The 54,271-nt window shown below is 71.3% G+C and carries 60 protein-coding genes (1 of these 60 cut by a window edge); 23 read left to right on the top strand and 37 right to left on the bottom strand.

Annotated features, from left to right (window positions below; translation table 11 throughout):
- On the top strand, nucleotides 1-311 hold the 3' portion of the coding sequence (locus AOM05_RS12730) for a DUF885 domain-containing protein (RefSeq protein ID WP_062522831.1). 1,327 nt of this gene lie to the left of the window's left edge; only the last 311 of its 1,638 coding nucleotides appear in the window; its start codon lies off the left edge, out of view; it ends in the stop codon at nucleotides 309-311.
- 97 nt (nucleotides 312-408) lie between these two features.
- On the top strand, nucleotides 409-1,578 hold the full coding sequence (locus tag AOM05_RS12725) for a PQQ-dependent sugar dehydrogenase (protein ID WP_082097525.1): 1,170 nt from the start codon (nucleotides 409-411) through the stop codon (nucleotides 1,576-1,578).
- A gap of 152 nt (nucleotides 1,579-1,730) precedes the next feature.
- On the opposite strand, the gene AOM05_RS12720 is transcribed toward AOM05_RS12725, so the two are convergent.
- The 6 genes from AOM05_RS12720 to AOM05_RS12695 all read right to left on the bottom strand — a co-directional run bounded on the left by AOM05_RS12720 (nucleotide 1,731) and on the right by AOM05_RS12695 (nucleotide 6,206).
- Nucleotides 1,731-2,099: a DUF952 domain-containing protein gene (locus AOM05_RS12720; protein WP_062522829.1), complete on the bottom strand. Its 369-nt coding sequence runs from the start codon at nucleotides 2,097-2,099 to the stop codon at nucleotides 1,731-1,733.
- A gap of 53 nt (nucleotides 2,100-2,152) precedes the next feature.
- Nucleotides 2,153-2,698, bottom strand: a complete 546-nt coding sequence (locus tag AOM05_RS12715) for a hypothetical protein (protein WP_062522827.1) — start codon at nucleotides 2,696-2,698, stop codon at nucleotides 2,153-2,155.
- Between the two features lie 277 nt (nucleotides 2,699-2,975).
- Nucleotides 2,976-3,560, bottom strand: a complete 585-nt coding sequence (locus AOM05_RS12710) for a DUF6318 family protein (RefSeq protein WP_156165184.1) — start codon at nucleotides 3,558-3,560, stop codon at nucleotides 2,976-2,978.
- A gap of 121 nt (nucleotides 3,561-3,681) precedes the next feature.
- Nucleotides 3,682-4,158: a methyltransferase family protein gene (locus tag AOM05_RS12705; RefSeq protein ID WP_082097524.1), complete on the bottom strand. Its 477-nt coding sequence runs from the start codon at nucleotides 4,156-4,158 to the stop codon at nucleotides 3,682-3,684.
- A 9-nt stretch (nucleotides 4,159-4,167) separates the two neighbouring features.
- On the bottom strand, nucleotides 4,168-5,379 hold the full coding sequence (locus AOM05_RS12700; RefSeq protein ID WP_228373306.1) for a 1-acyl-sn-glycerol-3-phosphate acyltransferase: 1,212 nt from the start codon (nucleotides 5,377-5,379) through the stop codon (nucleotides 4,168-4,170).
- Entirely contained in the window at nucleotides 5,376-6,206 is an 831-nt protein-coding gene (locus AOM05_RS12695) for a patatin-like phospholipase family protein (RefSeq protein WP_062522821.1), read from the bottom strand. Before AOM05_RS12695 ends, AOM05_RS12700 begins: the two co-directional genes overlap by 4 nt.
- A gap of 81 nt (nucleotides 6,207-6,287) precedes the next feature.
- Here AOM05_RS12695 and AOM05_RS12690 point away from each other — a divergent pair, with 81 nt between their 5' ends.
- From AOM05_RS12690 to AOM05_RS12675, 4 genes are all read left to right on the top strand, one after another.
- Nucleotides 6,288-7,988 (top strand): cytochrome c biogenesis protein CcdA, encoded by a 1,701-nt coding sequence (locus AOM05_RS12690; RefSeq protein ID WP_062522819.1) that lies wholly within the window; start codon nucleotides 6,288-6,290, stop codon nucleotides 7,986-7,988.
- A gap of 96 nt (nucleotides 7,989-8,084) precedes the next feature.
- On the top strand, nucleotides 8,085-8,369 hold the full coding sequence (locus AOM05_RS12685) for a hypothetical protein (protein ID WP_062522817.1): 285 nt from the start codon (nucleotides 8,085-8,087) through the stop codon (nucleotides 8,367-8,369).
- 7 nt (nucleotides 8,370-8,376) lie between these two features.
- Nucleotides 8,377-9,024, top strand: a complete 648-nt coding sequence (locus tag AOM05_RS12680) for a sigma-70 family RNA polymerase sigma factor (RefSeq protein WP_228373305.1) — start codon at nucleotides 8,377-8,379, stop codon at nucleotides 9,022-9,024.
- A complete protein-coding gene (locus tag AOM05_RS12675) occupies nucleotides 9,021-9,779 on the top strand; it encodes an anti-sigma factor (RefSeq protein WP_062522814.1) in 759 nt (252 codons plus the stop codon). Before AOM05_RS12680 ends, AOM05_RS12675 begins: the two co-directional genes overlap by 4 nt.
- A gap of 4 nt (nucleotides 9,780-9,783) precedes the next feature.
- On the opposite strand, the gene AOM05_RS12670 is transcribed toward AOM05_RS12675, so the two are convergent.
- On the bottom strand, nucleotides 9,784-11,478 hold the full coding sequence (locus tag AOM05_RS12670; protein WP_062522812.1) for a cation:proton antiporter: 1,695 nt from the start codon (nucleotides 11,476-11,478) through the stop codon (nucleotides 9,784-9,786).
- A 122-nt stretch (nucleotides 11,479-11,600) separates the two neighbouring features.
- Between AOM05_RS12670 and AOM05_RS12665 the strand changes: the two genes are divergently transcribed.
- Entirely contained in the window at nucleotides 11,601-12,194 is a 594-nt protein-coding gene (locus AOM05_RS12665) for a dienelactone hydrolase family protein (RefSeq protein WP_062522810.1), read from the top strand.
- A 12-nt stretch (nucleotides 12,195-12,206) separates the two neighbouring features.
- Here AOM05_RS12665 and AOM05_RS12660 read toward each other — a convergent pair whose 3' ends face one another.
- Genes AOM05_RS12660 through AOM05_RS12645 form a run of 4 tightly spaced genes read right to left on the bottom strand, consistent with a single transcriptional unit; the run spans nucleotide 12,207 to nucleotide 14,389 of the window.
- Nucleotides 12,207-12,980 carry a DUF6226 family protein gene (locus AOM05_RS12660; protein ID WP_062522808.1) on the bottom strand — a complete coding sequence of 258 codons (774 nt, stop codon included), beginning with the start codon at nucleotides 12,978-12,980 and terminating at the stop codon, nucleotides 12,207-12,209.
- A 22-nt stretch (nucleotides 12,981-13,002) separates the two neighbouring features.
- Nucleotides 13,003-13,527, bottom strand: a complete 525-nt coding sequence (locus AOM05_RS12655) for an aminoacyl-tRNA deacylase (protein WP_062522806.1) — start codon at nucleotides 13,525-13,527, stop codon at nucleotides 13,003-13,005.
- Complete coding sequence (locus AOM05_RS12650; protein ID WP_062522804.1) at nucleotides 13,527-13,988, bottom strand: hypothetical protein; 462 nt, start codon at nucleotides 13,986-13,988, stop codon at nucleotides 13,527-13,529. Before AOM05_RS12650 ends, AOM05_RS12655 begins: the two co-directional genes overlap by 1 nt.
- A 47-nt stretch (nucleotides 13,989-14,035) precedes the next feature.
- Nucleotides 14,036-14,389, bottom strand: a complete 354-nt coding sequence (locus AOM05_RS12645; RefSeq protein ID WP_062522802.1) for a hypothetical protein — start codon at nucleotides 14,387-14,389, stop codon at nucleotides 14,036-14,038.
- Between the two features lie 289 nt (nucleotides 14,390-14,678).
- On the opposite strand from AOM05_RS12645, the gene AOM05_RS12640 reads away from it, so the two are divergent.
- A complete protein-coding gene (locus AOM05_RS12640) occupies nucleotides 14,679-15,263 on the top strand; it encodes an LbetaH domain-containing protein (protein WP_062522800.1) in 585 nt (194 codons plus the stop codon).
- A 4-nt stretch (nucleotides 15,264-15,267) separates the two neighbouring features.
- Here AOM05_RS12640 and glpK read toward each other — a convergent pair whose 3' ends face one another.
- Nucleotides 15,268-16,785, bottom strand: a complete 1,518-nt coding sequence (glpK, locus tag AOM05_RS12635) for a glycerol kinase GlpK (RefSeq protein ID WP_062522798.1) — start codon at nucleotides 16,783-16,785, stop codon at nucleotides 15,268-15,270.
- Between the two features lie 185 nt (nucleotides 16,786-16,970).
- Here glpK and AOM05_RS12630 point away from each other — a divergent pair, with 185 nt between their 5' ends.
- Entirely contained in the window at nucleotides 16,971-17,342 is a 372-nt protein-coding gene (locus AOM05_RS12630) for a VOC family protein (RefSeq protein WP_062522796.1), read from the top strand.
- Here AOM05_RS12630 and AOM05_RS12625 read toward each other — a convergent pair.
- Nucleotides 17,309-19,108: a glycerol-3-phosphate dehydrogenase/oxidase gene (locus tag AOM05_RS12625; protein ID WP_082097523.1), complete on the bottom strand. Its 1,800-nt coding sequence runs from the start codon at nucleotides 19,106-19,108 to the stop codon at nucleotides 17,309-17,311. The two genes, AOM05_RS12630 and AOM05_RS12625, sit on opposite strands and share 34 nt — an antisense overlap.
- Before the next feature lie 106 nt (nucleotides 19,109-19,214).
- Entirely contained in the window at nucleotides 19,215-19,424 is a 210-nt protein-coding gene (locus AOM05_RS12620) for a hypothetical protein (RefSeq protein ID WP_062522794.1), read from the bottom strand.
- Nucleotides 19,425-19,578: 154 nt separating this feature from the next.
- Between AOM05_RS12620 and AOM05_RS12615 the strand changes: the two genes are divergently transcribed.
- The 3 genes from AOM05_RS12615 to AOM05_RS12605 all read left to right on the top strand — a co-directional run bounded on the left by AOM05_RS12615 (nucleotide 19,579) and on the right by AOM05_RS12605 (nucleotide 21,267).
- Nucleotides 19,579-20,055, top strand: coding sequence for a CoA-binding protein (locus AOM05_RS12615; protein ID WP_062522792.1), 477 nt, complete (start codon nucleotides 19,579-19,581; stop codon nucleotides 20,053-20,055).
- The gene (locus AOM05_RS12610) at nucleotides 20,052-20,909 is read left to right on the top strand and encodes an alpha/beta fold hydrolase (protein WP_062522790.1); all 858 of its coding nucleotides are present in this window, start codon (nucleotides 20,052-20,054) and stop codon (nucleotides 20,907-20,909) included. Before AOM05_RS12615 ends, AOM05_RS12610 begins: the two co-directional genes overlap by 4 nt.
- A 76-nt stretch (nucleotides 20,910-20,985) precedes the next feature.
- The gene (locus tag AOM05_RS12605; RefSeq protein WP_062522788.1) at nucleotides 20,986-21,267 is read left to right on the top strand and encodes a hypothetical protein; all 282 of its coding nucleotides are present in this window, start codon (nucleotides 20,986-20,988) and stop codon (nucleotides 21,265-21,267) included.
- 10 nt (nucleotides 21,268-21,277) lie between these two features.
- On the opposite strand, the gene AOM05_RS12600 is transcribed toward AOM05_RS12605, so the two are convergent.
- Nucleotides 21,278-21,472 (bottom strand): hypothetical protein, encoded by a 195-nt coding sequence (locus AOM05_RS12600; protein WP_062522786.1) that lies wholly within the window; start codon nucleotides 21,470-21,472, stop codon nucleotides 21,278-21,280.
- A 142-nt stretch (nucleotides 21,473-21,614) separates the two neighbouring features.
- Between AOM05_RS12600 and AOM05_RS12595 the strand changes: the two genes are divergently transcribed.
- Nucleotides 21,615-22,808, top strand: coding sequence for an exonuclease SbcCD subunit D (locus AOM05_RS12595; RefSeq protein ID WP_062522784.1), 1,194 nt, complete (start codon nucleotides 21,615-21,617; stop codon nucleotides 22,806-22,808).
- Nucleotides 22,805-25,756: an AAA family ATPase gene (locus tag AOM05_RS12590; RefSeq protein ID WP_062522782.1), complete on the top strand. Its 2,952-nt coding sequence runs from the start codon at nucleotides 22,805-22,807 to the stop codon at nucleotides 25,754-25,756. The genes AOM05_RS12595 and AOM05_RS12590 overlap by 4 nt, the downstream gene beginning before the upstream one ends.
- On the opposite strand, the gene AOM05_RS12585 is transcribed toward AOM05_RS12590, so the two are convergent.
- From AOM05_RS12585 to AOM05_RS12575, 3 genes are read right to left on the bottom strand one after another with little or no spacing between them, the layout of a single operon-like run.
- Complete coding sequence (locus tag AOM05_RS12585) at nucleotides 25,753-26,229, bottom strand: GNAT family N-acetyltransferase (protein WP_062522780.1); 477 nt, start codon at nucleotides 26,227-26,229, stop codon at nucleotides 25,753-25,755. The genes AOM05_RS12590 and AOM05_RS12585 overlap by 4 nt on opposite strands.
- Nucleotides 26,230-26,239: 10 nt before the next feature.
- Entirely contained in the window at nucleotides 26,240-26,803 is a 564-nt protein-coding gene (locus AOM05_RS12580) for a hypothetical protein (protein WP_062522778.1), read from the bottom strand.
- Nucleotides 26,796-27,047: a hypothetical protein gene (locus AOM05_RS12575; RefSeq protein WP_062522776.1), complete on the bottom strand. Its 252-nt coding sequence runs from the start codon at nucleotides 27,045-27,047 to the stop codon at nucleotides 26,796-26,798. The genes AOM05_RS12580 and AOM05_RS12575 overlap by 8 nt, the downstream gene beginning before the upstream one ends.
- A gap of 94 nt (nucleotides 27,048-27,141) precedes the next feature.
- On the opposite strand from AOM05_RS12575, the gene AOM05_RS12570 reads away from it, so the two are divergent.
- Complete coding sequence (locus AOM05_RS12570) at nucleotides 27,142-27,699, top strand: hypothetical protein (protein WP_062522774.1); 558 nt, start codon at nucleotides 27,142-27,144, stop codon at nucleotides 27,697-27,699.
- Between the two features lie 360 nt (nucleotides 27,700-28,059).
- On the opposite strand, the gene AOM05_RS12565 is transcribed toward AOM05_RS12570, so the two are convergent.
- The 14 genes from AOM05_RS12565 to AOM05_RS12500 form a co-directional block, all read right to left on the bottom strand.
- Nucleotides 28,060-28,698: an energy-coupling factor ABC transporter permease gene (locus tag AOM05_RS12565; RefSeq protein WP_062522771.1), complete on the bottom strand. Its 639-nt coding sequence runs from the start codon at nucleotides 28,696-28,698 to the stop codon at nucleotides 28,060-28,062.
- 12 nt (nucleotides 28,699-28,710) lie between these two features.
- Nucleotides 28,711-29,523, bottom strand: a complete 813-nt coding sequence (locus tag AOM05_RS12560) for a DUF6390 family protein (protein ID WP_062522770.1) — start codon at nucleotides 29,521-29,523, stop codon at nucleotides 28,711-28,713.
- Nucleotides 29,520-30,419, bottom strand: coding sequence for an EamA family transporter (locus tag AOM05_RS12555; protein WP_062522768.1), 900 nt, complete (start codon nucleotides 30,417-30,419; stop codon nucleotides 29,520-29,522). Before AOM05_RS12555 ends, AOM05_RS12560 begins: the two co-directional genes overlap by 4 nt.
- Nucleotides 30,416-30,646 (bottom strand): HypC/HybG/HupF family hydrogenase formation chaperone, encoded by a 231-nt coding sequence (locus AOM05_RS12550; RefSeq protein WP_062522766.1) that lies wholly within the window; start codon nucleotides 30,644-30,646, stop codon nucleotides 30,416-30,418. Before AOM05_RS12550 ends, AOM05_RS12555 begins: the two co-directional genes overlap by 4 nt.
- Nucleotides 30,637-31,134: a hydrogenase maturation protease gene (locus AOM05_RS12545; protein WP_082097522.1), complete on the bottom strand. Its 498-nt coding sequence runs from the start codon at nucleotides 31,132-31,134 to the stop codon at nucleotides 30,637-30,639. Before AOM05_RS12545 ends, AOM05_RS12550 begins: the two co-directional genes overlap by 10 nt.
- On the bottom strand, nucleotides 31,131-32,435 hold the full coding sequence (locus tag AOM05_RS12540) for a Ni/Fe hydrogenase subunit alpha (protein WP_062522762.1): 1,305 nt from the start codon (nucleotides 32,433-32,435) through the stop codon (nucleotides 31,131-31,133). Before AOM05_RS12540 ends, AOM05_RS12545 begins: the two co-directional genes overlap by 4 nt.
- Nucleotides 32,432-33,229 carry an NADH-quinone oxidoreductase subunit B family protein gene (locus tag AOM05_RS12535; RefSeq protein WP_062522760.1) on the bottom strand — a complete coding sequence of 266 codons (798 nt, stop codon included), beginning with the start codon at nucleotides 33,227-33,229 and terminating at the stop codon, nucleotides 32,432-32,434. Before AOM05_RS12535 ends, AOM05_RS12540 begins: the two co-directional genes overlap by 4 nt.
- A gap of 1 nt (nucleotide 33,230) precedes the next feature.
- On the bottom strand, nucleotides 33,231-34,160 hold the full coding sequence (locus AOM05_RS12530) for an FAD/NAD(P)-binding protein (protein WP_082097521.1): 930 nt from the start codon (nucleotides 34,158-34,160) through the stop codon (nucleotides 33,231-33,233).
- Nucleotides 34,161-34,532: 372 nt separating this feature from the next.
- Nucleotides 34,533-35,714, bottom strand: a complete 1,182-nt coding sequence (locus AOM05_RS12525) for a Wadjet anti-phage system protein JetD domain-containing protein (protein ID WP_062522758.1) — start codon at nucleotides 35,712-35,714, stop codon at nucleotides 34,533-34,535.
- Entirely contained in the window at nucleotides 35,711-39,007 is a 3,297-nt protein-coding gene (locus AOM05_RS12520) for an ATP-binding protein (RefSeq protein ID WP_062522755.1), read from the bottom strand. Before AOM05_RS12520 ends, AOM05_RS12525 begins: the two co-directional genes overlap by 4 nt.
- Nucleotides 39,004-39,639: a DUF4194 domain-containing protein gene (locus tag AOM05_RS12515; RefSeq protein ID WP_062522753.1), complete on the bottom strand. Its 636-nt coding sequence runs from the start codon at nucleotides 39,637-39,639 to the stop codon at nucleotides 39,004-39,006. Before AOM05_RS12515 ends, AOM05_RS12520 begins: the two co-directional genes overlap by 4 nt.
- A complete protein-coding gene (locus AOM05_RS12510) occupies nucleotides 39,636-41,111 on the bottom strand; it encodes a DUF3375 domain-containing protein (protein ID WP_062522750.1) in 1,476 nt (491 codons plus the stop codon). Before AOM05_RS12510 ends, AOM05_RS12515 begins: the two co-directional genes overlap by 4 nt.
- 62 nt (nucleotides 41,112-41,173) lie before the next feature.
- Nucleotides 41,174-41,536 (bottom strand): HepT-like ribonuclease domain-containing protein, encoded by a 363-nt coding sequence (locus AOM05_RS12505; RefSeq protein ID WP_062522748.1) that lies wholly within the window; start codon nucleotides 41,534-41,536, stop codon nucleotides 41,174-41,176.
- A complete protein-coding gene (locus tag AOM05_RS12500; protein ID WP_062522747.1) occupies nucleotides 41,536-42,009 on the bottom strand; it encodes a nucleotidyltransferase domain-containing protein in 474 nt (157 codons plus the stop codon). Before AOM05_RS12500 ends, AOM05_RS12505 begins: the two co-directional genes overlap by 1 nt.
- A 161-nt stretch (nucleotides 42,010-42,170) precedes the next feature.
- Here AOM05_RS12500 and AOM05_RS12495 point away from each other — a divergent pair, with 161 nt between their 5' ends.
- Together AOM05_RS12495 and AOM05_RS12490 are read left to right on the top strand one after the other, a co-directional pair.
- Entirely contained in the window at nucleotides 42,171-42,452 is a 282-nt protein-coding gene (locus AOM05_RS12495; protein WP_062522745.1) for a type II toxin-antitoxin system TacA family antitoxin, read from the top strand.
- Between the two features lie 134 nt (nucleotides 42,453-42,586).
- A complete protein-coding gene (locus AOM05_RS12490; protein WP_228373304.1) occupies nucleotides 42,587-42,967 on the top strand; it encodes a GNAT family N-acetyltransferase in 381 nt (126 codons plus the stop codon).
- Between the two features lie 24 nt (nucleotides 42,968-42,991).
- On the opposite strand, the gene AOM05_RS12485 is transcribed toward AOM05_RS12490, so the two are convergent.
- From AOM05_RS12485 to AOM05_RS12475, 3 genes are all read right to left on the bottom strand, one after another.
- Nucleotides 42,992-43,732 carry a hypothetical protein gene (locus AOM05_RS12485; RefSeq protein ID WP_062522743.1) on the bottom strand — a complete coding sequence of 247 codons (741 nt, stop codon included), beginning with the start codon at nucleotides 43,730-43,732 and terminating at the stop codon, nucleotides 42,992-42,994.
- A 200-nt stretch (nucleotides 43,733-43,932) separates the two neighbouring features.
- On the bottom strand, nucleotides 43,933-44,262 hold the full coding sequence (locus tag AOM05_RS12480; protein ID WP_062522741.1) for a type II toxin-antitoxin system HicB family antitoxin: 330 nt from the start codon (nucleotides 44,260-44,262) through the stop codon (nucleotides 43,933-43,935).
- The gene (locus tag AOM05_RS12475) at nucleotides 44,259-44,525 is read right to left on the bottom strand and encodes a toxin HicA (protein WP_228373303.1); all 267 of its coding nucleotides are present in this window, start codon (nucleotides 44,523-44,525) and stop codon (nucleotides 44,259-44,261) included. Before AOM05_RS12475 ends, AOM05_RS12480 begins: the two co-directional genes overlap by 4 nt.
- A 581-nt stretch (nucleotides 44,526-45,106) precedes the next feature.
- Between AOM05_RS12475 and AOM05_RS12465 the strand changes: the two genes are divergently transcribed.
- Nucleotides 45,107-46,264: a sensor histidine kinase gene (locus AOM05_RS12465; protein WP_169746758.1), complete on the top strand. Its 1,158-nt coding sequence runs from the start codon at nucleotides 45,107-45,109 to the stop codon at nucleotides 46,262-46,264.
- A complete protein-coding gene (locus AOM05_RS12460) occupies nucleotides 46,261-47,325 on the top strand; it encodes a DUF8320 family protein (RefSeq protein WP_156165181.1) in 1,065 nt (354 codons plus the stop codon). The genes AOM05_RS12465 and AOM05_RS12460 overlap by 4 nt, the downstream gene beginning before the upstream one ends.
- 835 nt (nucleotides 47,326-48,160) lie before the next feature.
- On the opposite strand, the gene AOM05_RS12455 is transcribed toward AOM05_RS12460, so the two are convergent.
- Nucleotides 48,161-49,306, bottom strand: coding sequence for a 4Fe-4S dicluster domain-containing protein (locus tag AOM05_RS12455; RefSeq protein ID WP_062522733.1), 1,146 nt, complete (start codon nucleotides 49,304-49,306; stop codon nucleotides 48,161-48,163).
- A 167-nt stretch (nucleotides 49,307-49,473) separates the two neighbouring features.
- Here AOM05_RS12455 and AOM05_RS12450 point away from each other — a divergent pair, with 167 nt between their 5' ends.
- The 4 genes from AOM05_RS12450 (at nucleotide 49,474) to AOM05_RS12435 (ending at nucleotide 53,528) form a co-directional block, all read left to right on the top strand.
- Nucleotides 49,474-51,261: a DNA/RNA helicase domain-containing protein gene (locus AOM05_RS12450; RefSeq protein WP_082097520.1), complete on the top strand. Its 1,788-nt coding sequence runs from the start codon at nucleotides 49,474-49,476 to the stop codon at nucleotides 51,259-51,261.
- A gap of 3 nt (nucleotides 51,262-51,264) precedes the next feature.
- The gene (locus tag AOM05_RS12445) at nucleotides 51,265-51,621 is read left to right on the top strand and encodes a nucleotide pyrophosphohydrolase (RefSeq protein ID WP_062522731.1); all 357 of its coding nucleotides are present in this window, start codon (nucleotides 51,265-51,267) and stop codon (nucleotides 51,619-51,621) included.
- 159 nt (nucleotides 51,622-51,780) lie between these two features.
- Nucleotides 51,781-53,079, top strand: coding sequence for an AAA family ATPase (locus AOM05_RS12440; protein ID WP_082097519.1), 1,299 nt, complete (start codon nucleotides 51,781-51,783; stop codon nucleotides 53,077-53,079).
- Entirely contained in the window at nucleotides 53,076-53,528 is a 453-nt protein-coding gene (locus AOM05_RS12435) for a hypothetical protein (protein ID WP_062522727.1), read from the top strand. The genes AOM05_RS12440 and AOM05_RS12435 overlap by 4 nt, the downstream gene beginning before the upstream one ends.
- A gap of 221 nt (nucleotides 53,529-53,749) precedes the next feature.
- On the opposite strand, the gene AOM05_RS14450 is transcribed toward AOM05_RS12435, so the two are convergent.
- Nucleotides 53,750-54,271 (bottom strand): hypothetical protein (locus AOM05_RS14450; RefSeq protein ID WP_169746757.1); only part of this gene is annotated, 522 nt, incomplete at its 5' end.

Below are 54,271 nucleotides of genomic sequence, written 5' to 3'. Positions count from 1 at the left end.
CGGACTCGCTGCGCGCGTGCCGCCTGGTGGTCGACACCGGCATCCACGCGCTCGGCTGGAGCCGCGACCAGGCCATCGACTACTGCCTCGCGCACTCGCCGCTGGACCGCCACCACGTGGAGCAGGAGGTCGACCGCTACATCGGGCTCCCCGGCCAGGCGCTCGCCTACATGGTGGGGCGGCTCGAGATCCTCGCGATCCGCGCGGAGGCGGAGCGCCGGCCTGGCTTCGACATCCGGGAGTTCCACAGCGCGGTGCTCGGCTACGGGGCGGTGCCCCTCGCGACCCTGCGACGGCTCGTGCTCGGGTGACCCGCGCATCGTCCCGCCGTACCCCCCGGGGTAGGCACATTGTTATGAGAGTGTCAACTTTTACAACCTCGTGAGGCGTGCCTAATCTGGTGCGGTTATGTCGTTCCGCCCTCGCATCGCCGCGCTCGCCTGCCTGATCCCGCTCACGCTGTCCGCGTGCTCGTCCACCTCGGACGGCGAGCCGAGCGCAAGCGCCTCCAGGATCGTGTCCGGCACCACGCCCACCACGTCCGCGGTCCCCGTCGCGCCCACCGAGATCGGCGGCTCGGCGACCGCCGAGGTGACCTCGCAGGAGGTGGTCGCGACCGGGCTCGACGTGCCGTGGGCGATCGAGCCGATGGCCGACGGGTCACTGCTGGTCTCCGAGCGCGACACCGCGGTGATCAAGCGCGTGCGCGCGGGCGTGGCGACCACGCTGAACGGCCCCGGCGCGGAGGCCCTGCGCGGCACGGTCGCGGCCAAGGGCGAGGGCGGCCTGCTGGGCATCGCGGTGCTCGCGGGCGACACCCCGTACGTGTACGCGTACGTGACGCGCGCCAAGGACAACGCGGTGCTGCGGATGCAGCTCACCGGCGACCTGCTGGGCCAGCCGACCGCGATCATCGAGGGCATCCCGAAGGCGAAGAACCACGACGGCGGACGCATCGAGTTCGGACCGGACGGCTACCTGTATGTGGCGACCGGCGACGCCGGCCAGCCGGAGAAGGCGCGCCAGACCGGGTCGCTCGCGGGCAAGATCCTGCGCGTGGTCGCCACCGGCGGCAAGAAGGACGGCCGGCCCGCGCCCGAGAACCCGTGGGGCAACCGCGCGTGGTCGATGGGCCACCGCAACGTCGAGGGCCTCGCGTTCGTGGCGGACGGGCGGCTGTATGCCAGCGAGTTCGGCCAGGACGCGTGGGACGAGCTCAACCTGATCGTGGGCGGTCGCGACTACGGCTGGCCCGAGTCCGAGGGCAACGACGGGCTGCCCCTGGACGGCGTCACCGCACCCGTCGAGACGTGGGCGCCTGCGGAGGCGTCGCCGTCAGGCCTGGCCGCCACGCACGAGGCGCTGTACATGGCGTCGCTGCGCGGCGAACGCCTGTGGCGCATCCCGCTCACCGCGGACGGCACGGGCGAGCCCGAGGTCATCCTCGACGGGGTGGGCCGCATCCGCGACGTGGCGATCGGCGTGGACGGCAGCCTCTATGTCGCGACGAACAACACCGACGGCCGCGGCGAGCCGCGCGAGGGCGACGACAGGATCCTCAAGATCACCGTCGGGTGAGGTGGGGGCTTGTGCGCCTGTTCCTGTCCGCGCCCCGGTACTGCGCGGCTCTCGCCCGATCAATTTGATACGCCGGAGCAGATCTGCGGCCAGACTTCTGCTCTGCCCTATCAACCCAGCGCACGGCTCCGGCGCCCGCTCCGTGCCGAGCCTCAGATCGGATCCGGCAGCTGTCCAGAGAAGTCGTGGCGGCCATCGGGCCCGAACGGGACCGGCGTCGCGCTGACGATCGCTTCCCGAGGGATCGGGCCGTACAGGTGCGGGAACGCGTCGCCCACCTCGGGCACCTCCTCGAACTCGACCCGGGCGCGCACCTTCGCGGGGTCGATGCGCAGCAGCACGGCGTTGCGGCCGCCGTAGAACGCGTCGGCGACGCCCTGCACCTGGCGGGCGAGGCTCAGGTGGATGAACCCCTCCTGTTCGAGCGTGCGTCCGATGGTCGACACCGTGTACGGCTCCGTGGCGGTGGGGTCCCATTCCTCGGCGAGCGCGAGGTGGTAGACGTGGGGGATCTCGAGCATGGTCCCAGCGTGGCACTGCTGGGTCACGGTCGCCGGTCGGCGGCCCCGCGAGTTCAGCCGAGCGGACCGTCGACCAGTACGGCCCGCGGGTGCAACACCTCGAGCGCGACGCCGGGCGATGTGGTCGCGATGGTGGTGTCGAACGGGCTCCACGTCCCGCCGCCCGCGCGCCACTCCCCCGACCACGTGGTGGTGAGCGTCACCGTCGCGGAGTCGAGAGATCGGCCGTAGGCATGCGTGACCGTGGCGTTGGGGTATGGCGCACCCGGGTCATCGGTGGTGGTCTCGTTGCCATCGCCCCAGGTCCAGGTGTAGTTCGCGGGCGTCGCGCGGATCTCCACGTCCGCGCCGAGCAGGATCGCGTTGTGGAACCGCTGCGAGTCGTCGGCGATGGCGATGGTCGGGACGGTGGCGTACACGACCCCGGTGTCCGGCTGAAGCCGCATGTCGCTGGGCTCGGGCCGCAACTGGGTCCATTCGCGCTCGATGAGGGCGAACAGATCCGCCTCGCTCGGGCAGGTGTACCAGGTGGCAACGGCCCACGCGGTCCACGTGCCGTCGATGAGCTCGCGCCACCACATCGGGAAGAGCGGCGTCATGCCTGCCTCGCACTCCGGAACCTCTCCCGCCGCGAGCGGCGAGCACGTCTCGGTCTCGGCGGTCTGCGGCGTGCGCCCTGCGCAAGCCGGAGTGCGGAGCCATTCGATCGTGCGGCCACTCGAAGTGGACGTGATGCCGCCGGACGAGCCACTACTACCAGCCCTGTCCAGCACGTCTTCGATTCGAAACTTGTTGCCGGCCACGTGACTCTCGGGGGTCGTGTCGGGCGGTCCGCCGGACGTGGCGGCGAGCCCCAGTGCCACGGCCGCAAGCACGCTATGCATCCCGCACCACTACCTCGGATACACGCCACCCGCCATCGCCCAGCACCAACACAAGTCCGAACGTCAGTTCCCGTCGCGGCTCGGTGGGCTGGCTCTTGCCGTCGGGACTCACAAGGCTGGACGAGCGCACCACGCCATCCATGCTCACAACAGCCTGCTCACGGCTCTCGAGGTTCCCCTGAAGCGACCGGTCGACAACGACGATCTCGCCGCCCTCGAAGGTCCACCCTTCGTCCCGAATCTGAACCGCGTTCGCCAAAGCGTTCTCGCAGTACTCGCACCCCTCAGCCGACAATGCCTCCCAGACCCGCGTGTCCCCAGTCTGGAACATCGGCGCGTACTGCTCGAGGAAGAACGCCGCTGTCACCATGGCGCCGATCGCGTCGGTACGGTCCGCCCCCTCGGGCAACATCGCGAGCAGTTCGTCGTCGGAGAGCGCAGTCGGCGTGGGCGAAGGTGTGGAGGAAGGCGAGGGCGACTCCACCGCGACCACGGTCGGCGAGTCGGTCACGATCGGCTCAGCGTCCGCCGTGCACCCGGCGACCAGCCCGCACAGGACAGCGCCGATCACCGTCACGAGCGCCCCGCGCGCCACCCGCCCCCCTTGGATGCACCGCATGAACCGAAGATAACGGACGAAACGCCCTGGCAGAAGGGCGAGCGCGAGAGCAGTGGAAAAGCCCCCGCCAGCGAGCGCCCTACGAGGCCCGCCGCTTGCCGATCCCGGGCACGAACTTCCCCGTCCGCGCCGCGTAATCCGCGTACCCGGGATACGCGTCCACCAGGAACCGCTCCTCCACGCGCGTCTTCACGTCGAAGAACACGGCCAGCACCACGCACAGCACCAGCGTCCACAGCTTTCCGGATCCCACCGCGAGGCCGAGCGCCACCACCACGATCGCCGTGTACATCGGGTGCCGCGCGTATCCGTAGATGCCGCCCGCGGCGAGCCCCGCCCCGTTGGGAGTCGGCATCGGCGTGAGCGCGCGGCCCAGGTCCTTTCCGGACCAGAACATGCCGAGCAGCCCCAGCAGCACCAGGGTGCTCCCCAGCCACAGCGAGCCGTCCAGGCCCGGTCCCGGGAGCAGCGCGGTCAGGCCGACCGCGAGGAACAGCAGCCCCTGCAATGCGACGAGTCCGAGGCCAAGAAGGCGCCCGCGGGCAGGTGACGACATCCTGCCAGGCTACCCGGCGCGCCGCCGGGCCCCGTACGCCTCGCGCGCGACCGCCGCGCCGGACACCTCGGGCTGGTGCGCGTCGATCCACGCGTCGACCGTCTCCCACCACGAGTACAGCCACTCCTCGCGGGCCTCGCGCCCTTCGGGCACGGCCGGCACACCGGGCACACCGGGCACACCGGGCACACCAGCCAGCCCAGCCGCCCCAGCATCCGCCGCGGTCCAGCCCTTGAGCACGATCCGCTTGTCCACCGGCAGCTCCCGCCACACGTCCGCGACGGTCGAGAGCCTCTCCAGCCCCGTGTGCCCCACGATCACCACCGCCGCGTCGGGCCGCGCGTCCATCGCCGCCAGCACTCCGCCGGGATGCGGCGGCATGACGTGCGGCATCGCCTCCGCTCGCGCGGCGAGGTCGGGGTGGCCCTGGTCGCGCAGCGCCTGGATGCGTCGCTCCCGACGCTTGGGCGTCGCGTTCGCGCCCTCGGGGAAGATCAGCAGGGCGCCGTCCTCGCCCAGCTCGCCCGCGAGCGCCGCGATCGCCTCGGTCCCGCCGGGCGCCCCGACCGCGCGGTGGCGGCGAGGGGTGAGGAACTGCGACGGGATCCGGTGGAGCAGGATGTCGATCGCGGGGTCCCACTGCAGCGTGTCCTTGAGCACGATCGCGGGCGCACGCCCGAACTGGTTGAGCAGCGCGTCCACGATGATGAACGAGTCCCCCGGCCCCGCGTGCCGGCACACCACGATCAGCGGTCGCCCCGGCGCGATCGCGTCGAGGTCCGCGTCCTCGAGATCGATCTCGAGCCGCAACGTCCACTTGACCTGGGAGAACAGGAACCGCAACATCGTCCGCGCGAGCGCGATGTGGTTACGCTGCGACCGCTCGCCCCGCACCCGCGTCCCGAACCCGTGCCACACCCACAGCGCGCCCAGCGCGATCACGCATGCCGCGTCCCACAACAGGTAGAAGCCGGCGAGCCACACCACCCGGGTGAGGCGCAGCTTCCCGGGCAGCGCGAAACTCACCACCGCCGCCACGAACACCACGAACCACGCCGCCACCGGCAGCCACACGAACGCGACCAGCACGATCGCGGGCGCCAGCACCAGCCTCCGCACCCAGCGCGGGGGCAGGCGCCACCAGTGGGTGCGCCGGCGCGGCTTGGCACCCGTCGAGGAGACGCCCGGGGACGATGCGCCGGCCGGCGGACCGCCGTTCACGCGCCCGCCCGGTGGCCGGCCAGGTAGTCGGCGGTCGCGGCGCGCGCGGCCTCGATGCGCGCGTGGGTGCGGTCGAGCCTGCGGTAAGCGCCCAGGCGCTCGTCGCCGGGCTGCTGCCCGCCGTAGGGCAGCACGTGCAGCTGGACGTGGTCGGGCACCGCGGCGCGTTCGCGTTGGAAGCGATGGCGGCGCGAGATCTCGAAGGCGATGCGGGCGACGTCGGCGGGCTTGCGGGGCGGCCCGAGCGGCTCCTCGATGCGTCCCACCTGGAGCACGTAGACGGTGGTGGCGCCGCGCGCGACGGCCTCCCCGACGGGGATGGAGTTGACGATCCCTCCGTCGACGAAGTGCTCGCCGTCGATCACCGTGGGCGGGAGCGCGGCCGGCACCGATGCGGACGCCATCACCGCGTCCACCACGGAGCCGGTGTCGAACCAATGCTCGGAGGCCCGCTCGATCGACGCCGCACACACGGCCAGCGGCACCGCGAGATCCTCGAAGCGGGTGTCCGCGCCAATGACCCCGGCGACCAGCCCGCGCAGCGCCTCCGGGTTGTTCAGGTGGGTCTTGTGCTTCGCGAGGCGACGCAGCTGCCGGTACAGCGACTCGCCGTAGATCGCGCCCGCGGTGGGCGACGCCCACGTCTGCTCGAGCCGGTCGACCACGTCGAGGTGCGGGTCCTGCGCCACGGCGGCGCCGTTGATCGCGCCGATCGACGTCCCCACCACCAGCTGCGGGACCACGCCCGCCTCGAGGAGCGCGCGCAGCATCCCCACCTCGGTGGCGCCCCGGACGCCCCCACCTCCGAGCACGAATGCGACGGTCATGTGCCCAGGTTAGGCGGCACAAACCGCCCCGGGCGCGGCAGCGCGCCCCATCCCCGCGCATCGTCGCTCCGAACGCCCGGCATGATCACGCTCATCGTCGTCGGACTGGTCTCCGGCATCATCACCGCGATCAGCCCGTGCGTCCTCCCGGTGCTGCCCGCGATCCTCAGCTCGTCGATCCAGGACGGCGCCGCGAACCGGCGGCGGCCGCTGGTGGTGGTCGCGGGCCTGGTCACCAGCTTCGCGGTGTTCACGCTGCTCGGCGGGATCCTGCTGGCAAGCCTGGGTCTGCCCGACGACCTGCTCCGCTGGACCGGGATCGTGGTCCTCGCCGTCGTGGGCCTGGGGCTGATGATCCCCCGCCTCGGCGAGCTCCTGCAGCGGCCCTTCGAGCGCGTGCGCCCCGCCAGGATGGACCGCGGCGGCAACGGGTTCGTGATGGGGCTCGCGCTGGGCCTGGTGTTCGTGCCGTGCGCCGGCCCGATCCTCGCGTCCATCACGGTGCTCGCCGCGACCAACGGGGTGAGCTGGGGGCTGGTCGCGCTGACGCTGGCGTTCAGCGCCGGCATCGCGATCCCTCTGCTGGTATTCGGGTTCGCGGGGCAGGCGATCTTCTCGCGCATCAAGGCGGTCCGCGAGCGCCTGCAGCTGATCCGCGCGATCTCGGGCGGCGTGCTGCTCGCGACGGCGCTCGTGATCGCGACCAACGTCGCCGAGCCGCTCCAGCGCGCGGTGCCCGGCTTCCTCGCCGGCATCCAGAACACGATCGAGGACAACGACTCCGTGCGCGACGAGCTCGACACGCTCGCGGGTCGCGAGGGGGACGATGCGGCGGTCGCCTCGGGCGACCGGCTCACCTTCGACGAGTGCGCGGACGCCTCGACGGCCCTGCACGACTGCGGCGACGCGCGCGACCTCCTCGGCATCCAGGCGTGGCTCAACACGGAGGGCGGTGAGGCGCTGTCGGTGGACGAGCTGCGCGGACAGGTGGTCCTCATCGACTTCTGGACGTACAGCTGCATCAACTGCCAGCGCACGTTCCCGTACCTGACAGCCTGGGACGAGCGGTACCGCGACGACGGCCTCACGATCATCGGCGTCCACACCCCCGAGTTCGCGTTCGAGAAGGTGGAGGCGAACGTCGCGGCAGCCGCGGAGCGGTACGGGATCGGGTATCCGATCGCGATCGACAACGAGTACGAGACGTGGCGCGAGTGGGACCAGCGCTTCTGGCCTGCGCACTACCTGATCGACCAGAACGGCACCGTGCGCCAGGTCCACTACGGCGAGGGCGCCTACGCGGAGACCGAGGAGCTGATCCAGCAGCTGCTCGACACCCCGCCGCAGGCCGTGGTCGACGCGGATCCCGGCAACCACACGTCCGGGCGCACGCCCGAGACGTATCTGGGCTACGACCGCGGCTACCCCAAGGCCAACGGCGACTACCCCCGCGACGAGGCCCACGACTTCGGGTCCGGACCCGCGCCGTCCGAGGACGGCGAGGTGTCGCTGTCGGGAACCTGGACCGTCGGGGATGAGGCCATGACCGCGGGCCCCGGCGCGGCGCTCGCCATCCCGTTCTACGCGGCGGACGTGCACCTGGTCCTCGCCGGATCGGGCACGGTCACCGTGACCCTCGAGGGCGATCCGGGCTACCGCGAGGTGGTCGAGGTGTCGGGCACGCCGGACCTCTACGACCTGTACGAGGGCGAGCCCACCACGGACGTCATGCACCTCGAGCTCTCCGAGGGCGTCGAGGCGTACGCCTTCACCTTCGGGTGAGCGAAGGCGGCGCCCGTCCCACCCATCCGGCGCCCCCACCGCCCCGAACACCAGCCGTCGGGCACCCCCAACACCAGCCCGGCACAGGGAGGAATCATGTACCGAATGCGCACGCTCGCCGTTCCGGGCCTCATCCTGCTCGCCGGCACCGCGCTGGCGGCCTGCGGCGACACCGAGCCGGCGTCGACCTCGTCGGACGACACGATGATGGAGGAGACCATGGAGTCCACCCCCATGGAGTCGGAGTCGATGATGGAGGACGACGAGATGATGGAGGACGAGGACTCCATGGAGAAGGACGACGACTCGATGATGAGCGAGTCCCCCAGCCCCGACACGATGATGTCGGAGGACGACGAGATGATGGAGGACGAGGGCTGACACCCTCGTGACGGACGATGCGGAGGGCCAGGTGAGCGCGGACGGGCGGCTGAGCGCGGTGCCGGGGGGCGACCCCGAGCAGCGGCGCGACGGCGACCCGCTCGGGGACCTGCTCATCCGCACCGGCCGCGGCGACCAGGCCGCCTTCGAGGAGGTCTACGACGCCCTGGCCGGCGCGGTGCACGGGCTGGCCCTGCGCATCGTCCGTGATCCCCAGCTGGCCGAGGACGTGGCCCAGGAGGCGCTCGTGGAGGTGTGGCGGGTCGCGGCGCGGTTCCGGCCGGAGCAGGGCTCGGCGCGGTCGTTCGTGCTCACCATCGCGCACCGCCGCGCCGTGGACCGCGTGCGCTCCGAGCAGTCGCACGCGGACCGGCTCCTCACCCACGGCCCCCGGCACGCCGTCGCCGCGGCCGAGCAGGCCGACCACCCCGAGCAGGTGGTCGAAGCGATCGACGCGCAGTGGCGCGCCGCGCGGGTCCGCAAGGGCCTCGCCGCGCTCACCCCGCTCCAGCGCGAGGCGCTCGAGCTCACGTACTACAAGGGCTACACCAACCGACAGCTCGCGGAGTCCCTCGGGATCCCGCTGGGCACCGCCAAGGCCCGGATCCGCGACGCGATGATCCGGCTCCGCGACACCTGGGAGGGGACGCGATGAATGACAACATCCACTCCCTCATCGGCGCGTACGCCGTCGACGCCGTCACGCCCGACGAGCGTGCCGACTTCGACGCCCACCTCGCCGCCTGCGAGGACTGCGCCACGGAGCTGGTGGGGCTGCGCGAGGCCGCCGCCACGCTCGGCGCCGCCGAGGCGACCGCTCCGCCGGCCGCGCTGCGCGCGCGGGTGATGGACCAGGTGGGACGCACGGCACAGCTGCCTCCCGTCGCGGGGGACGATGCGCGGGTGACGCCGCGCGCGGAGGTGACCGGCGCATCGTCCCCCCGCGAGCGGCGGGGCTGGCCGCGGCTGGCCGTCGCGGCCGCCGTGGCCGCGGTGCTGGCCGTGGGCGGGCTCGCGGGCTCGACGCTGCTGGGCCAGCGCGACTCCACCAGCGAGGACCAGCGCGCGCTCGAGAAGGACGTGATGATGGTCACGAGCGCGCCGGATGCGCACGCGATGGATCTGGGGCTGGGATCCGCGCACCTGGTGATGAGCGACAAGATGGGGTCCGTGGTCGCGATGGGCGAGGACTGCCCCGAGCCCGAGGACGGCATGGAGTACCAGCTGTGGGTGGTGATGGAGGACGGCTCCAAGCACGCCGGGCCCACCTTCATGCCCGACCCGGACGGCAGCTTCATGACCCTCATGGAGATGGACATGGAGGGCGTCGCGGCGTTCGCGGTGACCGAGGAGCCGGCGGGCGGCTCCGACCAGCCCACCACCGACGTGGTCGCGGAGGTGGGCCTCTAGGAGGTCAGTCGTCGCCGTCGGGGTGCTCGGCGCGCAGCTGGAGGGAGATCTGCTCGGCGTCGATGATCCGCATCGCGTCGCCGAGCGCCTCCGACCCGAACGTCCCCATGCCGCGCACCTCGAGGATCCGCTCGCGCTGCGCCTCGATGATCGCGAGCCTGAGCTCGAGGAACTGGGCGCCGTGACCGATGGTCTCCTCGTCCTCGGCGCGGGCGTGCACCACCGCGCGCCGCACCGCGTCGACCACGGCCGGCGAGTACTCGCCGCCCTCACGCGGTCGCAGCGAGCCGTCCGCGAGATACGTGTCGGCGACGCCGGCGAGGAGGGCGCGCAGCTCGGTGCGCTCACGCTCGTCGTGGACGGACTCCCCCGCGATCCCCAGACGCTTGGTCACCCACGGCAGCGTCGAGCCCTGCGACATCAGCGAGCCGACCGCCACCACGAACGCGATGAGCACCAGCGTCGAGCGCAGCGGCGTGTCCGCCGGCAGCGACTGGGCGGCCGCGACGGTGATCGCGCCGCGCATGCCGGCCCACACCAGCACGCCGCCCTCGCGCCAGCCCAGCGGGCGGTTCTCCAGGTAGTCCGCGTACGCCGAGTGCTGCTCGACGCGGCGCGCGACGGCCTCGCGGCGCGCGGGATCGGGATGCGCCTCCGCGCGCTCCGCGAGGCCCGACACCCGGTCGTGCCGCGCGCGCACGCGCCGTGCCCGGCGCGCGGCCGCCATCACCACGGGCGCGACGTACGCGATGCGGATGAGCAGCACCAGGCCCAGCGCCGCGAGCCCGAGCCCGAGCGCGAACCAGACGGATCCGTGGGTCTCCTCGACGTCCGCGATGAGGGTGGTGACCTCGAGGCCGAGCAGCAGGAACACCACGCCCTCGAGCAGGAGCTCGGCGGTGCGCCAGTTCGCGCGTTCGGAGATGCGGTCCGCGGGACGCAGGTACAGCGGCGCACGGTAGCCCGTCACCAGGCCGGCCACCACCGCGGCCACCAGCCCGGAGGCGCCCAGCAGCTCCGCGGGGACGGCCGCGGCGAACGGGGCGACGAAGGAGATGGCGGTGGAGTTGGCGGCGCCGGGCACCAGGCGGCGCAGCCGCACGCTCAGCTCGCCCATCACCAGGCCCACCAGCACCGCGATCACCACGGCGGAGGCGAAGTCCCACGTCGCCTCGCCCAGGGTCATGGTGGCGCCGGCCGCCGCGACGGCGGTGCGCATGGTGACCAGGGCGGTCGCGTCGTTGAACATCGACTCCGCCTCGAGCACGGTGACGATCCGTGGCGAGACGCCCATCTTGCGGATGATCTGCACCGCGACCGCGTCGGTGGGGCTCACCACCGCGCCCAGCGCGACGCCCATCGCGAACCCGATGCCCGGGATGACGGCGGAGAAGAACAGGCCCATGAGCAGCGCGCTCACCAGCACCAGCACGATCGACAGCCCGCTGATGGCCCGGAAGTCGCGCCGGAACTCGGTCGCGGGCAGCGCCACGGCGGCCGAGTACAGCAGCGGCGGGATGATGCCCAGGAGGATGAACTCGGACTCGACCTCGATCTCCGGCACGCCGGGGATGAAGCTCACGCCCACGCCGAGCAGCACCAGCAGCAGCGGCGCCGCGACCCCGACCCGCGGCGCGATCGAGTGCACCGCGACGATGGCGACCACCGCCACCACGCCGATCAGCAGCAGCTCGTCCATGCACAACCTCCCTGGCAACGGGCGCGGTCCCGTGCACCCAGCCAACCACCTGGAGGCGTCCGCGCGCGACAGGCCGGACCGGCTCGGGTCGCGCTCATGGCGTCCCGGCGAGAGGATGAGTCATGGCCGAGATTCTCCTTTTCCACCACGCACTGGGGCTCACCGAGGGGCTCCTTGCCTTCGCGGAGCGGCTGCGCGCGGACGGCCACACCGTGCACTGCCCCGACTGCTACGCGGGTGCCACGTTCGACGATACGGACGAGGGGGTCGCGTTCGCGCAGCGCGTGGGGCACGACGCCCTGCTCGAGGCGGCGCACAGCGCGGCCCGGCGTCACCGCGGCGCGGACGTGGTGATCGGCTACTCGCTCGGCGTGATGCAGGCCCAGCTGCTGGCGCAGGACCGACGCCGGTTCCGCGCGTGCCTGCTGGTGGGGGGCGCGCTGCCTCCGGCGGCGCTCGGCGGCGCGTGGCGCCACGAGGTCGCCCTGCAGATCCACGTGGCCGACCCGGACGAGTGGGTCGAGCCGACCGAGATCGACGCGCTGCTCTATCACGCGCCCCACGCGCGGATCTTCCGCTACCCGGGCAAGGGCCACCTGTTCATGGACAGCTCGACCATGGAGTACGACGCGGACGCGGCGGACCGCTTCGAGGAGCGCGCCACGGCATGGCTCGCGGAGCTCGACGAGCACCAGCGCTCCCGCCAGATGGTGTGACGGGCGGCGCGGTCAGGCGCTGCGCAGCCTCCGCCTGATGCGGTCGAGCGCCGCCTCGATCGCGGCCTCGCGCTCCTGCCTGGTCCACAGGCGCAGGGGCTCCGCCTCGGCCTCCCAGGTGCCCTCCGCATCGTCCCTCCGCGGCGGCCACGGCAGCCACCGCTCGCCGTGACGCTCGCGCTGGCTCTGCTTGAGCGCGTCGACGCGCTCCTTGTCGGCGGCGTGACGCGGCTCGCGGCTGTAGCTCGCGGCGGTGCCGCCGCCGATGGTGATCTCGATGCCGTCGGTCCAGGAGTAGCGCTCCTGGAAGCGGCCCTCGACCACGGACAGGACGATGCGCTCGAGCAGCTCGGCGCTCTCCTCCAGCGATTCGTCGCACGCGTCGCAGCCGCACGCCGGGGAGCGCGCCTCTCCTGCGGCGCCCATGGCGACCACGATGGACGGGAAGGTGGTCTCGGCGATGACGAGCGGCGCGCAGCCGTCGTGACGCGGCAGCAGGGTCGCGGCGCGCGCGATACGGACCTGGCCCTGCTCGGCGCTGCGGACGGTGTCGGGCGCGTCCGCAGGGAGGCCCTCGGTGTAGCGCACGTCGACGTCGTAGGTGCGCTCGAGGTGCTCGATCAGCGCGTCCGCGACCTCGACGAGCGGCGCGAACCGCTCCGGGTGGCGGGTGCGCGAGTAGGTGCGCTCGGGCGCGCCGTCGACACCCCAACGGTGGCCGTACGGGATCGCGTTGCCGTCGGGGTCGGTGAAGACCAGCTCCGGCAGCTCGGGCCTCTGATACACGTGCGTCAGAGTACCGGGCGGGTCAAGCGCGGGGCGTGAGCGGCTCGGTGACGTCGGCGATCCGGGCGTCGAGGATCTCCACGAGCTGCTGCGTGTCGAGCGTCGCCGCGACGCCGTGCGCGCCCGCGCCGATCGACACGGGCCCCTCGCGGGACACGATCAACGCGTCCGCGATGACGGGCCACGGGCGCCCGGAGGTGGGATCGGGCAGGGCGCCGAAGGGCGTGATGGTGCCGCGCTCGTAGCCGGTGACGTCGCGGGCCACGTCCTTGTCCGGCATGGACAGCCGGTTGACGCCCAGCAGGGTGCGGAGCTTGGGCCAGCTGATCTCGCGGTCGCCGGGGACCAGGACGTAGAGGTACTCGCCCTCCGCGCGGCGCACCACCAGGGTCTTGAGGATCTGGCGCGGGTCCAGGCCGCGCACCTCGGCGGCCTCCTCGAGCGAGCGGACGGGGCCGTGGACGGTGACCTGGTACTCGATGCCGGTGTCCGCGAGCGCGCGGATCGCGGGGGTGTCGGGGGTGTCGGGGGTCTCCGGTGCCGCCATCACTCCCCCAGGTACCGGGTGCCGGTCGCGTCGGGACCGTGGGGCGAGACGAACGCGAGGCGCGCGATGCCGCGGACGGCGGCGATGAACCATTCGGCAATCATCTCGTCCGCCTCGCCCTCGACGCCGGAGAACGCGGCGACCATGCCGTGGCGCACCACGCCGCCCGGGTAGACGATGTCGCCCGCCGTGTAGAGGTGCGGCTGATCCATGCGCACGCGCGACGTGTCGAGGCCGGTGCGCTCCGCGACCTTGGCCTTCGCGACGGCGTAGCCGTAGGTCTTGTCCTCGGTGTCGCCCAGCGACCCGGTCCACAGGATGGTGCCGGGGCGTGCGGGGTCCATCACCACCAGGTCGCCCACGGCGTCGCGGATGACGCCGGCGGCGGCGGCACGTTCGATGGCAGGGGTGATGAGCTCCCAGGCCTGGGAGCAGATCTCAGGGGTGAGTCCGGTGAACATCGGCGGTCCTTCCTCGCGTGGTCTCACGCTAGCGCCGATGCGGCGGCTCAGCTGCCGAACTGCTCCTCGAACGCGAGGGCGGAGGGGGCGTTCCAGGTGAGCCCCGCGGGCGTCTCGGGGTGCGGGGCGAAGAACCCCTCCTCGAACTGGTCGCCGGCGACCACGGGGGCCCCGCCGATCGCGAAGGACGGCACCACGTCGCCCACGTACCAGTCGGAGAACGCCTGGACGCCCTGGTGGAACACGCCCACGCTCACCACCCAGTACGCGGCGAGTGCGAGTGCCGCGACCAGCACCAGCTGGATGGCGACGTCGATCCACGCGATCCCGGTGGCCCCGACCGCGCGCGGCGCGGCGACGGCGTCCCCGCGTGCGGCGCGCGAGGGCCGGAGGACGCGCACCTCGCGCGTGATCCTCGGACCCCACGAAGCGACCGAAATGTGTGGAACTGTCATGGTTTACCCCCGTATCCATCTGACCTTGGATGCCTGCATCCCGCAACCGGAGCGCGGTGACGAATATTCCAATCACAGGTAAAGACGCGGGAAACGGCCCGGGCGTTGGGTCAAGGATGGTTAAGGTCCGGTAACGATGCGCGGGTCACCGGGTTTCGGGCCGCAGGCCGGGCGCGGCATGATGCAGGGGTGGGCGCGCCCGGCCGGGCGCGGCCAGGCGACTGAGGGGGCGGCCGTGAGCGAGCAGGACGAGCAGATTCCCGTGATCCCGCTGCGCGAGGCGCCCGGCGAGCGTGCCGCGTGGGGACGCGGGCCGTTGTGGGTGATGGCCTGGATGCTGGTCGAATGGCTCCTGGTGACCAACGCGCTGCAGCCCTCCTCGCGCCTCCGGGTGGCGGCGCTGCGGGCGTTCGGCGCGACCATCGGCGACGGCGTGATCTTCCGTCAGCGCACCCGCGTGAAGTTCCCCTGGAACCTCGAGATCGGCGACGACTGCTGGATCGGCGAGGGCGTGTGGTTCCACAACCAGGACCGCGTGACGCTCGGCCACGACGTGGTGATCTCCCAGGAGAGCTTCATCACCACCGGCAGCCACGCGCACCGGCGCGACATGGCGCTCATCACCCGGCCCGTGGTGATCGAGCCGGGCGTGTGGATCACCTCGCGGTGCATCGTGACCGGCGGCGTCACGCTCGGGCGTTCCTGCCTGGTCTCCCCCGCCGCCGTGGTGATGAAGGACGTCCCCGCGGGGCGCATCGTCTCCGGGAACCCCGCGCAGGACGCGGGCGCGCGCTTCCAGCCGCAGCCCAAGCGCGGCTGAGGGCTCAGCCCTCGGCGTCCTCGTCGAGCCAGTCGAGCGAGCGGGCGACCGCCTTCTTCCAGTTGCGGTAGAGGCGGTCCGCCTCCGCGGCGGGCAGGGCGGGGTGCCAGCGGCGGTCCTCGTGCCAGTTGTCGCGCAGCTCGTCGAGGTCGCGCCAGTAGCCCACCGCGAGACCCGCGGCGTAGGCGGCGCCCAGCGCCGTGGTCTCCACCACCTCGGGGCGGACCACGTCGACGCGGAGGATGTCGGCGAGGAACTGCATGAGCAGCTCGTTCGAGGTCATGCCGCCGTCGACGTTGAGCACGCCCAGCGGCACGCCGGAGTCCGCCTCCCCCGCCGCCACCACGTCGCGGGTCTGGTACCCCGTCGCCTCGAGCACGGCGCGCGCGAGGTGGGCCTTGGTGACGTACTGGGTGAGGCCCAGCACCGCGCCGCGCGCGTCGGGCCGCCAGTACGGGGCGAACAGGCCGGAGAACGCGGGCACGAAGTAGGCGCCGCCGTTGTCGGGCACGCTCGCCGCGAGCGGCTCGATCTCGCGGGCGTCCTTGATGGAGCCCAGGTTGTCGCGCAGCCACTGCACCAGGGCGCCCGTGACCGCGATCGACCCCTCGAGCGCGTAGTGCGCCGGCTCCGCGCCCAGCCGGTAGGCGACGGTGGTGATGAGGCCGTGGTCGCTCATGATCGGCTCGGTGCCGGTGTTGACCAGGAGGAACGTGCCGGTGCCGTAGGTGCCCTTGGTCTCGCCCTCGTGGAAGGCCGCCTGGCCGAACGTCGCGGCCTGCTGGTCCCCGAGGATGCCCGCGATGGGCACCTCGCGCAGCAGCGAGCGGCCGCCCACGCGGCCGTAGACCTCGGAGGAGCTGCGGATCTCGGGCAGCAGCGCGCGCGGGATGTCGAACGTCTCCAGCAGGGCGTCCGACCAGTCGAGCGTGCGCAGGTCCATGAGCAGCGTGCGCGACGCGTTGGTGACGTCGGTGACGTGGATGCCGCCGTGGACGCCGCCCGTGAGGTTCCACACCACCCAGGTGTCGGGTGTGCCGAACGCGAGCTCGCCGGCCTCGGCGGCGTCGCGGGCTCCCGGCACGTGGTCCAGCAGCCACGCGATCTTGGTGGCGCTGAAGTAGGTCGCGAGGGGCAGCCCGGTGACCTCGCGGAAGCGGTCGATGCCGCCGTCCGCCGCGAGCGCGTCGATCATGGGCTGGGTGCGGGTGTCCTGCCACACGATCGCGGGGTGGATGGGCTCGCCGGTCGCACGGTCCCAGATGATCACGGTCTCGCGCTGGTTGGTGATGCCGAGCGCCTCGATGTCGAGGCGCGTGATGTCCGCCTTCGCGAGCGCCTGGCCCACCACCAGGCGGGTGTTCTCCCAGATCTCCAGCGGGTCGTGCTCCACCCAGCCGGCGCGCGGCAGGTGCTGGCGATGCTCGAGCTGCGCCTGCGACACGATCCGTCCCGGGTGGTCGAACACGATCGCGCGCGTCGACGTGGTGCCCTGGTCGATCGCCATCACATAGCCAGCCATGGCCTCACGCTAGCCGCTCGGCCCGCCCGGCGCCGGAGCCACCGCCATGCTGCCAGGGGGAACTCAGCGACGCTCTCGCGAGATCCTCGCGTCCCACCGGGAGCTCACCGACGCGGTTGCGACCCGCCGCCGCCCGGACGAGACTCGATGAGGTCGACACCCGACCCCACCCCGGAGGGACCGCCATGGCGCACGGAGACATCACCCACATCGACATCCCGGTCAGCGACCTCGCCGCAGCGAAGGCGTTCTACGGCGCGCTGTTCGGCTGGCAGATCGCGGCCCCGCCCGGATTCGAGGACTACCCGATGTGGCAGGCCCCGAACCAGATCAGCGGCGGCGGGCTCGCGCCGCGTTCGGAGGACTTCAGCCAGCCCCGCTCCTACGTGGAGGTCGACTCGATCGACGCCACGATCGCGCTCGCGCAGGAGAACGGCGCGACGGTGCTCATGCCCAAGATGGAGATCACCGACACCAGCTGGTGGGCCGTGATCTCCGACCCGGACGGCAACTCGATCGGGCTCTACGAGGGGGTCACGGACGTCGGCGAGGCCTGACCGGCCTGAGCGGCCTGCCCGGCGGTCTCCGCCGCCGGCGCCACCGCGGCCCGCGCCTGCTCGAGCACCAGCGCCACCTCCGCGGCGCGGCGCTTGCGGCCCCACCCGAGCTCCCGGCCCACCACCTTGGCGAGCTCCTCGAGCAGCGGCACGGTGACCTCGCCGCGGAACGTCAGCTGCGTGCGCCGCTGCACCACGTCCGCGAGCCGCGCGACCCGCTCGGTGCGCGCGATCCACTGGATCTCGGCGCGCGTGTAGTCCGGAGCGTGACGCAGCGTGCGCGCCTCGTCGAACCACGCGAACGGCCGCGCCTCCAGCACGGCGACCTCGGCCCCGCGCGTCCCGTACCTGTCCAGGAGCACCCTGGCCCGCGCATCGTCCCCCGGCATGTGCGCGGCGATCCACTCGCCGCGGTCGTCGGGGCGCGGGTAGTCGCGCCCGCCGCCGACCGGCACGCCGCGCGTCGAGGCGCGCCGCTCCCGCCCGAGCAGCCCCAGCACCTGGTCCGCGATCTTCTCGCCGAGCGCGCGGTGCGTGGTCCACTTGCCGCCCACCAGGCTCACCAACGGGACGCCGCCGGGCAGCTCGGAGGTCACCAGGCGGTAGTCGCGCGGGATCTCGCCGGGGCTCGCGGCGTCCGCGGCCGGCAGCGGGCGGATCCCGGCGAAGCGGTGCACGATCTGCTCGCGCGTCACCGGGATACCAGGGAACACGCGCGCGGCGAGGTCGATGAAGTAGGCGATCTCCTCGTCGGTGCAGACGGCCGGCTCGCGCGGGTCCGCGGGGATGTCGGAGGTGCCGAGGATCACGCGGCCGTGCTGCGGGTGGATGAGGACGATCCGTCCGTCCTCGTTCTCGAAGAAGATCTCGCGACCGCGGCACGCCTCGTGCAGCGCAGGGTTGTCCACCACGATGTGGCTGCCCTTGGTGCCGCCCATGAACGCGGTCGCCTCGCCCAGCGCGGCGTTGGTGAGGTCCGTCCACGGGCCCGACGCGTTGACCACCAGGCGCGGCTGGAGCGTCACGGTGTCGCCGGTGAGGACGTCGCGGACGTCCACCCCCGTGGACGATGCGCCGGTCGCCTCCACGTACGTCGCAAGTCGCGCGCCGGGATGTGCGGCAAGGGCGTCGAGCGCCATCTCGAGCGCGAGGCGCTCGGGGGCGCGCACCGCGGCGTCGTAGTAGGTGGCGGTGCAGATGATCGACGGGTCGAGGTCGGGCAGGTCCTCGAGGGACTGCACGCGGCCGGTGAAGCTGTGGCGCGGCACGCCGGTGCCGTCGGGGGCGAGGCCGGCGTGCGAGTACTCGTCGTAAAGGGCGAGGCCGGCCTTGATGAGGATCGCGCCGCGCGCGGCGTGGCGCGACGAGCCGTGGCCGGTGAGGAAGCGGCGCGGTGCGCTGCCCAGCCCCGACCACACCTGGTGGATGGGGATGGTGGTGGGCAGCGGCGTGACGTAGTGCGGCGCGGTGGCGAGCAGGCCATTGCGCTCGGCGACGGCCTCCTTGACCAGGCGGAACTCGCCGTTCTCGAGGTAGCGCAGGCCGCCGTGGATCATCCGGCTGCTCGCGGCGGAGGTCGCGGCGGCGATGTCGCCGCGGTCGATGAGCGTGACGTCGACGCCCTGCAGCGCGAGGTCGCGGAACGTCGCGACGCCGTTGATGCCGCCGCCGATGATGAGGACGGTGCAGTCGGGGCGCTCGCGCAGCGCGGCGACGGCCGGGCGTGCGTCCCGACCCCCGGGGTGGGTGCTGCGACGCGGGGCCATGGGGACATCGTGTCCAGGTGTCAGGCAGTTGCGCAATCCCTGGTTCCGCACGTGCTGCGGGGTGCTGGTTGTCGCTTTCCGCAGGCCCGTGCCCGCTGCGGGGGGCTCAGCGACGCTTGGTGCCCTCGTCGTGCTTCGCGCGTGCGGCGCCCACCACCCACAGCGGCAGGATCACGCCCAGCGCGAGCAGGAACGGCGGGAAGCCGAGGCTCGCGTGCGGGAGGTCGCGGAACAGCCACGAGAACCACCCGACCACCGCGATCGCGAGGATCGCATATCCGTTGACCGCCGCAACCGTGGCCCGCCCGTGATTCATCGCCAGCTCCCCCGTGGATTCACCCACCAGCCTTCCGCGGGCACCCGCCGTGGCCAAGCCACCACTTGTGGGGGCAGCCCTGCGTTTGCCGCCGCCGGTCCGGCGCGTGACCATGGAGGGAAGGTCCCCACCCCACACCCCCAGGGAGCGGATCATGACTGCCATCAAGGACGCTGCAGAGGCCTTCCTCGCGCATCAGCGGATCGCCGTGACCGGGGTGTCGCGCACCCCCGGCACCCACGGCTCGAACAACGTCTACCAGCGCCTTCGCGAGCGCGGCTACGAGGCCTTCGCCATCAACCCGAACGCCGAGACCATCGACGGCACGCCCGCCTACCCGTCCCTCGCGGCGGTCCCCGGCGGCGTCGAGGCCGTGGTGATCGGCACCCGCCCCGACCGCGCGCTCGCCACGGTCAAGGAGGCGCAGTCGCTGGGCATCACCGACGGCTGGATGCACCGGGGCCCCGGGCAGGGCAGCGTGGACGATGCGGCGGCGGCCTGGGGACGAGAGCACGGCATGGCGGTGATCGACGGGGGCTGCCCGCTCATGTTCGGTCCCACCGCCGACGGCGGCCACAAGTTCATGTGCTCGTTCATGAAGCTCACGGGCAGCGTGCCGCGCCAGGTGTGAGCGAGGACCTGGATCCCGGACGCTGGCGCTCGATCGACGTCGGCGGGGCGAGTCTCGACGTGTGGGAGCGGCCGGCGTCCTCGCTCGCGGCGCTGGGCGAGGACCCCGTGGTGATCGTCGGCACGGCCCTCACCGCCGACGAGCTGCTCCCCGTGGCCCGTCTCCTCGCCGCGGAACCCGGCCCACGCATCGTCGCGTATCGACGGCGGGGGTACGGCTCGGGCGGCACCACCGCCGGCGCCGGGTCCATCCGGCTCGACGCGGCCGACCTGGTCGCCCTGCTCGACGCGCTGGGGATCGCGCGCGCGTCGCTGATCGGGGTCTCCTACTCGGCGGCGGTGGTGCTGCAGGCCGCAGCGGACCATCCCGAGCGCGCGGCCCGGGTCGCGGCGATCGAGCCGCCGCCCATCCAATCGCGATCGGCGGCGGCGTTCCGCGTCGCGTGCACGCGGCTGGCGAGCGAGTGCGATGCGATCGGCGCGCGCCGCACCGCGGACCGGTTCCTGTCGCGGCTGATGGATCCGCACTGGCGGCTGGACCTCGAGCGGCTGCTGCCGGGGTCCGTCGCGCAGGTCGAGGAGGACGCCTCGACGTTCTTCCTCGCGGACATCCCGGCGCTGCTGGCCTGGGACTTCGACGCGCGTGACGCGGCGCGGGTGACGGCGCCCGTGCTGCTGGTGAGCGGCACCGCGAGCGCGCACTGGTTCGCGGAGGAGATCGACGCGATCCGCGGCTGGTTCCGCAACGTCGCGCACGTGAGCGTGGCCAACGCGGACCACTCGATGGCGCTGACCCACGCGGAGACTGTGGCCGGCATCCTCTCGCTATTCATGCACGAACCGACAGAGGAGTGATCGTCCCTGCTATCGGACCCGACTACCCCATAAATGGGGGCATGTGCACCGGGTGCCGCTTCACTAGGTTCGGAGCATGCAGGCGCTTAAGGACGACGTCACCCTGGATCTGGGCGACGAGGACGCGTGGATGTGGATCTGGTTCGCGGGATGGACCGTGGCCGCCGGAGTGATCGGCGGCAGCCTCTTCCCCGACGCCACGGGCGCGTTCGGGTGGCAGGCGTTCTTCATCGGCGCGGTCGTCGGAGCGGTGTCCACCATCCCCGCGATGGTGCTGTTCCGCCTGCTCGCCCGCGGGCTGGTGAGCCTGGGGCTGCTGGCGCCCCGCGCATCGTCCGCGGACGTCGCCGGGGACTGAACCCGCGCGCTCAGGCGAGACGGCCGGGGCCACGCCCGCGCGGGTTGCGCGACGCCGCGATGGCGGCGGCGGGGATCCCGGCCGCCGCGAGCGCGACCAGCACCACCGACGGGCCGCTGAGGAAGAACGCGCCGGCCGCCGCGGCGAGGATGGCGACGGCGAACAGCGCGATGACCGCGAGGACGGCGCGAAGCAGCTCGAACATGACGACTCCTGAGGGCGGAGGAACTTCCCCCACGGTCGCCCCGCGCGCCGCGACCGGCAAGCCACCATTTGTGGGGGCGGCTCCGGCCCGTCCCGCGTGCTCGCCGCACCCCGCTGTCGGACCCCGCCGCTAGTCTCGCGGCATGCGCCTGCTGCACACCTCCGACTGGCACATCGGACGGACGTTCCACGGCCACTCGACCGACGACCACCTCGCCCAGGTCCTGGCCGCGCTGGCCGCCGCCGTCGCGGAGCACTCCGTGGATGCGGTGGTGGTCGCGGGCGACGTGTTCGACTCCTCCACGCCCAAGGGCGAGGCGTTCACCCTGCTCAACGACGCGGTCGCCGCGATCCGCGCGGCCGGCGCGACGGTGGTGCTCACCACCGGCAACCACGACGGCCCCGCACGCCTGGGCCACATGGCCAGGTTCGCGGCGTTCGGCGGCGTCCACGTGCTCGCGGACCTGAGCGCGCTCGCCGCGCCAGTGGCGGTCCCCGACGCACACGGCGAGGTGCTGATCTACGGCATCCCCTACCCGCACCCCGAGTTCCTCCGCGCCGCGTTCCCTTCCTTCGCCGGGATGACCCAGGAGGCCGCCCACGCCTTCGCGATGGACCTGATCAGGGACGATGCGCGGGCGCGGGGCGGCGCAGAGGCTCGCTTCGTCGTGGCGGCCCACACGTTCGTGTCCGGCGAGGCGGGCGAGGTCGCCTCCACTGTCGAGGACGGCGGGCGCGCCGAGGAGCGGGACATCACGCGCGGCGGCCTCGACATCGTGCCGCCTTCGGCGTTCGACGGGGCCGCGTACGTGGCGCTCGGCCACATCCACTCGCGGGTCACGCTGTCCCCCTCCGTCAGGTACTCGGGTGCGCCACTGCGGTTCAGCTTCGGCGAAATCTCGAGCGCGAAGGGTGCGTGGCTGGTGGACGTCGGCGCCCCTGGCGCCGCGCCGACCGCGGAATGGCTCGAGCTGCCCACCCCGCGCGCCGCGGTGCGGCTCGAGGGCACGCTCGAGGCGCTGCTGGCGCCGGGCGCCCACCCCGAGGCCATCGACGCCTGGGTGGATGTGGTCCTCACCGACGACCTCCGCCCCCGCGACGCCATGCGCCGCATCCAGGAGCGCTACCCGCACGCCGTCACGCTCACCCACCGGCCGGCCAACATCGCCGACCACGGCGCCGCCACCTACTCCGAGCGCACCCGCGGCAAGTCTGACGCCGAGCTCATCGCGTCCTTCCTGGAGTTCACCCGCAACGGGCACGGCGTGAGCGAGGCCGAGGGCGAGCTGATCGCGGAGGCTCTGGGCGCGCTCGACGCGAAGGAGGCCACGCGATGAAGGCGATCAGCCTCACGCTCGAGGGCTTCGGGCCGTACCTGGCGCGCCAGGAGGTCGACTTCACGGCCTTCGACACCGACAGGCTCTTCGTCATCACCGGCAAGACCGGCGCAGGCAAGTCCACCATCCTCGACGCGATCACCTTCGCGCTGTACGGCGACGTGCCCCGCTACGACGGCACCAAGTCCACCGCCCGCAGCCACTTCTGCACGCCCGCGGACCCGACCGAGGTCACACTCGTCTTCGAAGTCGGGACCGCGCGATACCGCGTCACGCGCTCGCCCGAGTTCGAGCGACCCAAGTCGCGCGGCACGGGCACCACGCTCGAGAAGCCCTCGGCGAAGCTGTGGCGCTGGGACGGCGGCGACTGGGAGCCGCTCGCGATGGCGCCCCGCGAGGTGGGCCACGAGGTCGGCGCCATCATGCAGCTCACCTCCGACCAGTTCCTCCAGGTGATCCTCCTGGCACAGGGCCGGTTCGCGGAGTTCCTGCAGTCGGGGACGGACTCGCGGCTCAAGCTACTGCGCTCGCTGTTCGGCACGCAACGCTTCGAGGACCTCACCGCGTCCCTGCGCGACCTCGCGCGACGCCGATTCCGCGCGATCGAGGCCGCCGACGCCGACCTCGCGGGGATCGCGGACTCCGCCGCGACCGTCGCCGGCGTCGAGCCGCCGTCCGGCGACCGGGAATCCTGGCTCGTGACGGTGGACGATGCGCTGGTCGCCGCCGCCGCCGACCTCGCCGAGGCGTCGGAGAAGACGGGTGCCGCCGCGAGTTCCGCTCGCGAGGCGCTCGCCGAGGCGCGACGGGTCGAGGCGGAGCGGGCGCGGCTCGCATCTGCTCGGGTGCGGGTGACCGACCTCGAGGCGGGGTCCGAGGCGCACACCGAGGACGTCGCGCGGCGAGACCTCGCTCGACGCGCCGTGCCTTTGGTGGGGTCGCTCGCGGCCGCCGGGCGCGCCGCTTCGGCGCTGGACGCGGCCGGCGAGGCGCACGACGCTGCCCTCGCCCGCACCCCGGCGTACGCCGACCTCACCCTCGCCGACCTCCGGGCGCGCGCCGCCGACCTGGCGACCGAGCGCGGCGCCCTGAGCACCGCGCTCGAGGCCGAGGCCGCCCTCCCCCGCCTTCAGGCCGCAGCCGTGACCGCCCGTGCCGCCGTCGACGCGGCCGTGACCGCGCGCGACGCGGGCCAGGCGGAGCTCGACGCGCGACCCGAGCGCGAGCGGGTGCTGAGGGAACAGCGCGAGCCGCTCGCCGCCACCGCCGCGCGTGCCGCGGACCTCGACGCCGCGGTTGCGCGCGCCGAGAGTGTCGTCGCCGCACACACGCGCTTGGCGTCGCTCGAGACCGCGCTCGAGACCGCCGCGCTGCGCGAGGCCGAGGCTTCGGGCGTACGCGCCGCCGCGGTGCGCGCGCACGACTCCCTGGTGCAGCGCCGCCTCCGTTCTCAGGCCGCGCACCTCGCGGAAAGCCTGGTCGACGGCGAGCCTTGCGCGGTGTGCGGCGCGACCGTTCACCCGTCTCCCGCCACCCCCACCGACGAGCACGTCACCGACGAGGAGGTCGACGCCGCCGACTCCGCCGCCAAGTCCGCCTCCGCCGCCTTCGAGCGCGCGCAGGCGGCCGCCTCTGACGCACGCACCGCCGCCCAGGTGGCACGTAGCGAGGCCGGCGATGGCACCCCCGATGAGGCGGGCGAGGCGCTTGAGGCCGCGCGCGTCGCCGCCGCGGCCGCGACGGAAGCCACCGCCGAGCTCGGCGAGATCGACGCGGAGCTTGCCGCGCTCGACGGCGAGGCCGCGTCGTTGCGGGAGTCGCTCGCCGCGCGGGCGACCGCGCTGGAGACCGCCCAGTCCACCGCGACGCAGGCGGACGCGGCTCGCGAGGCGGCCCGCGCATCGTCCCTCACGGGGCGAGGCAAGCACGACTCCGTCGACGCGCGCGCCGCCGCGCTGGACGCGGAACGCGTCGCGGTGGACGCGTTCGCCCGAGCCACCGAGGCGGTCGAGGAGGCGCGCCGCGCCGACACGGACACGCGCGACGCCGTCGCGAACGCGCTGGCAGAGGTCGGGTTCGAGGACGCCGACGCGGCGCGCGCCGCTGCGCTTCCCGCGGGCGAGCTCGCTGCGCTCGAGGCGCGCATCACCACCTACGAGACTGACCTGGCGGGCGCGCGGGCCGTGGTGGCGGAGCTCGCCGCTGCCGATCTGCCCGAGGAGGCCGCTGACCTGACCGCGTTGGAGGCGGCATCCACCGACTCGGAGGCGGCCGCCAAGGAGGCCGCCCGCGCGCACGCCGATGCTGCGAGCCGCGCGACGCAGTTCGCTGCGCTGGCGGCGCGCTACCGGGAGAAGGCGTCCGCGACGGCGGAGGCGCGCGAGCGGCACGCGGTGGTGGAGACGCTCGCGAGCACGCTCGAGGGCAGCCCGCCGAACGAGCGTCGGATGCGCCTGGAGTCGTTCGTGCTGGCGGCGCGGCTCGAGGAGATCGTGGCGGCGGCGAACGCGCGGCTGGGCGTGATGTCGAATGGCCAGTACCTGCTGGAGTACGACGACTCGGCGCAGTACCGCAACAAGCAGACGGGCCTCGAACTTCGCGTCGCGGACGCGCACACAGGGATGTCGAGGTCGACGCGGTCACTCTCAGGCGGAGAGACGTTCCTCGCCTCGCTCGCGCTCGCCCTCGGGCTGGCGGAGACGGTGACCGCCGCGGCGGGCGGGATCCAGCTCGACACGATCTTCATCGACGAGGGCTTCGGGTCGCTCGACGGCGACACCCTCGAGGTCGCGATGTCGACGCTCGACGACCTCCGCGACGCCGGCCGCACCGTGGGCCTCATCTCCCACGTGGAGGCCATGAAGGAGGCGATCCCGGCGAAGCTCGAGGTCACCAAGGCCGCGGACGGCTCGAGCCGGGTCGCGGTGCGGGTGGGGGCGGAGTCTTAGATCTCGCCGAACGGGTAGCGGACCGTCGCGAACGGCCAGTCACGGTCGAGCCACGCGGGGACGAAGGCGTGGACCGCCTCCGCGACCCCGGCGGGCGCGTCGGCGACCACCCACCAGGAGACGTCGGCCGCGGGCTGTTCCAGCGCATCGTCCCCAGGCTCCGCCGGGTCGATGTAGATGCACCCCAGCAGGCGGTCCTCGCCGGCGGGCAGGATCGCGTAGTTGAAGGACTCGTGGGTCTCCATCTCGCGGGCGTGACGGGCGAGGTCGGCGCGGTCGGCCTCGGCGCTCATGTCGGCGGGCGGCCAGCCCCACTCATCGCCGTACTTGGCCCACAGCATCGCCTGGTTGCCCATCACGGCGGGCATGTCGATGTCGAGGTCGTCGGCGCTGATGGGGCGCACGTGGACGTCCGCGGTCACCGCCTCGCGCAGCGGGTGGGCGTAGTCGGCGGGCAGCCAGGACGCGGTCATGGCGATGCGCTCAAGCCATCAGGTGGAGCTCGCGAGCGGCCCCAGCGTCGGGCGAGTCGCGCCGCGCGCGAGCCACGAACTCGGCGACCGTCAATGCCGCATCGGCACGGTCAGCGTTCCGCAGACCCACAGCGATGAACTCATCACCGAACTCGACGATGAGCGCCATCGGCTCGCCCGTCCGATCCGAGCGCGCAATGTCGCCCACGAGGTCGCGGTCGAGAGCCGCGACGAGCGTCACGTCTCCCAGCGAGTTCCGCGGCCACCCGGCTCGAAGCTCTGCGGACGCAGCCAACTCGTTCCCAAGACGGTCAGCGATCCGCGCGCGCTCGGACGTGCCGAAGTCCTGGCGGCAACGCAGCACGAATACCTGTCCGTCATGCTCGACGACGCGCTCGAGGAACACCACGAAGCCGTCGACGTCAGCCTCCTGCTCGCGAGCCAGCCCCAACAGGTACGTCGGGGTGGCCTCGTCGAAGGTGGCGACACCGGCGATGAGGCCGGGCAGTTGCGGGCTCGTCACGCCCACGCCGTGCTCACCATGATCGGTCAGCACGAACACCAGTTCACGCACGCTTCACCACCTCCCGCGCCTCATCGATCGACAAGCCGACGCCCTTCACGAGGATATTACGGACCTCGATCGGGGCGAGGTCCCGTTTGGACAACGCCCAAGTCAGCTGCGGCCGACCTGCCGCACGAAGGATCTCGTGAGACCCATGCCCGCGACGTGGCACGGCGCTGTAACCGAGCTCGCGCTCCAACAGCGCCCGCATGCGGCGACCCGATAGCGAGGGGAAGCCCGGCACGTTGACCATTGCTCGACGGTATGACCTACCACTGACACCGCCTGCTGCCGGGCTACCGCCTGCCTACGATCCCTGCGAGACTCGAAGTGACGAGGGAGTGAGCGTGGACAGGCATCTCTTCAGCGACGAGTCGAAGGTCGACGGCTTCCGGTTCGCGGGCGCCGTGATCGACGGCGACGACCTGCACCGCGTGCGCCGCGAGGTCCTCGACTGGCGCGTGGGCGAGTCGCGACGCTGGCACACCTCGAAGGAGCGTCCGGAGGCGCGTGAGCGGGCGCTGCGGCGGCTGGTGCGGCTGGCCGGACCGGTCGAGATCGTGATCGTCGAGCACGCGAAGACTCACCCCGAGTTCCTCGCGCGGGAGGCGTGTGTCGAAGCGCTCGCGCGGTGGGCGTCGGCGCATGGCGTGACGCGGTGGGTGCTCGAGCAGGACGGTCCCGTCCAGTTCCGCGACCGCCAGACCATCGCTGCGCTGATGCACACCGGCCAGATCCGTCGCATGACCTACCGGCACGAGGCGCCCCTCGCCGAGCCGCTGCTGTGGATCGCCGACTTCGCCGCGTGGCTGTGGACCAAGGGCGGCGACTACCGCGCCTCGATCGAGCCGCTGGTCGTGCACCACGAGGTCGTAGTCGAGCCGGATATCGCGCACGCGGCCTGAGACCACCACTTGAGCCCACCCGGACAGCGTGAAGCCCGGCTGGCCAACCATCCGGGAGGCTGCCGGGCTCACTGCGCGGAGCTACTGCCCTTTGCTACTTCTATTATCCCACCCTGAGCGGTGCGGCGCGAGGTCCCGAGACTCGTGCGAGCACGCTCGCCGATTTCATGCACTTTCGCGGCGAAGATCGTGACGGTCAACGGCCCGAACAGGCGCATCGGGCCGATTGGCGCCCGAGCATTGGGGCCCGTCACCGTTCGGAAGGCGGCCCGAGTTCCCCGGCCGCAGGCGAGCCGTGCGAAAGTGCATAAAAACCGCGAGCGAGGCGCGAGAACCCCCGCCGCTTCCCGACGGCGCGGCTCAGGGTCGGCCGAGGGCGGTTCGACGGCGCAGGTCAGCAGGGACCCGCGAGGAGGGACGATGCGCCGCCCACCCGAGCGTGACGGCCACCATGGCGGCGGTCGCCGAGGCTTCGAGAGCGGCCCACGCGAGGTAGTGCGGCAGCGCCGCGGCAGGCGTCCCCCCGCCGTAGACGCCGACCAACACCAGTGCAGACGCCAACACAGACGCGAACGCCCCGAGCCCGGCCCCCGGCACCGTCCACCGCGGCCCGAGCCGCGCGACGCCCCGGTACACCGCCCACCCCACGAGCACCCCGACCACACCCATCACCATCACGTTGACCCCGAGCGCGGCGATCCCGCCGTCACCCCACGCCAGCGCCTCGAGCGCGAGCACCGCGGTCATCGTCACCACGGCCAGCCACGGCCCCAGCGCCACCGCGAGCAGCGTCCCGCCGACCACGTGACCCGTGAGGCCCGCGCCGAGCGGCACGTCGAGCAGGTGAGCGATCAGCACTCCCCCGGCGCCCGCGAGCGCGAGCCCGAGGCGCGGCCGCGAGCGCCGCAGCGCGACCCCCGCGTAGGCGACGGCGCCCACGGCGGCCGCGCCCGACACCACCAGCGCGTCGGGGTTCAGCACCCCATCCTGGATGTGCATGACCGTCTCCTCTCAGGAGAGCACCGCGGCGGGTGCGGAGTACGTGCAGGCGTTGACGGCCGCGAGCTCCTGCGCGGTGGCCTGGCGCAGGCGCGCGAGCCGCGTCGACCCGATCCAGTCGCACACCCAGTCCCAGTGGAGCGTGACGAAGTCGCCCGGACGGACCTCCGGCGCGAGCGACAGCCCGTCGCGCCGCAGCCGCACGGTCTCGGCGGTGGGCGGCGCGAGCGAGAGCATGTGCCCGTCCCACTGGAGGTGGCGGCTCTCCACCACCGCGTGGTCGCCCTCGACCACCAGCACCTGGGCGCCGCGGATGCGGCACTTGTCGAGCACCGTGAGCGGGCCGTCGACGTGGCCGTGGCGCAGCAGCCCCACCCACGGGTAGACGGCGAACACGTGGAAGTTGTGGTGCGGGGTCCCGCCGTTGGCGACGGCCGCGACCAGCCGCTCGAACGCGAGCCGCGTGAGGCGCGGCCGGAACCGCTCCTCCAGCGACCGGACGAAAGCAGCACCGCCGCAATGGTCGAGCACGGGCCCGCCGAGCCAGTACGCCTCCACCACCACGGGGTCGAGCGGCGCGCGGCCCAGGCACTCGCCGATCAGCTCGAGGTACGGCCACGCGCCCTCGAAGGCGCGCGCCACCTCCTCGAGTCCGGGTCCGGACGCGCCGGCGCTCACTCTCTCGAGGAGCTCGCCGGCGCGGTCCGGACCGCAGTAGCCCAGGTCGTTGGGTGGGAACGCATAGCGTCCGAAGATGAGCGCTCCGGCCTCGGGCGGCAGGGCCTCGGGGTGCGCGGACGGGAGACGGTGAACGGTGTCGGTCATGTGACGGCCCTCCCGGGCAGTCGGGGGGCGAGCCACACGAGCGCCCCGCCCGCGGCGAGGATGAGGAGCCAGGGCACCTGCGCCGCGAGGGGTGCGGCGTCGATCGCTCCGGCGAGGATGGCGGTGACCAGCGCGCCGAGCACCAGCACCGCGGTGACGTCGACCGCTTGAGCGCGGGCGAGCGCCTGATGCCACGTGAGCACGTAGCCGGCGAGCAGCACTCCGGTGAGCGCCACCCACCCCCACTGGTCGGCGGTGCTCGGGATCACGCTCCCGAGCCTCCCCGTCACGGCAGACCAGACGAACAGCGCGACGGAACCGCCGACCATGCGGGTGAGGGACAGCGTCCACGGCGTGAGGTCGCCGAGCAGCCGCTTCGACACGACCACCTCGACGGCCCACATCAGGGTCGCCGCGGCGATCAGGAGGGTGCCGGGGTCGGCGACCAGCGCGACGTCGCCCGCGAGCCCCCATTGTGCGATCGCCAGGAGCGCGATCGCGGCGAGGTGCCACCACGTGAGCCGCTCTCTGAGCGCCACCACGGCGATGAGCGCGACCCAGACCACCAGCGTCTTGTGGAGGAACGCGGCTTGGGACGATGCGGTGGTCGCCAGGCCTTCGAAGAACAGAACGAACGGCACGGCGCCGCCGAGCACGGCGACGAACGCGAGGCCCCACCGCTGGCCCGCGCGCGAAGGTCGGGTGACCCTCGCGCCGGCTGGCCGGGCGGCGAGGAAGGCAGCCGCGATGACGAGCGCGGCCATCGAGTTCTTGGCGGTCGTGTACGCGGTGGCGTCGCCATAGGCGGCGACGCCGAAGCCGTTGACGTAGACGGCCACGCCGGAGATCAGCGCGGTCACGCCGGCGAGCGCGATGCCCTTGCTACGGGTGGTCATGTCGGCTGCCCTCCTGTCGATTCACGGATGCGGAGCGCCTCGCGCGCCTCTGCCTCGGTGAGCCGTTCGAGCGCGAAGCCCGACTGGACCACCACCCAGTCACCGACGGTGATGTCGTCGTCGGAGACGCTCATCTCCAGCACCAGCTGTCGCTTGCCGTGGTCCTCCACGACGGCGCGGCCGTCCTTGTGGACCTCGACGACCTGGGCGATGGTTCCTAGGCACATGACTGGACTTCCTCTCTCAGCGCGATGAGCTCGGCGGCCGCGGTGGCCACCGCAGCGTCGAGACCCTCCTGGATCTCCGGGGACATGGGACCGAAGTCGAAGGTCTTGGCCTCGACCCCGACCACGGTCACGTGCGTGGGCAGCGTGCCCAGCGTGCGGGCGAGCTCGACGGCGCCGGCCAGCCCGAAGGCGTGGCTGCCGCCGCGGCCCGCGGCCGCGAACGCGCTGGTGGGGAGCGGCTCGCCGCTGTCGCCCACCTCACGGATGTGCAGCGTCCCCGGCGGGCGGCCGGACATCACCGCGTCGATCACCAGGGCCGCGCCGTGGCCCTCCCACAGCTGCACCAGCTGGGTCGGGTCCTCGCGCGCGACCACGTCGACGCCGTCCCAGCCGAAGACTGCGAGACGCTCGGCGACCGCGGCGCCCACGGCATCGTCCCCCCGGTCGGGGCTGCCCAGCCCGACCACCAGCACACGTCCGCCGCTCATGATCGCGTCACCCGGAGATCCAAGAAGTGGGTGGCGCAGGAGATGCAGGGGTCGTAGTTGCGGATGGCCTCCTCGCAGCGGTGGGTGAGCATGTGGTCGTCGAGGTCGGTCCACTGCTCGGCGGCCTTGCGGAGGTCGGCCTCGATGGAGGCCTGGTTCTGCGAGGTGGGGGGCACGATCTGCGCGTCGGTGATGATGCCGTCCGCGTCGATGACGTAGCGGTGCCAGATGAGCCCGCGTGGCGCCTCGGACGCGCCGATGCCCTCCCCAGGCCGGGGCGCCACGGGCACGGACGGCGCGTGGCCGTCGTGCCAACCGTCGATGATGCGCAGCGCCTCCTCGAAGGCGTACGCGAGCTCGACGGTCCGGACGATGATCGACTTGAACGGGTTGCGGCACTCCTCCGTGAGCCCGGCGCGCAGGGCCGCCTCCTGGGTGGCGGGGCTGAGCTGATCGAAGTTGAGGGTGTAGCGCGCGAGCGGGCCCACGAAGTACGGCTCGCCGTCGAAGTGCGCGTGGAGGGCGTTGGAGTGCTCGACATGGAACTCGCGGATGTGGTCGGGGATCTCGGCGATCGGGAAGCGCAGCCCGGTGGTGGTGACCACGTGGCTGCCGCGCTCGAGCGGGTAGCGGTCGCCGCGGAGCGCGACGTACGTGTAGTCCTGCTCGAAGTCGGGGAAGTCGAAGCCGGCGACCAGGTCGACGGCGGCCAGCGCATCGTCCCTCCCCTGCGCCAGCGCGGGGCGGAGCCTCTGGAGCTCGGCGACCGTGGGCATCCGGTAGAAGCCGCCGACCTTCACGTTGACGGGGTGGATCGCGCGGCCGCCGACGGCGGTCATGAGGTCGTTGCCGGCCTTCTTGAGGCGCAGCGCCATCTGGACCACCTCGGGGAGGTCCTTGGCCATCTCGAGGACGGATTCGTAGCCGAGGAAGTCGGGCGCGTGAAGCATGAAGATGTGGAGGGCGTGGGACTCGATCCACTCGCCGCAGTAGAGGAGGCGCCGCATCTCCTGGATCGCGTTTGTGGTGCGCGCGCCGCAGATGGTCTCCATCGCCTCGGTGGACGCGGACTGGTACGCGACCGGGCAGATGCCGCAGATACGTGCGGTGATGTCCGGAGGTTCGGTGAACTTGCGGCCGCGCAGGAAGCCCTCGTAGAAGCGGGGCGGCTCGAAGATGTTGAGCTTGACCTCTTTGACGTGGCCGTTCTCGAACTCGATGTGCATGCCGCCCTCGCCCTCGACGCGGGCGAGCATGCCGAGGTGCATCACCTGCCCGCCGTCCTTGAGCTGGTGGGTCATGGCGCGCCCTCTGCCTGCGCCGCCACCTTGTCGCCCGCCGCCGCGAATTCCGGGGCACCGGCGTTGAAGGTGCGGTAGACGCGGACGATGTCGGCGTTCGACATGCCCAGCTGCGCGAGCTGGCGGGTCATCGCCTCCGTGTTCGGGGAGTCCTGAGGGCCGAAGCAGCCGTAGCAGCCGCGCCCGTACGACGGGCAGAGGGCGCCGCATCCGGCCTGGGTGACGGGGCCGAGGCAGGGGGTGCCGGTGGCGACGGGGACGCAGACGTTGCCCTTGAGCTTGCACTCGACGCACACGGAGTAGGTGGGGATGCGGGGCTTGCGGCCGTTGAGGAAGGCGGCGAGGACCTCGACCAGCTGGGTCTTGTCGACGGGGCAGCCGCGGAGCTCGTAGTCGACGTCGACGTGGCTGGCGATCGGGGTGCTGGTGTCGAGGGTGCTGAGGTACTCGGGGTGGGCGTAGACGATCGAGCGGAACTCGTCGACGTCGGCCCAGTTGCGGAGGGCCTGGATGCCGCCGGCGGTGGCGCAGGCGCCGAGGGTGACGAGCGTGCCGGACTGGGCGCGGATCTCGTGGATGCGCTTCACGTCCTCGGGGGTGGTGATGCTGCCCTCCACCAGGGAGAGCTCGTAGGGGCCCTCGACTATCGCTCTTGTCGCTTCTGGGAAATAGGCGATTTGGATGGACTCGGCGATCTGGAGGAGCTCGTCCTCGCAGTTGAGGATGGACAGCTGGCAGCCGTCGCAGGAGGCGAACTTCCAGACCGCGAGCTTGGGGCGCTGCTGGGGTTCCATGTCAGAGCTCCCTCACGTTCATGAGCGGCTCGAGCCGCTCATACGGGAGCACCGGGCCGTCGACGCAGATGAAGAGCTCGCGCAGCTGGCAGTGCCCGCACAGTCCCACGCCGCACTTCATGCTGCGTTCCATGGAGAGGCGGATCTTGTCCTTCGCGACGCCGCGGGCGGCGAGGGAGTTCGCGGCGGACCGCATCATCACCTCGGGCCCGCACACGAAGGCGAAGGCATGGCGCGGGTCGAAGCCTGCGCGCGCGACCAGCTCCGTCACGAACCCGACCTTGCCCTTGTAGCCGTAGGGCGCGTTGTCGACGGTCATCTGGACGTTGACGTCGTTCAGGTCGGCCCAGCGGTGCATCTCGTGGCCGTAGAGGATGTCGTCGGGGGTGCGGGAGCCGTACAGGAGGAGGACCTTGCCGTAGGCGTCGCGGTTGGCGAGCACGTCGAGGATCGCGGGGCGCAGCGGGGCCAGCCCGATGCCGCCGGTGACGAAGACGACGTCGTGGCCGGTCGCATCGTCCACCGCCCAGGAGGTCCCGAAGGGGCCGCGCACGCCGATCTCTGTGCCCGGTTGCGCCTCTACCAGGGCGCGGGTGACGGCGCCGACGTTGCGGATGGTGTGCTCGAGGGGGCTGGGGTCGCTGGGGTTCCCGGAGATGGAGATGGGGACCTCGCCGACGCCGAACGCGTGGAGCATGGTGAACTGGCCGGCCTTGAACTCGAGCGGGGGCTGGCCGTCGGCGGGGTCGAGCAGGAGCGTGAAGGTGTCGCGGGTGTCCTGGCGGACGCGGGTGACCACGTAGCGGCGCGGCACCATGGGGTCCGGGTCGGGGTCAGGGTCGAGGAGGGCGACCGGCGCGGAGGCCGCGGTCGAGCCTGGCGCGACCGGCGCGGCGGCGCCGGGGGGCTCGGGAATGCGGATGTCGTCCATGACATGCCTCCTCTAGCGACGCTAGGCCGCTGAGGGGAAGGCGCGAGGGACCTTGGTCCGGGTGGTGGCGTGGAGCACCCGCATCCCTAGGTCACGGCACCGCGCGTGCCCGCGGAAGGTAGTGTTGAGACGCCACATCCCCCACGCCTCTGCACGCACGCGCACTTGGGGGATCTTCTTCGTTCAGGGTCACGACCCGCTCGCGCGTCCCTCCCGTATCGAGGGTTGAGCGCGCCGATCGCGGCCAAGCGCGAGCCGACCGAGTCGTCAATTTGGAGACTCAGAGTCGTCAATTTTTGGGAGCGGCGATCATCCGCGAGCCGACCCCGGAAACGTGGCACCACGGTCGGCGTCTGCGTCCGGGCAAGCGAACTACACGAGGACATCGCCTTCGAGCGCCGCGCTCAACGCCCTCAGCGCAACCTCCCAAGGGATGCGCTCCTGCTCGAGCCGCACGTGTCCTTCGGCACGGAGCACTGCGAGCGTCTCGCGCTCGCTAGCCGTGAGGAGCGTGTACTCCCCCGTCGCCGGCGTCGGCTCGCGGACCCAGAGGTCGCGATGCGCGAGCAGGGTCTCGGTGTCCATGAGCACCGACTGGGCGTCGAGGCCCGCCGCGCGGCCGCGGTTCAGGATCGCGAAGCCCTGCGAGTCGAGGTCGCCGCAATACAGGGTCCGCGTACCGCGCACCCAGGGCAGCGTCGCGACCGAGTCGATGGCGTATCCCGCGCCGTGGACCGCGACGACCCCGTCGAGGCGGGGCAGCTCCAGCAACGTCTCGAGGTTCTCGGTGATCACCACGGCGCGCGGTGCGAGCGGCAGCGCCGCGAGCTCGGCGGCGGGCGCCGTGACGTCGAGGAGCCCGCCGATCGCGAGCCCGGGATCGAGGACGCGCACCCGTACCAGCGGCGGCGCGCCGACCAGCCCGAGCCCCTCGCGCCCGGTCACCGCCGAGACCATGGACGTCACGACCGCCCGGTGCCGCTCGAGCCACTTGGTGTCGATGCCACGGATCGGCAGCGACCGTACCCTGCGTCCCGAGGTGGGGTTCACGGCCAACCACGCCACCACGCCATCGAGCACCGCGAAGTCCACGGCGGGCAGCGCGGCGATGGCGCCGGCGTGACGGCGGATCGCCGCCTCCACCGGGTCCGGCTCGGTCGCGAGTGGGAGCAGCGCCGCGCGCAGGTCGAGGCAGCGCGAGCGCATCGTCGCCCACTCGGCGGCGAGGTCGGGCCGCGCGTGCGACGCGACGGCGACCAGCGCGTCGGCACCTTCGACGCATGCGCGCGCGGGGACCTGCTGCGCGCCCACGCGGGACCAGTTCCGCACCTCCCAGGTCACCGTCACCGGCCAGGCCGCCTCCGCCGAGCGCCACGACTCGATCCACGCGCGGGCGCCGTCAAGGTCGTCGATCGCGGCACGCTCGGTCGGCGGGTGGAGCGGGACGTCCAGCCGGGGCGCGGGATCCGCTCCTGCCGCCCAAGCGCGCCCATCCCGCGTGCAGAGGGACGATGCGCGGGCCGCCAGGTCCGCGGGCGTGACCGGTGCGCTCACGCGTAGGCGCTCTCGAAGCGCACGTGGGCCATGCCGGACGCTCGACGCGTGGGATTGGACACCGACGTGACCGCACCCAGGTACGGCTCGAGCGTCTGCAGGAGCTTCTGCGGCGTCGCGAGGACCATGTGGAAACCGAACTCGCGGAAGATGTCCATCGCCATCCGCGTGTAGGTGGAGTCGGACTTGTCGAAGGCCTCGTCAAGAATGATGGTGCCGTAGCGCGGCACCGTGTGCTCCTCGGTGGTGAGCTGATAGCGCAGCGCCGCTGCCAGGCAGAACACCACCAGCCGCTGGCGCTGACCACCCGAGAGACCTGCCGACGAGTCATGCACCGAGCGCACGTCCCCGTTCTCCTCGAGCTCGCGCGCGAGGAAGCTCACGTGCTCGCGCGTGTCGAGCACGCGGCGGCGCCACGCGCGGTCCGCGGACTGCGAGGAGCCCAAGCGCGCCATCACGCGGGTGAGCACCTGGAAGCGCTTTTCCGCGGCGGCGAGCGAATCCTCCGCGAAGCCGCCGTCGACCACGGCGCGCAAGTCCGTGAGGAACTCCTCCACCTCGCCGGAGCGGCGGGTCTTCACGCGGATCTCGAGATGGCTGCCCTCGTCGAACTCGGAGCGCAGCAGGGACGCGTTGACGGGGTCGATGCGCCGCTCGACCGAGCGGGGTGCGCCCATGATCTCGTCGCGCAGGTGGATGAGCGTGTCGCGCGAGCGCTCGCGCAGCAGCCTGAGGAAATTCTTCTCGTGGTCGGGCAATCCGCGGGCGACGATCCCGTCGTGGAGCGCGCGGAACCCGTCGCGGTCCTCGATGTCGGCGGCGAGGTCCGCGCCCTGCGCCGGCCATGTGGTCGTGTAGGTGGCCGCCTGCGCCGCGAAGCGCGTGGAGGCAGACTGGGCCGCGGCGTGGGCGGCCTTGGCCTCGCGTGCGAGCGCGGCCCCCACCTCGGTGGCCGTGCGGTCGATGGTGTCGATGCTGCGCGAGCGACGCACCGCCGTGAAGCGACGGTCGATGGCATCCGCGTCGGCGGGATCGAGCGGCGCGGCGTGCGCCACCTCGGCGAGGATCCCGGCGAGCCGCTGCTGCTCGTGGAGCGCGGCGAGGTGGGCGGACTCGGCGCGCGACGCGGCCGCCTGGACGGCGTCGTAGCCGGCCTTCGCCTCGGCCTCGGCCTGCATCGCACGGTCGAGGTCGCTGTCGGGGCGCACCAGGGTCTCGAGCTCCGCGCGCAGCGCCGCCACGCGGCCCTGGGCGGCGGCGACATCGAGGCGGGCGAAGTCGGTGTCCGTGATCTCCTCGAGGGTGCGGCGGCGGGCAAGGACCGCATCCCGGGCGCGGCCGGCGGCGTCCACCTCGTCTTGCCGGTCCGCGAGTTCCCGACGCGCCTGGCCCAGGCGTTCCTGGAGGACCTCGACCTTCGCGTTGTTGTTCCCACCCAGCACCCAGGTGGCGCGGTCCCCCACCGCCCGACGGTCGTCCTTCTCGTACCGGTGGGCGCTGCGCTTGTACAGGCCGGCGACGGTGACGCCCCGCTGGACCCGCGCCAGCGCGTCCGGCCCGTCCACGCAGGCTACGTCGAAGTCCCTGCTCAGGCGCCGGTTGAGGTAGGCGGAGAAGGGCCCGTCTGCGACGGTCACCTTGTGAACCACGGACGATGCGTCCCGCACCTTTGGCGGCGCCTCCACCTCGAGCGGGACCTCCTCGAGCACCAGCCGGACACCGAGGTGACGGCCGTCGATGAACCGCCGGACGGCGCCGATGGTGTCGGCAGGTACCAGCAGCGCGGTCGCGATCGGGGCGAGCACGCGCTCGATCGCGCCCGTCCAGGCCGACTGGTCCTCGCGGACGTCGATGAGCTCGCCGGCGAAGGGCAGCGCCGCCTCGGGCACTCCCACCTCGGCCGCGATGCATTCGCGCAGCCGCAGCAGGTTGGCGTCCATGTTGGAGCGGCGGTGGCGCAGAGCGTCGAGCTCCTTCTCCAGCGCGGCCACCTCGCGACGTGCGGTTGCGGAAGCGTCCTGGAGGTCGTAGGCGACGGGCGGCGGAGGCGGCGCGTCGAGCTCGCGCCGGGCCGCGACCGCGAGCTCGGCGAACTCGGCGGCGGTGGCGGGAAGCGCGATCCCGGTCGCGCTCAGGCGCCCCGCGAAGCGGGTGTGCTCGTCGGTCACCTCGGCCACGCGCGCGTCGGCCTCGCCGATGCGCTTGCGCAGGTGCGTCGCGTCGTTGCCGCCCACCCGGGCGGCGGCCATCTGCGCGGCGACCCACGCATCGTGCCCCTCGCCGGCGGCGCCGCGTGCGCGCTCGCGGTCCTGCGCCGTGGTCGCGACCGCCACCTCGGCGTCGTGGAGCGCATGCTCGGCCAGGTCGCGCTTGACCTGGTCGGCGTAGGGCTGGACCAGCTCGGCCAGTCGCTCGGCCTCGGCGACCGTCGCGGCGGCCTCCTCGTAGGCGGCCGCGGCGTCGGCGGCCAGGCGCAGCTGGTCGCGCTGGCGGCGCAGGTCTACCACGTGCTCGTAGGCCTCGCGCAGCTCTCCGAACTGCTCGACGGCGTTGTCCGCGCGCTCGAAGGTGCGCGGCTCATCGAGCATGAACTGGCGGAACAGCGTGTCCAGGGTGCCCAGGTTCTTGGCGGCCTGGGTCTTGTGGAGCAGCTTCAGCGCGTTGTCGCTCGAGATGCCCAGCAAGGTGCGCAAGCGCGCGTAGAAGCCGCCGTGCGAGCCTGCCGAGGTGACGACCACCGGGTCGAGGTCGGCCTTGATGCGGCGCACCTCGATGCCACGCGCCGCATGGTCGCGGTAGTCGAGGAGCGACTCGCGGCTGCGGGTGATGACACAGGCGTCCGAGAGGGACTTGCGGTCCGTGCCGGTGCCGCGGGCGTGGAACAGGCGCACCAGGGTGACGGGCTCGGCGGCAAGGTCCTCGAACCGCAGCAGGATGCCGGACCACGTGGCGCCGGGGCGCAGGTACGCGGCGACGGTGCGGTCCTCGAGCTCGTCGGCCTCCTTGCTCCACGCGCCGCGGACGTAGCTGATCAGGCTGCGGTCCTCGCGGCCACCCGCCTGGTCGAGCGCGGCGGCGTTGAAGGTGATGTACCTGTCGGGCGTGAGCACCGCCGCGATCGCGTCGAGGATCGAGGACTTGCCCGATCCCGAGGCGCCCGTGAACAGGTGCCCCTCGCGGGCGACGTCGACGGTGTGGTGGCCGTCGAATGTGCCCCAGTTGACCAGCTCGACGCGGGCGAGTCGCCACTGCGCGTGCTGGTCGGGCAGGTCGAGGTCGAGTTCGAGTGTCACCGCTGCTCCTCCTCGCGCGCCTTGTCGAAGGCGGCGCGCAGCTCGCGGACGCGGTCCGCGTCGATGAGCAGGCGCACCACCGGCGAGATCTCCGCGCGACCGTCCTCGACCGCGTGGAGCACACGCAGCTTGTTGAGCATCTTCGCCCAGGAGGAGTTGAGCCGCTTGGTGAAGTCCGACTCGTCGCGATCGGGGGTGCGGAACACCTGAAGCTCCTCGTAGAGCTCGTCCTGACCAACCATCACTCTGCCGTGGCCCTCGTCGTGGATGAGGCGCTGGCGAAGCGCGAGCAGCATCACCGTGTCCAGATAGCTGAGCGACTCCGAGCGGACCGCTACCGGGGCATCGTTCCCCTCGCCCGCGACGCCGCGCACGAAGGCGACCTCCGCGTCGGTGTCGAGCACCAGGTCGAGGAACAGGTCGTTCAGGCGCGAGCGGATGGCGGGCTCGTCTGCCAGCAGCGCGGCCCAGTTCGCGGGCTCGCGGTCGCGCGAGAGGTAGGGCCCGCGCACCAGCGACAGCAGGGCGCGGCGCGAGCCGTCGGTGAGGGTGCCGGTGTCGCCGGGCCACAGCTCCGGGCGGGCGGCGAAGGCCTCGCCCGCGGCGGTGAGGTCGTGGTCGGTGGCGGTCATGGGATCCTCCCGGTGAAGGCGTGGCGGGTGACGCGGGCGCGGCGGTGGGCGCCGTCCGCCCCCTCCCACTCCAAGGCCTCGGGGTCCGCGTCGGGGTCGACGATGCCGTGACGCGCCGCGAGCGCGAGCAGTCCGACCACGGACGCGACGCCCTGGGTGGCGCGGTGCGCGCCGAGGACTGTGCCGACCGTGACGAGGGCGGTCGGGTCATCCGCGCGGGCGGCGTCGAGGACGTCGTTGACGGACGCGGTGAGCTCGCCGAAGTCGATCTCGGTGGCGCGTGCGAGCTCGCGAAGGGCCTCGAGATCCGCAGTCTCCCCCTCATGGGTGGCGAGGTCGCTCGGGGCGTCCACCTCGGAAGGGTCGTGCAGGGTGAGGGCGCCGGCGCTGGCGATCTTGACGTGCGTGAGGTCCTGGTCGATGCCCAGCGGTGCCCACGGCTTGACGTGCGGCGCGGTGTCGCGCGCGTCGCCCAACGCCTCCTGGATGAGACCGCGGAGCACGCGATCACGCTGGTAGTCCTGGGAGCGGACGTAGCGGCGCAGGCCGCGGGCGAACTGGGTGATGACGTCGTGGATCTCGGCGCTGCGGTCCTTGAGGGTGGTGAGGAACTCGCGGAGCGCACGCCGCTCGTGCAGGCTCAGCTCGCGCGCGAAGTCCCGCTCGAGCACCTGCCGCACGTCCTCCTCGAAGGCGGTGCCGAGCGCAGGGTCGAGCACCAGCGCGGAGAAGCCTGCGAAGGAGCGGCCCGCGTCGGACTCCGCGATGAGGTCGACGCCGCGGAAGACGTCGTCGAGCACCTCCTTCTGTGTCTGGCCCGACTCGAGGATCCGCATCCGCAGCAGCGTGTTGAGGTCCTCGAACTCGGAGCGCACCCGCGCGAAGTCGTCGGGGACCTCGGCCGCCTGAGCCAGCAGGTCCTGGACCCGTTCGACGGCGCGCTCCCCGGCCAGAGCATCGTCCCTCCCCTCCTGAACCGCGACGATGCGTGCGTCGATCGCGTCGCGCTCCTCCCGCAGGCGCTCGAGGCGGCGCGTCGAGGACGGGTCCGTGTCGATCGCGAGCTGCCGGAGCTGGGCGGACAGGCTGGCGAGGCGGGACTCGGTGAGCGAGCGGCGAGGCGCATCGCGCGACTCGAGGAAGCGCAGGGCGGCGGTCCCCGCGCCAGACAGCTCGAGTGTCTCGCCGCGGGCGTCGGCGGTGCTGCGGCGCACCAGGAAGCCCGCATCGCGCCACGCCTTCACGTAGGCCTGCGCGGTCTGGGGAACGGTGAGTCCGTGGGCGCGGAGGTCGTCGAGGTCGGCGTCGATGCGCTCATAGAGGTCCTCCGCGGCGAGGCGTGGGGTGTCGCCGTCAAGGTGCTCCTTGAGCAGCGCCGCGACGATAGGCGCGTTGTCCGCGCGCAGCAGGCGCCACGCGGCGTCCTCCTCCAGGCGCTGGAGGAGGCGCAGGGCGCGGGCGGTCGCGGGCACGTGCGCCATTGTGGCGCAGGGGTGTGACAGGGCGGTAACAGCCGGACGATCGCGGCGGGACGCTAGGCCTCGCCGTGCTCGATCAATGCGGCCGCGTGGGCGAAGAGCGGTGCGAGCGAGGCACGCCACCGAGGCAGATCGGAGGCGAGCGTGACCCAGGTCATCGCCCTGTTCACCCGGTCGTATTGATGGATGATGTAGTTCCGGTTCGCGACGGCGAGCGCCCAGTCGACGCCGTCCGGTTCGAGAAGACCGAGGCGCGACAGCCTGTTGGCAGCCTCGCCGAGCTTCATCATGAGCGAGTCCCCCGCCTCCTGAAGGAGGTCGTCAGTCAGATAGGCGTCCCGCCCGCGCCCCACGATCTCGTCGACGCGCTCGAGCCAGCCCTCGATGTGCAGGAGCTCCTTCGCGGCGCGGCGGTCCATCACAGGAGCACGGCGTCGCTGCGGATGTCGTCGTCGAGGACATCGCGAAGGCTTCCGAAATCGACCAGGTCTACGTCGCGGCCGAGCACGGTTGACAGCAGCCGCGCGAACGCGACGAACTCGAGGGACGACGTACCCTCGGGCGCCTCGACAAGAAGATCGATGTCGGAACTCGGCGTCGCGTCGCCGCGTGCCACGGACCCGAACACCGACAGGCGCCGGTACCCGTGCTCGGTCGCAAGCGTCCTGAGCACCGGAGCGGCCGCGCGGACAAGGTCGACCGGGTGCATCGCGTCAATGTCGGGAGCGAACTTGAGCTGCTGGCTCACCGCGGGCTGCGAGACTCCGAGTGCCTTCGCGGCCCGACCCTGCGACATCCCTGTGGCGAGCAGTGCGCGGAGCGCGAGCACCCGACGCAACCGCGCAATCTCCTCGTCACGCCGCGCATCGCGATACGCCTCCAGAAGGGCCATAAGTCAATCTTATGGCTGTGGCCGCTCACCGTCACGGTCTGGGGATACCGAATTGCCGATGCCAGGCGAGGCGATCGTTCACCAGGCGGTTCATCGACACGGCATCGACGGCATCGAGAGGCCGCCGTACAATGTCCGTACAGTAGGCACCAGGAGGAATCATGACCGCCACCACGCCTCGGAAGGACCAGCGTCTCGAGTTCAGGGTGTCCTCCAGCGACCGCGACCTGATCGCGCGGGCGGCGCAGGCCGCGGGAACCGACGTGTCCGCTTTTGCCACCGCGGAGCTCCGTATCGCGGCGCAGCGCGTGCTGGCCGATCGCACGGAGTTCGTGCTGTCTCCGCTCGAAGCTGCGGCCTGGGAGGAGCTGCTCGACCGGCCGGCGCGAGACCTGCCGGGCCTGAGGGAGCTCCTCAACCGCCCGTCGCCGTTCGTCGACTGATCCGCGTGTACCTGCGGCCGCGCGCGCTTACCCCCGACCACGCTCTCGACGCGTTCGAGTCTCGCTCCGTCGAGCAGACCCGGTGGTTGCGCGAGCACGCGCGCCAGGCACATGCCGCGCGTACCGCGCATGTCATGGCCGTCGCGCCGCAGGACTCCCCCGATGTGGTGGCGTACTACGCATGGAACATGGCGAGCGTCGCGATCGACGCTGTCCCGGCCCGTGTCGCTCGCGGTGTGGGCCGGCACGCACAGCCGTTCGCGCTGCTCGCGCGCCTCGCGGTCGACACGCGACATGAGTCGCGCGGCCTCGGGCATGCCCTCCTCGCGGACGTGGTGATGCGCACCGTCGAGCTGTCGACGCGCATCGGGTGCCGCGGGCTGCTCGTCCATGCGGAGGACGATGCGGCGCTCGCCTTCTACCTGCACGCTCTACCCGGCTTCGAGGCGAGTCCGTCGGATCCGCGTCACCTGGTGGCGCTGGTCAAGGATCTGCGCTGCACGCTTGGGGCGTAGGCGGCGAGGGCAGGGATGCACCGGTCACCCCTCCGGCGGATCGACCAGCAGCCGGCGCGTCAGGGGTGGAAGCCGCCGCGGGTCCGGCTCCGCGATGCGGGCCATGAACTCGAGCACATCGGCGTGCCTGCCGGCGCGGATGGTCGCGAGGACGCGCGGGTCCTCGACGGCCAGCGCCTGCAAGCGGGCGAGCGTGGCCGGATCGCTGACGCCGTGGCGCGCCCATGCGGGATCGTCGGCCGCCCAATACCCGGTGTCGCCCTCCGCCGCCCTCGGGAAAGGCGCGGGTGTGAAGTTGACGGCTTCATCGACGTGCCTGATGCGGCCCACCGGGTCGAGCCTCTCCACGACCTCCCAGCCGTCGGGCCACTCGCGCCTCACCAGGTCCTGCGCGAGGTGGGGCGGATACGCGTTCGCCCAGACCTGGAGAAAGCCGTCGCCCGGACGGTTCACCGCAAGGCCCGCGTGGATCAGCTCCTGGGCGACGGGACGCACGGTCGCCTCGATGTCACTCGGATGGGTCACCCCGAGCAGGAGGCCGGGCATGAGCGCGAGCACCTCCACCACGTGAAGGTGGGAGTCCTCGCCCCTCTCACATCGCACCAGGTCACCCACCACGAGCGGCGTCATCATGAGGAAGTTCTCGAGGCGGAAGGTGCCGCCGCCCTCGTCCGCGTCCACCGGCGTCGCCCATGGCCACTCCCCCGCCAGCCCCACTCCGGGCACGTACGCGAGATGGATCTTGGCGTGGTCTTCGCTTCGCATGGCCGCCTCCTCGGACTCTCGCACCGTAACAACGGGCACCGACACCGAAGCCGTTGTCCACAGGGCTGCTTCTGGCGGTGCGAGGTGGCCGATCGAGGGCGGACGTAGGGCGCCGTCAGGCCCGATCGCGGTGGGCGATCACAGAGGTTCTGGGCCGCGACGGAGCCGCACGCCCGCCATCACGGCTAGGGGATACTCGATCACCGATCCGACGCGAGTCGATCGTTCACCAGGCGGTTCATCGAAACGCCGGCCTCGGCGGCGGCGATCGCCAGCTCGCGGTGGCGCGCGGGCGTGGTGCGCACCTGGAACTTGCCCGAGTAGGAGCGGTCGGCCAACGCCTCCGGCACCTCCTCCCCCGCCTCGCGGAGGTCCTGGACCACCTGCGCGGCGAGGCCTCGGATCCCGTCGAACGCGGCTCGTTCGTCGGCGTCGAGCCACGAGAGCGAGGGAAACTCGGCGACGGTGCCGACGTACTCCGCATCCTCGGGCGACCACGTCACGCGGTACGTGAAGTGCGCCGCGTTCACGGCCGCTCCCCGAACTCCGCGCGCAACCGGTCGATCGCTGCGAGCACCTGTCGCACCTGATAGGGCTTGGCGCTTCCCGACCTGTTCTGGATGTTCACGCGCGGATCTCCTTGCCATGGCGTCCGGTACACGCGGTGCGAGCCCGAGGAGCGCCGCGCGGCTCCGAAGTAGTGGTCGCACACCCGGGCAAGGTCATCGAAGGCGACGTTCGCGGGCGCCGCTCGCATCGCTTCCACGATCTTGTCAATCCGCGCGACCATCATCCGGATCCAGTATCACTATCAGTATCGGACGGTTCTACGAGTGAGGCAAGCCCCGCGCGCATCCTGCCGCGCCGCAACTCGTCGCCGACGTACCTGCGGTCGATCTCCTCGCGAACCAGCCGCTTCGCCTCGATCAAGGATCGACGCTCCGCACCCGCCAACCTCAGCAGCGCGTACAGCTCGTCATCAGTCAGGCGGCGCAGGAGGTCCTCGTCGGACCGGCGGCGCGCGGCCCGTGCAGCTTCGGTCTTCTTGCGGGTTCTCGTCACACAGTCAGGTCACCACTCGAGCCGCATCGCGTCGCCGACCGCGCCGAGATCTGTGGACGCGGCGGACGCTGCGTGGTTCCGAGGACATCGCCACCCCGCGCATCACTGCGCCAGGGGACGATGCCCCGCAACAGCCCTCCTTCCAGGCGCCTTGGGCGCCGCGCAGCCGGGATAGCCGCGTTCTAGGATGGCTTCACAACCTGCGGGAGGGCATGGATGGAGACGAGCGCGCGCCCCCGAGCGCTCTCGGAATCGAACAGCAAGGCACGTGGTGACGCGCTTGCCGCGGCCCCGCGCAGCGCGCGCGAGCGGATGCAGCGCACCACGTACTTCGCGATCGGCGTCGCGACAACGCTCTTCGTGATCCTCCTCGCGAACGGCCCCAACGGCTTCCTCGCGCAGATGGACCAGCTCCGGGCGCCGTTCGGCGCGTTCACCGTGCTGGTGGGGGCCGTGATACCTGCGAGCTACGCGATCCTCGCGTGGTTCGCGCCGATGCGCGTGCTCCGCATCCTGGTGACGGCCGGCGCGCTCGGCTTCGTCGCCGCGCAGCTACTTTGGGTGCCGATGATGACCGGGGACGCCCTCGCAGACGGCGCCGCGCCGTGGCTGCAGGGCTACGGCGCGATCCACGCGACGCTGCTCGCAGTGGCATGGAACCGGCCGGCGGTGTGGCTGTTCGCGGTCGCGCAGTTTCCGCTGGTCGCGACCGTCGAGTACCTCGCGAGCGGCGGCGACCTCGAGCAGTCGCTCCTCGACGGCATCGGCGCGCTGGTGACGTCGCTCATCCTCACCGGTGCCGGCGCCGGCGTGGTCACCGCCGCCGCGCGGCAGGATCTCGAGGCGGAGCGCGCCCGCGCGGAGGCGGCCCGCGAGGCCGCGGAGCGCACCGGCGAGCGCGAGCAGGCCCGCATCAACGCCGTGGTGCACGACGAGATCATCTCCGTCCTCCTCGCCGCCGTCCGCCAGCCCGTCAACGAGACCGTTCCCGCGCGCGCCCAGCGCGCCCTCGGCTACGTCAATGCCATCCGCGGCGCGCGCACCGGCGACGCGGAGTATCCCCCGGCACAGGTGGTCGCGGCCCTCCGCGCCACGGCGAGCGCGATCAGCGACGACATCATCGTCAAAGCGACCGTCACCGCGACCCACGACATCCCCGCGCCCGCGGTCACCGCCCTCGCCGAGGCCGCCGGCGAGGCGATGCGGAACAGCGTCATCCACGCCGCCGACCCCGGCGAGCCCGTCGCCATCGTCCTCGCGGTCACCGTCGCGGACGGCGACGTCCGCGTGAGCGTCCGCGACGACGGCCGCGGCTTCTCACCCCGCAACGTCTCCGCGCGCAGGCTCGGCCTGCAGGTGAGCATCCGCGGCCGCATGGAGGCGCTCGCCGGCGGCGGCTCGCGGATCTCGTCGACGCCGGGCAAGGGCACCACGGTGGAGCTGTGGTGGCGGGCGGAGGACGCCCGATGACCGCCACACCCAACGCACGCCCCAACACCCGCCCCACCACCGCGGAGCTCCCCGCCGGCCACAGCGCCGACATCAGCCGCCTCCTTGGACTGCACTCCCGCGGCGCCCAGGTGATCCTCGGCGTGTACGTGATCTCCAACATCGCGTTCGTGGCAAGCACCGCGGACCTGCTCGACCACGTGTGGGCGTCCTGGGTCGCGGTCGCGCTGGTAACGGCGGGCGGGTTCATCGTGACCCGGCCGCACCCGGACCCGTTCCCGCACAACCTCACGTTCGCGACGCTCGGGATCGTGGTGGCGTCGACAGCGTTGGTGCTCTACGCGCTGCCCGACACCGGCGCGCTGGGCCGCGCGACCTGGTACCTGGGCGCGAACACATGGCTGCTGTGGTTCCTCATCCTGCGCCGTCGCATCCTGCTCGCGTGGACGGGCGGGATCGCGATGCTCGTCGAGACCATGGCGTGGGCCGAGCTCGCAGGCCGCGGCTTCCTCTCCGGGCTGCTGCTCGCGAGCCCGCAGGTGCTTCTCTTGCTTATTGCGACGCTCTTCGGCAGCGCGCTGCGCCGTGCGACATGGCGCATCAACGCGCTCGCGAAGCGGTCGGTCGAGGCGGCGGCCGCGGCGGGCGCGGTCGAGGCGGCGCGCCGGGTCCAGGACCAGCGGGCCGACGAGCTCGCCGAGATCGTCGGCCCGGTGCTCACCGTCATCGCGTCGGGAGCGCCGCTGACCGACGAGATGCGCGACGAGATCATCCGCGTCGAGGCCCAGCTCCGCGACTCGGTGCGCGGACACGGGCTCTCGCTGCCGCCGATCGTGGCCGCCGCGACCCGGGCGAGGTCGCGGGGGGTCAACGTGACACTGCTCGATGATCTCGGGGCTCCGCTGTCGGTGGTCGAGACCGATGCGGTGGTGACCGCCGTGTCGGGGGCGCTCGACGGGGCCACCGACGGGACGGTGACGGTGCGGCTGCTGCCGGCCGGGCGCGAGGAGCTGCTGACGGTGGTGTCGCTCGGGGCCGATGGGCTCCGGCGGGTGGCGTTGCCTCGGGTGGCGGCGGCTTAGGAAGGGAGACGATGCGCGGGTTGGCTTCTGCCGCTATCGCGCGCCTCCCGCGGCGGTCGCCATCCGACCGAGCGTGGGCCGCCCCATGCGCTGAGGTCGAGGCCGAGCGCGACGGCACCCGCGTCAAGAAGGCGCGATCGGGGTCGACAGTATCTAGCGAAGTCGCGTCGCCAGTTGTTGGCGGCGAGCGACTTGGGCTTACTGCCATCGCTCGACCCGAATCGGGCGTGCTTCTCGCTGCCGCAAGCGCACACTTGCCGGTACGACACCGACCTGAGTGCTGACGTACGGTGCCCTAGGCGTAGATCTCGATGACACCCAGTTGAATCCAGTGGGCGGGCCGGTCCCGCAACTCAGCCTCTACACGCGCCTGGAGATCAGCCGGAACTGCGCACCCGCCGCCGCCGCCGCTGCCGTAACCCGCGGGGGCACCCGCCGCGCATCGCAGGCGCGCCGGCACTGCACGCGACACCGGAACGCACAGCGGGTGAGCTGCGTGGTTGCCCTGGCAGTGGAGCATGACACTGGCTGAGAACTGAGGTTGCATGATCGCTTCCCTTGGTCGGAACTTCCGAGCCCCTTGGCTCTCGCCAATAGTCACGCGTGCCTCTGACACTCAGTCCCACCAGAACACGTAGCCGGGCTAGCGACCGCTATCGGACGATCGCGGATACTGTTCGCGATGGCCTTGCTGCTGCCGCCGGCGGGGCGCGAGGAGCTGCTCACGGTGGTATCGCTCGGGGCGGACGGGCTCAGGCGGGTGGTATTGCCCAGGGTGGTGGCGGCGTAGGCGACGTTCCGAGCGGGACGTGCCCGGCGCATCGTCCCGTGGTTGTCAGGACGATGCGGCGGTCGCCATCCGGCCGAGCGCGGCGGCCTCCTCGGTGATGTCGATGCCGACGGGGCACCAGGCGATGCAGCGGCCGCAGCCGACGCAGCCGAGCATCCCGAACTGGTCCTCCCAGCTGGACAGCTTGTGGGTGATCCATTGGCGGTAGCGGGCCTTGACGTCGCCGCGGAGGGGACCGCCGTGGATGTAGCTGAAGTTCTCGGAGAAGCAGGAGTCCCAGACGCGGTGGCGCTCGGCGTTGTCGCCGGCGAGGTCGCTGGTGTCCTGGATGGTGGTGCAGAAGCAGGTCGGGCACACGAGGGTGCAATTGGTGCATGCGAGGCAGCGGGAGGCGACGTCGTCCCAGCGCGGGGACTCGGCGGAGGCCTGGAGGACGTTGTGGATGGTGGCGGTGTCGATGCTTCTTGTCTGGCGTGCTGCCGCGGAGTCGGTGACCGCGATCGCTTCCTGCTGCTCGGCGGGGCCGGCCGGGGTGGTGTCGACGGCGTCCGCCACGTCCCTGCCTCGCTCGGTGCCGATCTCGACGACGAAGTGGTGCTCGGGCTCCATGACCTCCGTGAGGAGAAGGTCGTAGGCGGGCTCTTGGGTGTCCGGGTTGGTCGCCGCGGGGCGCGGGCCCGTGCCCATCGAGGCGCAGAAGCACGTGGCGGCGGGCTCGCCGCAGGCGACGGCGACGGTGAAGGTGCCGTCGCGGCGGGCGACGTAATGGGCGTCGTGGAAGGGCCGGTCGGCGAGGACGGCGTCGTGGATCTGGACTGCGCGGAGGTCGCAGCTGCGTACGCCCAGCAGGGCGATAGGCGGGGCGTCCGGCGTGTCGCGCTCGACGGTGAAGTGGCCCTCCTCGCGGCGGCCGCGCCAGACGACCTCCTCGGCCGGGAAGAACACGGGCTTGGTGGACTGGGCGGGGTCGGCGAAGCCGAAGTAGGCGTCGTCGTCGCGCTGGCGGAGCCGATACCTGCCTGCCTCCTGCTCGTCGCCGACGCCCTGCGGCAGGTCGGACGCCGCGTAGATATCGCTCGTGACTATCGCGTCACCTCGGACGGTCGGCCCAACGACGCAGTAGCCGCGCTGGCGCAACTCTGCGATAAGGGCGTCGAGGCCCTCGGGCTCGAGGATTCGGATGTCGTCCATGACATGCCTCCTCTTGCGACGCTAGGCGTGTCAGAAAGCGGCGCGAGGGACTTTGGTCCTCCGGAGGGACGATGCGGTCGCTGAGTACGCGCGAACCGCTGGTCCCGATCAGCAGCAACGCGAAGGCAAAACCCCTGGGAGAGGCACTTCTCCCCTAGATTGACTCTATGGATCCTGCGGGTGAAGCCACCCTGTCACGGGGCAGCACGCGAATCGAACGCCTCGACTTCACGCGGCGCTCGGTCGACGCGTGGTCGGATCCGCACGGACGCCACCGCAATTGGCCCATCGTCTACACGCTCAACAACGACCGCGACGTATACGTCGGTGAATCGCTGAACGCCGTATCGAGAATGCGCCAACACCTTGACTCGGCGGAGAAGCGGGGCTTGAAGTCGGTGCGCATCGTCGTGGACGACACCTTCAACAAGTCCGTCTGCCTCGATCTCGAGTCGTTCCTCATCCGCATGTTCTCGGGCGATGGGAGATTCCAGGTCCTCAATCGCAATGACGGTGTCACCAATGCCGAGTACTTCGATCGCCCTGCCTACCAGGACGCCTTCGCCGAGATCTTCGAGCAGCTGCGAGCATCCGGCCTCTTCGAGAAGCGCATCCCTGAGATCGTCAACAGCGACCTCTTCAAACTCTCTCCATTCAAAGCGCTGAACAAGGACCAGGAGATCGTCGTCGAGGACATCGTTCATGGGCTCCTCGCTGATCGAGCGTCGGGCGTCGCCAGCACCGCTGTTGTCGAGGGTGGTCCCGGTACCGGCAAGACCATCGTCGCGATCTATCTGATCAAGCTCCTCGTCGATATTCAGAACGGCAACGACCACGACAATCCCGACGCAGAGTCCGTGTTCTCGGAGTTCTTCGAGAGTGACCGGCGAGACTTGCTCGAGTCGGCGCGCATCGGGCTGGTGGTACCCCAGCAGTCGCTCCGCGCCTCCATCAAGAAGGTGTTTGCCCGCACGCCGGGCCTTCATAAGTCGATGGTCCTGACGCCGTATGACGTCGCGAACTCGGAGCAGGACTACGACCTGCTCGTCGTCGACGAGACTCACCGCCTCACCCAATACGGCGCCCAGGCGATGGGCACGCTGACCAAGGCCTATCGGGAGACCAGCCAGCGCCTTGCCTCGCCAAGCGAGGATTGGGAGGGCCTTACTCAGATCGACTGGATCGTGCGTCGCAGCCGCCACCAGGTATTCCTGTTGGACGAGGGCCAGGGTGTGCGCCCCATCGATGTGCCGACCTTGGCACTTCAGGGTCTCCGAGCGTCCGCGGGCGATCGCAAGTACCCCTTGATGACACAGATGCGAGTCAGGGCCGGCGATGACTACATCGGATACGTGCGAGAGGTGTTGAGCAACTACGCCCCGGAAGCACCACGAAGTTTCGCCGGCTACGACCTCCGATTCTTCGACGACCTCGGGAGCATGCGCGACGAGATCCTGATGCGGAATCGTGAGCACGGTCTCGCAAGACTCGCCGCGGGCTATGCCTGGCCGTGGAACTCCAAGGGCAGCAGGCCCGACGACGACGTCTTCGACATGGAGATCGACGGGAACCGCCTGTGCTGGAATCGCGAAGCCACCGATTGGGTCAACAGCCGCACCTCGGTGGACGAGGTTGGCTCGATTCACACGGTGCAGGGCTATGACCTCAACTACGTCGGCGTCATCATCGGCCGCGATATCTACTTCGATCCCAAGTCTCAGAGGATCAGGTTCGATCGCGCGAACTACTTCGACAAGAAGGGGCGCGCCAACAACAACTTGCGAGGCCTCACCTACTCAGACGACGACATCCTCGGCATGGTGAAGAACATCTACTCCGTGCTGCTCACACGTGGGATGCTTGGCACCTACGTGTACGTCTGCGATGAAGCACTCCGCGAGCACCTTCGGCCCTTCTTCTCCGCCGGCGCGGCCGACTCAGCCCGTAGGGTCTGACGCATGGCGAATCATGATTCCTTGCGCGCCCTGACCGCCGAACTCCGAGAATTCGCCCGCGAACGCGACTGGGAGCAGTTCCACGACCCGAAGTCGCTTGTGCTGGCCCTGGTCGGCGAGGTCGGCGAACTCGCGGAGTTGTTTCAGTGGGTGCCCGCTGCGCAGGCCGCAGAGCATTTCAGCGATCCGGCTCGGAAGGAGCGCGTTGGCGAAGAGTTGAGCGACGTGCTGACCTATCTGCTTCGCCTGAGCGACGTGCTTGGGGTGGATCTGGCGACTGCCGCCAACGCCAAGCTCGAACACTCGCGCGCGAGATTCCAGCCCGACGAGTTCCACGGGATTGCTCCAATGAAGGAGTGAGTGCTACGGAGTGCCCGCAAGGACCCCATTGGGCATCCATTGCGAGCCACGGAACCGAGAACTGCTGATCTGGTCCAACCGCTAGACGACGTGTCAAGTTAGGGGTCCTGGCGAGCCGATACCGTAGCAGCACATTTAATTAGCCTGAGAAGAGGAACCATGCCGGACGGCATCACTTGGCTAGCGGCCGCCTTGACGAACTTTCGCGCGTTCGAGCAAACAGGACGTATCGACTACGCACCAGTCACTCTTCTGTTCGGTCGCAACAGCTCGGGCAAGACATCCATTCTGCGCGCTCCACTACTCCTGAAGCAGTTCCTTGAGCAGCCTCCGGGGCGCGAACCCGGATTCTCGGGAGCGGATGTCGACTTCGGGTCGTACCTCGAGACTGTTCATAACGGCGATCCTCGGCGTGACATAAGCATTTCCGCGGAGCTCGACTTCCGATCGCTCACGATTGGCCTTCCTAGGGAACTGGCGTCACTCTTCGAAGGGCACCCCGATTCCATTCCCGGACGATTCACGTTCGAGTTGACTCTCCACTGGAACATCAAACGGTCCCGAACAGTGGTATCCCGCATCGTCTTCAAGCCAACCCCCAGTTCAAGCCCGATCATCGAGATGTTGCGAACCGGCCCCGGCAAGCACACCGTAAGTGTCGGCGGCGGGCGCAAACAAAAGATCAACGGAGAGCTGCTTCCGCAGACGCTCAGGTATTCGGCGTTGAGGCAGAACAATGCGCAGGTCGATCGTGAGTTTGATTACTCGATGTTCTCCCTCGGCATTGTCTTGGAGTTGGCCGCGCAACGCCTCGTTCACATCGGGCCGCTCCGGGATCAGCCGTCCAGGGCTTACCGCACGGACCAAGTGGGTGTGTCGACCACGCGAGACTCGATAGAAGTCCTGCGTCAAGGCGGCAAGACCGCAGCCACGGTCGCACAGGCCCTGAAGGACTTGAAGATGGCCGACGACATCAAGATCGATAAGCTCGCGCCGGGCTATTCAGCCATCCTCCTGAGCGAACCACTAACTGGCAGGCTTGAGAATCTCGCGGACGTGGGTTTCGGTGTCTCCCAAGTTCTGCCGATCATCACGACGCTGGTAACCGCTGAGGCAGGCTCTACGGTGCTGATCGAACAGCCGGAACTGCACCTCCACCCGGAGGCGCAAGGGAACTTCGCCGACGTAATGCTACAGCTGGCACGCGAGAACAAACTGGGCCTAGTCATTGAGACCCATAGCGAACACATCCTGCTCCGACTTCAGCGGCGCATCGCCGACACCACGATCGGCCCCGAGCACGTCGCCGCATACTTCGTAGACAGGGGCGAGGTCCGACGCTCACCTATCGACAAACGCGGACGCCTCGCGCAGGACGCCGTGCCGGATGGATTCTTCGAAGAGGACTGGAAGGACTTGATGGAACTCACCGCTGCCGCAGCGAAGGCGGCGCGGTGAGCCACGAAGGGTACGCACTTGACGTCGGCTGGCTGATCGGGCACGACGATGCAGATGTGATTACCTTGCACCGCGTCCTCAGCGCAATCGAAGCCATGCGCAGTCGTGGGTCGAACGTGCTCCTCGACTTCGACGGGCACATCGAAGGCGAGTATGCCCGCCACCTCCAGCCGGGCATGCTCGGGCGCAAAATCTACGCCCACGTCCACAAAGCGCAGATGCTCCTACATGTGTCCGGCAAGTTGACCCAGAAGTCGGCGGACGCTCTCGACAAAGCGTGTTTCGACCCGTCGGATCGGCCCTACCTCGGTGCCGCTTCAAGCGGGTGCGGCGCGTATGTGACGCACGAGGAAAAACACCTGCGAGACGAGCAGTCAGCGGCCATCCAGAGCGCCTGTGGCGTTCCCGTGCTTGGTACCGAGGAGTTCTTTGAAGACCTTGGCGTCTAGAGCCGAGCGGGGACAATGCTGCATCCGGATCCGTACGCTCGCGGATCCAACCGCCCGGGCTCACGCACACCAAGTAGGCGCCCCGCCTCGAGAGACCACACAGCCGCCGCCTAGATCCACTTCGTCGCGATCGCGGCTCAAGTTAAGGCTTCAGGCTTGGTGAAGTCCCGGATGAACGTATGGGCAGCTTGGCGAACTGCTCCCTTCAACGGCGCCGTGCCTCACGTCGAGCGAGAGTCTGGGCCTGGCTCCGACGCCTGCTCACCAAGCCGCGATCCCTCTTGCCCAAGCGCACGCATCACCAGTTTGTACGAGCCGAAGCCAGCGAGGAGAACCCACCAGCGCTCCTCCACGAACGCGACGGCTTCCTCGTGCTCGAGGGTCAACCAAAATCCGACCGCCGTCACGAGCAGCAGCACGTACGAAGCAAGGACCCAGTCGGGTAGGCCGTCGTCAGGCTCGGAAGTTCCACGAACGTATGCTTCGACTTCGGCGCCAAAGTCTCCCTGGGCTGCCAGATTGACCTCGGCGAGGATCGCAGTCGCGGCTGCCGCAAGACTTCTTTCATCGCGCGGCGCGAGGCTCCTGGAAGAGCCGTCGGGCGTGCGTGCGAAGGCAGCGGCAAATGAGGCTGCCGTGCCAGCATCGAGATGTATCGCGAGGTCAGCCAACGCCGTCTTGAAGACGTCAATCTGGGCCGGGAAGACGGCCGTGTCGAACGCCCTGAGCGCACTGCCTATCTG

The sequence above is a fragment of the Demequina silvatica genome, from assembly GCF_000971215.1.
In the GTDB taxonomy this organism is placed as follows: Bacteria; Actinomycetota; Actinomycetes; order Actinomycetales; family Demequinaceae; genus Demequina; species Demequina silvatica.
The sequence above is the reverse complement of the archived record's forward strand: the minus strand, read 5'-3'. Positions and strand labels throughout refer to the sequence as shown.

Coding starts and splice junctions, on each gene's coding strand:
- AOM05_RS12615 (WP_062522792.1), top strand. CDS start 19,579: ATGACTGCCATCAAGGACGCTGCAGAGGCCTTCCTCGCGCATCAGCGG.
- AOM05_RS12725 (WP_082097525.1), top strand. CDS start 409: ATGTCGTTCCGCCCTCGCATCGCCGCGCTCGCCTGCCTGATCCCGCTC.
- AOM05_RS12530 (WP_082097521.1), bottom strand. CDS start 34,160: ATGGACGACATCCGCATTCCCGAGCCCCCCGGCGCCGCCGCGCCGGTC.
- AOM05_RS12540 (WP_062522762.1), bottom strand. CDS start 32,435: ATGACCCACCAGCTCAAGGACGGCGGGCAGGTGATGCACCTCGGCATG.
- AOM05_RS12690 (WP_062522819.1), top strand. CDS start 6,288: ATGATCACGCTCATCGTCGTCGGACTGGTCTCCGGCATCATCACCGCG.
- AOM05_RS12495 (WP_062522745.1), top strand. CDS start 42,171: ATGACCGCCACCACGCCTCGGAAGGACCAGCGTCTCGAGTTCAGGGTG.
- AOM05_RS12535 (WP_062522760.1), bottom strand. CDS start 33,229: ATGGAACCCCAGCAGCGCCCCAAGCTCGCGGTCTGGAAGTTCGCCTCC.
- AOM05_RS12460 (WP_156165181.1), top strand. CDS start 46,261: ATGACCGCCACACCCAACGCACGCCCCAACACCCGCCCCACCACCGCG.
- AOM05_RS12670 (WP_062522812.1), bottom strand. CDS start 11,478: ATGGACGAGCTGCTGCTGATCGGCGTGGTGGCGGTGGTCGCCATCGTC.
- AOM05_RS12545 (WP_082097522.1), bottom strand. CDS start 31,134: ATGAGCGGCGGACGTGTGCTGGTGGTCGGGCTGGGCAGCCCCGACCGG.
- AOM05_RS12625 (WP_082097523.1), bottom strand. CDS start 19,108: ATGGCCCCGCGTCGCAGCACCCACCCCGGGGGTCGGGACGCACGCCCG.
- AOM05_RS12485 (WP_062522743.1), bottom strand. CDS start 43,732: ATGCGAAGCGAAGACCACGCCAAGATCCATCTCGCGTACGTGCCCGGA.
- AOM05_RS12450 (WP_082097520.1), top strand. CDS start 49,474: ATGGATCCTGCGGGTGAAGCCACCCTGTCACGGGGCAGCACGCGAATC.
- AOM05_RS12590 (WP_062522782.1), top strand. CDS start 22,805: ATGAAGGCGATCAGCCTCACGCTCGAGGGCTTCGGGCCGTACCTGGCG.
- AOM05_RS12475 (WP_228373303.1), bottom strand. CDS start 44,525: ATGATGGTCGCGCGGATTGACAAGATCGTGGAAGCGATGCGAGCGGCG.
- AOM05_RS12440 (WP_082097519.1), top strand. CDS start 51,781: ATGCCGGACGGCATCACTTGGCTAGCGGCCGCCTTGACGAACTTTCGC.
- AOM05_RS12655 (WP_062522806.1), bottom strand. CDS start 13,527: ATGGCGGCACCGGAGACCCCCGACACCCCCGACACCCCCGCGATCCGC.
- AOM05_RS12500 (WP_062522747.1), bottom strand. CDS start 42,009: ATGGCCCTTCTGGAGGCGTATCGCGATGCGCGGCGTGACGAGGAGATT.
- glpK (WP_062522798.1), bottom strand. CDS start 16,785: ATGGCTGGCTATGTGATGGCGATCGACCAGGGCACCACGTCGACGCGC.
- AOM05_RS12445 (WP_062522731.1), top strand. CDS start 51,265: ATGGCGAATCATGATTCCTTGCGCGCCCTGACCGCCGAACTCCGAGAA.
- AOM05_RS12605 (WP_062522788.1), top strand. CDS start 20,986: ATGCAGGCGCTTAAGGACGACGTCACCCTGGATCTGGGCGACGAGGAC.
- AOM05_RS12505 (WP_062522748.1), bottom strand. CDS start 41,536: ATGGACCGCCGCGCCGCGAAGGAGCTCCTGCACATCGAGGGCTGGCTC.
- AOM05_RS12685 (WP_062522817.1), top strand. CDS start 8,085: ATGTACCGAATGCGCACGCTCGCCGTTCCGGGCCTCATCCTGCTCGCC.
- AOM05_RS12560 (WP_062522770.1), bottom strand. CDS start 29,523: ATGACCGACACCGTTCACCGTCTCCCGTCCGCGCACCCCGAGGCCCTG.
- AOM05_RS12550 (WP_062522766.1), bottom strand. CDS start 30,646: ATGTGCCTAGGAACCATCGCCCAGGTCGTCGAGGTCCACAAGGACGGC.
- AOM05_RS12455 (WP_062522733.1), bottom strand. CDS start 49,306: ATGGACGACATCCGAATCCTCGAGCCCGAGGGCCTCGACGCCCTTATC.
- AOM05_RS12695 (WP_062522821.1), bottom strand. CDS start 6,206: ATGACCGTCGCATTCGTGCTCGGAGGTGGGGGCGTCCGGGGCGCCACC.
- AOM05_RS12675 (WP_062522814.1), top strand. CDS start 9,021: ATGAATGACAACATCCACTCCCTCATCGGCGCGTACGCCGTCGACGCC.
- AOM05_RS12575 (WP_062522776.1), bottom strand. CDS start 27,047: ATGGTCAACGTGCCGGGCTTCCCCTCGCTATCGGGTCGCCGCATGCGG.
- AOM05_RS12630 (WP_062522796.1), top strand. CDS start 16,971: ATGGCGCACGGAGACATCACCCACATCGACATCCCGGTCAGCGACCTC.
- AOM05_RS12555 (WP_062522768.1), bottom strand. CDS start 30,419: ATGACCACCCGTAGCAAGGGCATCGCGCTCGCCGGCGTGACCGCGCTG.
- AOM05_RS12595 (WP_062522784.1), top strand. CDS start 21,615: ATGCGCCTGCTGCACACCTCCGACTGGCACATCGGACGGACGTTCCAC.
- AOM05_RS12665 (WP_062522810.1), top strand. CDS start 11,601: ATGGCCGAGATTCTCCTTTTCCACCACGCACTGGGGCTCACCGAGGGG.
- AOM05_RS12490 (WP_228373304.1), top strand. CDS start 42,587: ATGGCCGTCGCGCCGCAGGACTCCCCCGATGTGGTGGCGTACTACGCA.
- AOM05_RS12565 (WP_062522771.1), bottom strand. CDS start 28,698: ATGCACATCCAGGATGGGGTGCTGAACCCCGACGCGCTGGTGGTGTCG.
- AOM05_RS12600 (WP_062522786.1), bottom strand. CDS start 21,472: ATGTTCGAGCTGCTTCGCGCCGTCCTCGCGGTCATCGCGCTGTTCGCC.
- AOM05_RS12715 (WP_062522827.1), bottom strand. CDS start 2,698: ATGACGCCGCTCTTCCCGATGTGGTGGCGCGAGCTCATCGACGGCACG.
- AOM05_RS12465 (WP_169746758.1), top strand. CDS start 45,107: ATGCAGCGCACCACGTACTTCGCGATCGGCGTCGCGACAACGCTCTTC.
- AOM05_RS12650 (WP_062522804.1), bottom strand. CDS start 13,988: ATGTTCACCGGACTCACCCCTGAGATCTGCTCCCAGGCCTGGGAGCTC.
- AOM05_RS12585 (WP_062522780.1), bottom strand. CDS start 26,229: ATGACCGCGTCCTGGCTGCCCGCCGACTACGCCCACCCGCTGCGCGAG.
- AOM05_RS12705 (WP_082097524.1), bottom strand. CDS start 4,158: ATGTCGTCACCTGCCCGCGGGCGCCTTCTTGGCCTCGGACTCGTCGCA.
- AOM05_RS12515 (WP_062522753.1), bottom strand. CDS start 39,639: ATGACCGCCACCGACCACGACCTCACCGCCGCGGGCGAGGCCTTCGCC.
- AOM05_RS12720 (WP_062522829.1), bottom strand. CDS start 2,099: ATGCTCGAGATCCCCCACGTCTACCACCTCGCGCTCGCCGAGGAATGG.
- AOM05_RS12620 (WP_062522794.1), bottom strand. CDS start 19,424: ATGAATCACGGGCGGGCCACGGTTGCGGCGGTCAACGGATATGCGATC.